Source organism: Pseudarthrobacter scleromae (assembly GCF_014644515.1).
GTDB classification, from domain to species: domain Bacteria; phylum Actinomycetota; class Actinomycetes; order Actinomycetales; family Micrococcaceae; genus Arthrobacter; species Arthrobacter scleromae.
Window position 1 is genome coordinate 1 of record NZ_BMKV01000002.1, and the last position, 55,703, is coordinate 55,703.

Genomic DNA, 55,703 nt, shown 5'->3' on the forward strand with positions numbered 1-55,703 from the left:
GGCTGGCCCCGACACGTGAACGCCCCGGACCAGCCCCATAAAGCACTTAGTTCAGCAGTCTCCTAGGCTGTGACGCCGAAGCCGTCCAGGGCCCGGACCCAGCCGCTGATGGCCTCGGCCGATGCGCCCGGGGCGGTGTGCTGCAGCACATGGCCCTGCCCCGGGATTTCAGCCATGGTGCCCTGACGGGCGACTGCGGCAAGGTGTTCGCACCAGGGGCGGCGCGCGATGGGGTCCCTGGCGCCCCGAAGGACCAGGACGGACTGGCTGACGGCGGCCACCTTTTCCTCCATGGGGTAGTCCATCATCACGGGAAGCTCGGTCAGGTACCAGCGCGGGCCGGCCCTGAAGTAGTCGCTGAACACGAGGGCGTTCGAGGTCAGGCTCTCCCTGAACAGGGCATCGCGCGTGAGTGCCAGCGCCTGCCTGGTGACTGTCTTCCGGGGGGAGTCCACCACGGGTCCCATCAGCACGGCGCCCGCCACCCGGCCGGGCTCCTGGAGCGCGAGTTCCACGCGGACTGCGTCCCCATGGAGTGGCCCACCACCACGTAGCTGGAAACTCCTGACTCCGCCAGGACAGCGCCCACGAACGCCGCAAAGTCACCGATCTGCAGCTGGCGCGGGGGCCGTGAAGCCTTTCCGAAGCCCGGGAGGTCGAAGGTGTAGACGTCCGCTTCCCTGGCTAGCTTCAGGTGCAGCCGGGCGAGGTACCGGTGGGACACTCCAATGCCGTGCAGCAGGACGTAGGCAGGCCTGGGCGCGGATCCTGCGGGCTTTACCGAGGCGTACAGCTTGCCCCGGAGTCCGCCCGCCTCGACGTCCCGGCCGCCACTAAGTTCCATCAGCCGAGCATACCGCCCGGGGCGGGCTGGCCGCCGGTAGGCTGGGGGCATGGCACTGATAGCTCCCCGGATCACTGGCGCGCTCCCGTCGGAGGATGCCGAGAAGCTGGGCCGTGCACTGGCGGGCAGCGACGACATCACCGTCTTCGTGGACGGCACGGTCCACCGGCTGCCGCCACAGGCGAGGGACGCCGTCGTCGATCTCCTGCACCGCTTCAGCCGCGGCGACGCGGTGACGGTCAGCAGCGTGGAGGACATGCTCACCACATCCAAGGCAGCGGAGCTGGCCGGCATCTCGCACACCTACCTGCGGAACATGACGGACCGCGGCGAGATCCCCGTGGAGTACCGCGGCACACACCGGCGGATTCCGCGGGCCGCCATCATGGCGTGGCTGGAGGGGCAGAAAAAATCCGAGCTGCGCGAGGTGGGGAAGGCCCCCGGGGCGGGCGCCTAGATCCTGGGCCTGCCTGCCCAGCGGCGCATCTTCAGCGCGGCGTGGAGCTCCAGGCGGGGCATCCCCTTGAGCGGATCCACACCGAGCAGCTGCCGGATCCGGCCCAGCCTGTTGTAGATGCTGCTGCGGTGAAGGTGGAGTTTCGTGGCCACGTCCTGGACGGAGCCGTCATTGTCGTAGAGGAGTTCCAGGACGGGCAGCAGCTCCCCGTTGCGGTCGTGGTCCTCGAGCATGCGGAAGTAGACCGAACCCGAGTCAGCCCAGGCACTGGCCCCTCCTCCTGCGGATGCGAGGAGCTGATAGACGCCGGCGGCCCGGCAGTCAACGAGTTCGCCGAGCTGCGGGTCCACGGCTGCGGCCTGGGCTGCCACCTTCGACTGCCGGTAAGCAGCGGCAAGCTCCCGCGGCCGGCCGAAGCCCTCACTGAGCCCCAGGATGATGCGGTGGACCGGACGGCCGGAGCGCTTGGCGAGTTCCAGCTGGTAGTGCACCAGGACCTGCGCGTGGTTCGCCCGGCCGGACAACTCACGGAACAGGGCCACCGAATGCGTCTCCGTGCCGGCGCTGAACAGGGCGGAATCCACACCAATGGTCGCCTGCAGCGCGGCGGCCCGGTGGATCAGGGTGGACGCGATGGGGTCCGGCCCGCCGGACCAGCCGTCGGCGTCCAGCACCGTCACCACCTGCCAGGGGCCGCGGCCCTGCACTTCCTTCCAGCCCGCGACCGCCGCCACCGCATTGGGTTCGCCGGCGCACGCGGCCAGGAACTCCCGCTCACGCCCGCGCCGGAACTCCGACTCCGCAGTGTTCGAGTCCAGCAGGAGCCCTGAGAGCATCTCGAGCTCGTGGTTGACGGCCGGCAGCTGGGTGAGGATCGCCGTCGGACTTTCATCCGCCGAGTCCTGCTGCACCCACAGGTATCCCACCCGGAAGCCTCGCACCATCAGGGGAACGCAGACCCGGCCCAGCATGCCCAGGTCCTGGTTGGCGGGAACCACCACGGGCCGCACCGCCGTGGCGATGCCGTGCGAGAGCTGCCACGCGCTGACGTCCGCCGGGACTTTCTTGCTCAGCAGGAAGTTCACCCGGACGCGGTCTGCGTGGGACTGGTTGGAGCTGTAGGCAAGCAGCACACCGTCCAGGTCCTCGAGCGACAGGCCACGGCCCAGCTTCTGCGCCACCTGCTCAACCAGTTCTTCCACACCCTGCAGCTGCATGCGCCAACACTACTGCCCGGAAGGTCCCGTGGACGAACGGACATGAGGCGACACCTGCCGCCCTGCAGCTCGACAAACGTCGATCTGAGGATAGGGAGATCCGCGGAATGGCGCGGATCTGCCTCCGCCCTCACCTCGCTTTCATGTCAGCTGGCTCACAACCGGATTTATCGTTGATACACGAAATCCTTCCGCACTTTCCGGCTGACCAGGCCGAAGATATGGAGCCCACGATGATCATCGGCGTCCCCAAAGAAATCAAGAACAACGAGTTCCGGGTGGCCATCACCGCCGCCGGCGTCCACGAATTCCGCAGCAACGGCCACACCGTGCTAGTGGAGCGCGGCGCGGGGCTGGGCTCCGGCATCACCGATGAGGAATACTCCATCGCCGGTGCCGAGATCGTCAACGAGGCGGACGACGTCTGGGCACGCGCGGACATGGTCATGAAGGTCAAGGAGCCGGTCAAGGCCGAGTACCACCGCTTCCGCAAGGGCCTGATCCTCTTCACCTACCTCCATCTGGCCGCCGAGCCCGAACTCACCCGCGAGCTCATCAACTCCGGCGTCACCGCCATCGCCTACGAAACCGTCCAGGAGGGCCGCACCCTTCCGCTGCTCGCCCCCATGTCAGAGGTTGCGGGCCGGCTTTCCGTGCAGGTGGGCGCATCCTCGCTTATGGCCCCCGCAGGCGGGAAGGGCGTGCTGCTCGGCGGCGTCCCCGGCGTCCGGCCCGCCAAGGTCGTTGTCCTCGGCGCCGGCGTGGCCGGCACCAACGCCGCCGCCATGGCCCTGGGCCTGGGCGCCGACGTCACCATCCTGGACATCAACATCAACCGCCTGCGCGAACTGGACGCCCAGTACCAGGGCCGGCTCAAGACCGTTGCGTCCAACAAGTACGAGATCGAAAAGTCCGTGGTGGACGCGGACCTGGTGATCGGATCCGTCCTCATCCCCGGCGCCAAGGCCCCCAAGCTGGTCACCAACGACCTCGTGGCCCGCATGAAGCCCGGCTCAGTCCTGGTGGACATCGCCGTGGACCAGGGCGGCTGCTTCGAGGACACCCACCCCACCACGCACCAGGAACCCACGTACAAGGTGCACAACACCATCTTCTACTGCGTGGCCAACATGCCCGGCGCTGTGCCGAACACCTCCACCTACGCGCTGACCAACGTCACCCTGCGGCACGCGGTGGCCCTCGCCAACCTGGGCGTCAGGGCAGCATTCGACCGCGACCCCGCCCTCGCAGCCGGTCTCAACATCGCCGCCGGCCACGTGGCACACCACTCCGTATCCGAGGCGCACAACCTGCCCCTCGTAGCCGATTGGCACGAACTGGTCTCGGCGTAGGTCTCACCCGTCCTGCTGCGCTGGGCGACACGCATCCTCTGCGGGCTGGCTCCTTCGTCGCCTCTGACGCCCGCTGCCGGATGCCTGTCGTCCAGCGTTGTGATTTAAGACCTGCCGCTCGCCAGTTCCCGTGCTTGTTCTATTAGTTTGAGGGACTCGACGGCGTCCTGTGGGTCTACGGGGAGGGGCAGGCCTGACGCTGTGCCGCCGTCGAGGATTTTCACTGCCAGGAGCCGGTAGAACTCCGGGTACGCGCCGCGCTCGGTGGGCAGGGCGTCCAGGTGTCCATCGCGGCCCAGGAGGCCTGCCCACTCGGGTGCCTCCTGGCCGTATTCCGCGTCCAGGGGGCTGCCGCCGGCGGCGATGTACGGCTCCTGCGGGTCCACCCCGTTCTTGGTGAAACCGCCCACGGAACCCAGCACGCGGAACCGTGGGGCCTGCTGCGCGCAGAGCATGTTCATAGTGAGATGGCTGATCACACCGGACTCATGGCGCATGACCAGGAAAACGTCGTCATCCGCCCGTTCGTCGGAGCGGCGTGCCTTCAGTTCCGCGTGGACCACGGCGGCCGGCCCGAAGAGCTGAAGGGCCTGGTCGATCAGGTGGCTGCCAAGGTCGAACAGCGTTCCGCCGCCATCGGCCGCGGTGGCGCGGGCCTTCCAGGCCTTGGCGATGGCGGGCGACCACCGCTCAAAGCGTGATTCAAACCGTGTCACCTTACCCAGGGCATCAGCTTCCAGGAGCTTTCGCAGGGTCAGGAAGTCGCCGTCCCAGCGCCGGTTCTGGAAAACCGTCAGGATCCGGCCCAGTTCCCTGGCCAGCGTGATGAGCTCCTGCCCCTGCCCGCTGGACACGGCGAAAGGCTTGTCCACCACCACATCCAGGCCCGCTTCCAGGGCGGCCTTGGCCAGCGGGTAATGGGTGGCGGGCGGAGTCCCCAGCACCACCAGGTCCACATCGTTGGCGTGTTCGAGGACTGCCTGGCCGTCCGGCACGGTTTTCACATCCAGGTACTGCGCGGCCGCCGCAGCCTCCCTGCCGGCGTTGGACGTAGCAATCATGCTGAGTGAGTACCGCGGGTCCGCTGCTATCAGGGGCGCGTGGAACACGCTCCCGGACAACCCGAAACCCACGACGGCGGTGCGAATTGTGCGTGCTGAAGCTTCAGTCCCGGTCATAGGCCTACCGTACTCCGGACGCTCTCTCACTTGCTGCCCCAAAAACACAAACGCTCTCCCACTTTCCGGTAAGGATCGCCGGGAAGTGGGAGAGCGTCGCAGGAAAACCTGCAGGTAGTGAGAGAGCGTTACTGGGTGGGGTTACTTCTTTTCCCAGCCGAGGGTGGTCCAGTCCGGAACCTGGGAGAGGCTCTGGAACAGGGACGGGCCGTAGTTGGCCAGGCCCGTGCGGACGAAGGAGATCTGCGGGCCGTTCATGACCACACCCATGGAGAAGTACTTCGCCATGTGCTCCTTCTCCACTTCCATGGCCGCCTTGTTGCGCTCGGCGTTGTCCTCGATGGAGGCCAGATCAGCGATCTTCTTGTCCAGCTCGGCGTCGCCCAGCTGGTTCTCGTTGGTCTTGGAGTCGTAGTACTGCTTGACGGCGGACGTGGCGTCCGCGCCCACGGTGTAGCCGGAGACGCTCATGTCGAACTCGCGTGAGCCCAGGACCTTACCGAAGTCGGCCGAGGCGCGCTGGTCAATTCCAACATCCATGCCGCCGGCCTGGAGCTGCTGCTGCAGGGTCTGGGTGAAGGCGAGGGTGGTGGGATCGTCACCGAAGTTGCTGATCTTGAAGGCCGCGGGCTTGCCGTCCTTCTCCATGATGCCGTTCGCGTTCTCGGTGTAGCCGGCGTCCGTCAGCACCTTCTTGGCGGCTTCCGGTCCGGTTTCCTTCACGGGGTAGTTGTCCTGGTAGTACTCGGAGAAGGGCAGGAGCATCATGGAACCGGAGCTGGGCTCTTCCCAATTCAGGCCGTTGAAGCGCACCTTGCGGAGGGCTTCACGGTCAACCGCGGCGAAGATGGCCTCGCGGACGGCGACGTCGGTGATGCGCTGGGCGTTGAGGTTCATACCGCCGGCAAACAGGCGCTGGCCGCGGCGGACCTCGGAGTTGCTGGTGCCCTCAAGCTGCTTGTACAGGGAGATGGTGTTGGCGGACATGGCGTCGATCTCACCGTTCTTGAAGGCAGCGATCTGGGCGCTGGTCTCCAGCTGGCGGAACACCACATTTTCCAGGACCGGCTTGTTGCCCCACCACTTCTCGTTGGGCACCAGCGTGACGGTCTTGGCCGCGGTATCGTACTGGTCCAGCTTGAACGGACCGGCCATCCATTCCGGGTGCAGCTCGCCGTTGAAGCCCTCGTTGAAGATCTCGGGGCTGTTCACGGCGGGGTGGATCAGTCCAAAGAACAGGTCCTCCAGCGGATAAACCGGCTGGCTGGTCTTTACGATAATTTCCTTGTCGCTGCTGCCTGCCTCGACGGATTCCACGAATTCATAGGCACCCGAGCTGACGATGTCGTAGCCCGCATCCGGGCTCTTGAGGATGTTCCAGGTGTTCTGGAAGGCCTTGATGTCGATCGGGGTGCCGTCATTGTAGGTGGCCTTCTCGTTGACCTTGATGGTGATGGTCTGCTTGCCATCCTCGACTTCGTTTTCCACGGTCTCGCAAAAGTCCTTGTTGGGGGACGCCTTGCCCTCGAAGTCGAGCTTCCAGCAGCCCCCGATGCCGCCACTGTTCACAGCGACCGGGTTCATTGGGATTTGTAGCGCGGAGTTGTCAGCGCTGTTGCCGTTGTTGGAGAACCCGTTGAAGTCGGGGCCGATGTTGCCCAGCGGAAGGGTGACCTTGCCGCCCTGTTCAAGGTCCGCAGCAGGCTTCTCGTTGACGCTGATGAGCTTGGACAGGTCGCTGCCTGCCTCCTGTCCCTTGGCCGTTTCCGGGCCGGTGGACCCGCCACCGCCGCCGCAGGCCGTCAGCGCCAGAGCTGCGGTGATCGCCGCCGCTCCGCCGATCCTGTTCAGATTCCTCATGGTGTTCCCTTCGTTGGTGCGAGTGGTGGTGCTTGTGATGGGTCGAAGAAACCTAGGGCGCATGGTGGTCCGCCGATTCGTGGACTACCAGCATGTCCTCGTCCAGTTCTCCGTCAGGGAAGAAGCAGGCGAAGCGTTGGTCCGGGGCGGGCAGTGGATCCGCCGCCAGGGTTTGGGCCGCCGGGGAGGGTGCTACCTGTTCCAGCGGCGGTTCCAGGGTCAGGCACTTTTCCTGCTTGGCTGCTGGCAACGCAGCGAACACAGGGCAGCGGGTGGCGAAGTTGCAGCCCTTGGGGGTGCCCAGTGGAGACGGCAGGTCGCCCTGCAGGATGATCCGTTCCCGGGTGCGCTCCAGTTGGGGGTCCGGTACGGGGATGGCGGAGAGCAGGGCGCGGGTGTAGGGGTGGCGGGGGTTGTCGAACACCCGGTCCACTTCGCCGATTTCCACAATTTTCCCCAGATACATCACCGCCACCCGGTTGGAGATGTGCCGGACTACTGACAGATCGTGCGCCACCAGCAGGTAGCTGAGGCCCAGCTCGGCCCGGAGCTTGTCCAGGAGGTTGATCACGCCGGCCTGCACTGAGACGTCCAGGGCCGAGACAGGCTCGTCCAGGACTACAAGCTTCGGGTTCACGGCCAGTGCGCGGGCTATGCCGATGCGCTGGCGCTGCCCGCCGGAGAACTGGTTGGGGAAGCGGTTCACGTGGTCAGGCTGCAGGCCCACCAGCTTCATCAGTTCCATGATCCGCTTTTTGGTGTCGGCCTTGTTCATGCCCGCGTTCTGCAGCGGTTCAGCAAGGACTTCATACACCGTGAACCGGGGATCGAGCGCGCCGGTGGGGTCCTGGAACACCATCTGGAGTTCCCGGCGCATAGCGCTCCTGGTCTTGCCGTCGGCGGCCTGCTTGTTGCTGATCCCGCCGATCACCACCTCGCCGTCCTGGTCCTTGTGGAACTCCATGATTTCCAGCAGGGTGGTGGTCTTGCCTGAGCCCGACTCGCCCACGATGGAGAAGCATTCCCCTTCGCGGATATCGAAGCTCAGTCCGTCCACGGCTTTGACGGTGCCAATGCGGCGCTTCAGAAGTGCACCCTTGGTGAGCGGGAAGTGCTTGCGGACGTCCTTCAGCTGCAGGACGGTGGAGCGCTCCTCCCTCGGGATGGCATCGAAGCGGGATACCGGCACCGGCGGAGCGGCGAAGACGTCATGGACATCAACGTCGCCGCCCAGCGAACCGGATTTGATACAGGCGGCGCGGTGGGCGGCCGGCCCCGGAACCGGCGCCAGCGCCGGTTCACCCTCCAGGCACGCGTCCGTGGCGAGCGGGCAACGGGGCGCGAAAGAGCAGCCGGTAGGCGCGTGGATCAGGTTCGGCGGCATGCCCTCGATGGGCACCAGCGATGACTTCTCCGCAACGTCAACGCGCGGAACGGCACCGAGCAGGCCCATGGTGTACGGCATCCGCGGGTTGTAGTAGATGTCATCCACCGCTCCGGTCTCCACCGGCCTGCCTGCGTACATCACCATGATGTCGTCCGCCATGCCCGCCACAACGCCCAGGTCATGCGTGATCATCACGACGGCGGCTCCGGTCTCCTCCTGCGCCCTATGCAGCACCTCCAGCACCTGCGCCTGGATGGTGACGTCCAGCGCCGTCGTCGGCTCATCCGCGATGAGGACCCGCGGGTTGTTGGCGATGGCAATGGCAATCATCACGCGCTGGCGCATGCCGCCGGAGAACTCGTGCGGGAAGGCCCTGAGCCGTTCCTTGGGGCTGGGAATGCCCACCATGGCAAGAAGTTCGACGGCGCGGGCTTCTTTCGCCTGCTTGCTCATGGTGGGGTTGTGGATGGTCAGCGCTTCGATGATCTGGTTGCCCACCGTGTAGACGGGCGTCAGCGAGGACAGCGGATCCTGGAAGACCATGGCAAGCTCATTGCCGCGGTACTCGCACATGGCCTTGTCGCTGAGGCCCAGCAATTCCTTGCCCTTCAGCCGTACCGAGCCGCTGACCTCCGCCGTGGTGGGCAGGAGGCCCATGATGGCAAGGGACGTGACCGATTTGCCGGAGCCGGATTCACCCACGATGCCGAGTGTTTTTCCAGGCATGAGGTCAAAGTCGACGCCCCGGACTGCATGAACCACACCGTTTTCGGTGTTGAAGCGTACGTTCAGGTCCCGGACGGACAGGATTGCGTCCGCCGGGGCGTGAAGGCCGGCGATGTGCAGCCGCTCCACAGCTGACTGCGGCTGGTCAACCGGTCCGGCGGCAATTTCGCTGCTCATGAGGCGTTCCCCTTAACACGGGCTTTCAGGGCGGTGCGCTTTTTGGCGCTGCCGGAGGAGCTTGAGCTTGGATCGAAGGCGTCGCGCAGTCCGTCGTTCATCATGGCGAGTGAGCCCGTGAGCAGGAACATGACGGTCAACGGCACCCAGAACATCCAGGGAAAGGTCTGCACCTGGGATGTGGCGCCGCCGATCAAAACACCGAGGCTCACATCCGGAACCTTGATGCCGATGCCGATGAAGGAAAAGGCAACTTCAGCGAGGATGGCACCGGTGACTCCACGGGTGATGTCCAGGACCAGCAGCGATCCGATGTTGGGCACCAGGTGGCGCCACACGATCCTCCGCGCCGGCACACCCATGTACTGGGCGGCCTTGACGAAATCCCGCTGCATGAGGGACATGGAGAGGGACCGGATGAGCCTTGCTGTTCCCATCCAGCTGAAGACGAGCAGCACAATGATCAGCAGCAGCCAGGACGGCAGGTCCCGCCTGAGCCCTTCGCCTCCGCCGCTGGTGGCCACAGCCACCACCAGGAGGGCCGGCATCATGATGAGCGCTTCGAGGATGAAGAGCATCACCTTGTCCACCTTGCCGCCGAAGTAGGCCATGGTGCACCCGTAGACGGCGGCGACGAGGACGGACACGAGCCCGACGATCAGTCCGATCAGGATGGAGATCCTGGTGCCTTCCACCGTCATTGCGTAGAGGTCGATCCCGGCCTGGGAGGTGCCCAGGTAGTGTTCGGCCGACGGCGGCATGCCGATGTTGAAGGGGTCGATGGTTTGCTTGTCCCACTGGGTGAAGTACCCGCCCACGAAGGAGAAAACGGTCAGGGCGAGGAAGATGGCAAGCCCTGCCACGGCTGTCTTGTTCCGCATGAAGCGACGGAAGATGATGGTGTTTTTGCCGATGACGACGTCGGCGCTCTCCAGGTGGGCGTCCTGCGCGACGGCGGCGGGGTCTACTGCATTGAGGTTGGTCACGGTTACTGCACCCGCACTCTCGGGTCAACAAGGGTGGTGGCGAAATCCGCCAGAATGGCTCCCAGGGCGAAGATCACGGAACCGTAGGCCAGCGTGGCCGTGGCGGCGTTGACGTCCTGGAGGGAGATGGCGTCGATGCTCCAGGAACCCACGCCGGGCCAGGCGAAGATTTTCTCCGCGAAGAAGCCGCCGGCAAAGATGGCCGGGATGGTGAAGGCGATGCTCTGGGCCACGGGTATGAACGAGACCCGCAGCGCATGCCGCGAGATTGCCTGGTTCCTGGTGAGTCCCTTGGCCCGGGCGGTGCGGACAAAGTCGGCATTGACGTTGTCCAGGAGGTACTGGCGCTGGGCAATCTGGTAGGACCCCCAGCCCACCAGCGTGATGGCAACAGTGGGGACGGCGTAGTGCGCCAACATGTCGATGAACTGGGCCCAGCCCGGTTCCATCCCTGGGGTGGAGATGCCGGTGACAAAAAAGATGCGTTCGCCAACGGTCTCGTTGATGTTGATGGCACCCAGCTGCACCAGGAAGTACGCGATGGGGGCCGGCACGATGTACGCAAGGTAGCTGTACGAGGTGATGACGCGGTCCTGGAACTTGTACTGCCGGGCGGCCGAATAGACGCCGAGGGCCACCCCAATCACCAGGGTGAGGATGATGGAGGCCAGGAAAAGGCGGGTGGAGATCCAGACGCGGTCCCCGAACTCCGCGTTGATGAAGGCGCCGTTGGGGCTGCGGCCCCAGTCCCAGCGCGTGACAATGGCAGTAAGCCATTCGACATAGCGTTCCCAGGGGCTGAGGTCGGGGTCGAGGCCCTTCAGGCGCATCGAGTTTGCCACCTGCTCCGGGGTGGGACGGGGAATCCGTTCCTGTTCAAGCAGCGCGGGCTTGAGGGAACTGACGGCAAGGAAATATCCCGCCGACGTTGTCAGGAAGATCATGAAGACATACGTGATGCCGCGCTTGGCGAGATACCTGAGCATGCGGCAGCTACTTCTGGATCGTCGCCGCCGGCAGCCGGCCGGTCAGACACCGCATCATCCGCAGGCGGGCCAGGCTGCTAGGCAAATCAACAATCACGTGCTGGATCCTTCCGTTATCCCCTGATCAGCGGGGGTTACGCCGCCTCACCGGGTCCTTGCCAGCGGGTAGCTGGCCTCCCGCAGCCTGTCAGGGCTTGGTCCTTGTGGACTATGTCGCGGGTCACATTCCAGAGGAAACTATCACAAGCCGGAACCGAAAATGCGGGCGAATGCCCGGAAAGCTACCCGCCCGTATCAGATCGTTATGAATAGTTCTGTGAAGTTGGTGTGACTGGACGCGCCTCTTAACTGTGGCGTACTCTACGCGCCGCGGACCACCCGTGTGACAAGATCCCGCCAGGAGTCACTGAGCCTCTCGGGAGTGACCCCGTGAACCTTGACAAGGCTTAACAGGCGCTCCGGGTCCAGGGTCGCCGCCAGGGAGCCGGCCATCAGCCACGGGTCGGGCCCGAACCCTTCTTCCCGCAGGAGGATTTCGATATGGCGGTGCCACAGGACGGCGGCGGGGGCTTCAAAGCGCCCGCGCGAGGCATGCTCGGCGGCCAGCACCAGGTCCCCGAACTCCATGACGTAGGAGATCCGTTCCGCTCCGAAGGAGATGAGGCGTTCCAGCCCGGGCGCACCCGGACCCAGGGGCGGCGGCCCAAACATGAACCGGGCCTGGAAATCGGCCTCGGACTCGCTCAGCAGCGTCAGCATCAGTCCCGCACGGTTGCCGAACCGCCGGAAGACCGTGCCTTTGCCCACACCGGCGTGTTCGGCAAGCCGGTCCATGGTCAGCCCCTCCGCCCCGCAGTCAGCAATCAGCTCCCGGGCAGCCGCAAGCAGGCGCGCCCGGTTCCGTGCGGCGTCCCGGCGTTCCGCCGCCGCGCCCGCCGGCAGGCCGGGCCGCGGTGGGATGGAACTCACATCCGACATTCCAGACCTCGGGAATAATAAGCGGACCACAGTCCGTTTAGATGGGTGAAGGCACTGACAAGCCTCAGCTTAGACCGGCCCGCGGCCCTCCCGCGGACCCAGACCCCAGGAGTTCCCATGACTAAGAGCACCGTCCTTACCCTCGTCGGCAGCCTCCGCGCCGAGTCCACCAACCAGAAGCTGGCCGAAGCCATCCAGCTGAACGCCCCCGAGCAGGTTGACGTGGTGATCCACGGGAACCTGGGCAACATCCCGTTCTACAACGAGGACATCGACGTCGAAGGCCAGGTACCCGAAGCGGCGGCAGCCCTGCGCGCCGCCGCGAATGAGGCAGACACGCTGCTGCTCGTCACTCCGGAGCACAACGGCACCGTGCCTGCCGCACTGAAGAACGCCATCGACTGGCTGTCCCGCCCTTTCGGTGCCGGCGCCCTCGCCGGCAAGCCCACCGCCGTCGTCGGCACGGCGTTCGGCCAGTACGGCGGGGTCTGGGCCCAGGACGAGGCCCGCAAGGCGGCAGGCATCGCCGGCGCGCAGATCCTCGAGGACGTCAAGCTCGCCGTGCCGGGATCCATGGTCCGCTTCGCTGAAGTCCACCCGAAAGACGACGCTGAAGTCGTAGAGCAAATCAAGGGCGTGTTCGACGCACTCACCGCTTCCCAGCCCGCGGCCTAACCAATGACTCCGGTACCCGGCGCCGCCAAGGCGCCGGGTACCGCCTTTTAAGCCCGCCCGGCTGCCTGATCCCGGCGCCCGGCCGCGCCGGCGATGCTCTGGCTGCCGCACCTGATCGTTGCTACCGTGACCGCATGAGTCCCTCAAAGACCCCGGCCGAGATCCTCACCATCGCCGGGACCGAGGTCCGCATCTCAAGCCCGGACAAGGTGCTGTTCCCCAAACCCGGGCTGACGAAGCTCGACCTGGTGAGGTACTACCTGGCCGTCGCCGACGGGGCACTCCGCGGCGCCGGGGGCCGGCCGATGGTCCTCAAGCGCTTCCCCAAAGGCATCGACGCCGAGCCGTTTTTCCAGAAACGCGTGCCCGAAAACCACCCGGACTTCATCGACACCGCCACCCTGCACTACGCCTCGGGGACGTCAGCGGAAGAAGCCGTCATCCGGGACGCCGCCGGACTGGCCTGGGTGGTGAACCTCGGCTGCCTCGACCTGAACCCCCACCCCGTGCGCGCGGAGGACCTGGAACACCCCGACGAACTCCGGGTGGACCTCGATCCGATGCCGGGCGTGGACTGGTCCCAGATCGTGGACGCCGCCTTTGTGGCGCGGGACGTGCTCGACGACGTCGGCCTGGCGGGGTGGCCGAAGACCAGCGGCTCGCGCGGGCTTCACATCCTGGTGCGCATCGCGCCGCAGTGGACCTACCGGGAGGTCCGGCTCGCCGCCGAGACCCTTGCCCGCGAGGTGGAGAACCGTGCGCCCGGCCTTGCCACCGCACGGTGGTGGAAGGAGGAGCGCGGCGAGAGCGTGTTCGTTGACTTCAACCAGAACGCCAAGGACCGCACCGTGGCGTCCGCGTACTCCGTGCGGCCACTGCCCGACGCCCGGGTCTCCACCCCCCTGACCTGGGACGAGGTCCGGACCGCCAGGCCGGACCAGTTCACGGTGCTCACCGTACCCCGGCGCTTTGCGGACATGGGCGACCCGCACGCCGGGATTGATGACGCGGCAGGCACCCTGGATGGGCTCCTGGCACTGGCCGCGCAGCTCGGCCCTGCGGAAAAGCCACCTCGCAGCGGCGACGGCTCCGGCCGCCGGCAGTCGGTGATGCCGCTCATTGAAGTTGCCCGGACCAGGACAAAGGCCGAAGCGGAAGCCGCCCTCGACGAATGGAAATCCCGGCACGCGGACCTTGTCCCGGCGCTGCATCCGGCCGATGTGCTGGTGGACGGGATGCGCGGATCGAGCTCGCTCTGGTACCGGGTGCGGGTGAACCTGCAGCACGTCCCGGAGGGCGAGCGTCCGCCGCAGGAGGACCTCATTGCCGATTACGATCCCTGGGCGGGTAAAGAGTGGCCGGGCCGGCCGGCGTCCTGATGGCGGGCCCCGGCGGAACGTGGCGCAGGCCCGGCAGGCGCCGCCCCGTGATCAACTCTTGTCCCAACCGGTACCTTCCCGGCATTTCCGGGCCGGGGCGCCAGCCGTAACGTTAATCCACCAAACCGGAACGGGATTGCGGTGGAGGTATGCGGGCACGGGGTGCAGGAAAGCGCGGGGCGGGGCTGCGGACGGCAGCAGCAGCCAGCCTGGCGCTTCCGCTGTGGCTCGGCGCCTGCGTGGCAGAGGCGCCCCCGGAGTCCATGCCCGCACCGTCCGCTCCGCTTGCCATCAGCAGAAGCACACCGGCCGCCCCGCCGCCCGTTGCTCCCTCCCCGCAGCCGCAGGATGCGGCCCGGACGGAGACGTCCGCTCCCCCTGCCCGATCGCTGAACCAGGCATCGGCCGGCTTCTCCGCCGGGGCCGGCGGGCCAAGCGCCCCGGCATCGGATTTCTCCACGCCCAGTACCCCGGGTCCGGGCAGCCCGGGTCCCAGCATTGCAGCCCCCCAGGACGTTGGCGATGCTGCGGTGCTGCAGGCTTCTGAGAGGCCCGGGCCCACCAACACTCGGGCCGCGCCGCATACGGTGACGGCCTACTACGTGCTCCTGGACGACGGCGGCCGGAACGGTGTGCGTTTTGGCTGCAACGACAGCCTGGTGGGCGTCTCCCATGAAAGTTCACCTGCCGTGGAGGCCCTTCCTGCCGCGGTCGGCGCACTGCTCGACGCATCAGGCAGCGCAGCTGTGGGGGCGCAAGAACCCGATCTCTACAACGCCCTCGCCAGTTCGCGCCTGAAGTTCCTCTCGGGCAGCTTTGACGGGACCACGGTGACGGTTTACCTCGCCGGCTCCCTCCGCCCCGGCGGAGCGTGCGACCTCCCCCGCCTGGAAGCTCAGCTCACCCAGACGGCGGTGGCTGCCGTCGGTGCCATCAGGGCAGAAATCTATGTCAATGGCCTCACCCTCGCGGAAGTGCTGAGCCTCGATTAGCGGGCGCGGCCGGCCGCCTCCAGCTGTGGCTTATATATAAACAGGTGTTGCTTTTAGGGCAACACCTCGCTGTATCCTGAAGGTGTGAGCCACGAAACACTCGACGCCGCAGCAGGGACGCTGCCAGCAGAAGCCATTGATGCCATCGAGCGGGCGGCGACCTCCGCGCACCGCCACGAAGAACTCTTCTCGGAGCGGGCCGCGAATATCCGGCAGTCAGCAGTGCGGGACGTCTTCGACATCTCCCTGCGGCCGGGACTCGTCTCGCTCGCCGGCGGCAGCCCCTACCTGCAGTCCCTTCCGCTGGAGCGCCTTGCCGCTACAGCCGCAAGGATCATTGCGGAAAACGGCCTGACCGCCCTGCAGTACGGCAGCGGGCAGGGATCGGAGGAACTCCGCACCCAGATCTGCGACGTGATGGCCGCGGAAGGCATCACGGACGCGCTGCCGCAGAACGTGGTCATCACCGCCGGCTCGCAGTCCGCCCAGGACGTGGCCACGAAGGTCTTCTGCAACCCCGGCGACGTGGTCCTGGTGGAGGATCCCACCTATGTGGGCGCCCTCAACACCTTCGAGGCATACCAGGTCCAGGTGGAAACCGTGGAGATGGACGACGACGGCCTGGTTCCGGAGCAGCTGGAGGCACGGATTGCCGCCCTTCAACTGGCCGGCAAGAACATCAAGTTCCTGTACACCATCCCCAACTTCAACAACCCTTCGGGAATCACGTTGGCGGCGGACAGGCGCCAACGGATCGTCGATATATGCCGCAGTGCGAATATTCTCGTGGTGGAGGACAACCCCTACGGGCTGCTCCGCTTCGGCGGTGAACCGCTGGCACCGCTGCGGGCGGCGAATCCGGACGACGTCATCTACATGGGGTCCTTTTCCAAGATTTTCGCCCCGGGCCTTCGGATCGGCTGGGCGCTGGTCCCGGAACACCTCCAGCGCCGCTATTACCTGGCAGCCGAGGCCGTAACGCTCTGCCCTCCCGCCTTCAACCAGATGCTGGTCTCGGCCTACCTCCGCGACTACGACTGGAAGGGCCAGATCGAAACATACCGCGGGCTGTACGCCGAGCGCTGCGCCGCACTGCTGGCCGCCCTGGAGGAACACATGCCGCCGGGCACCACATGGACCCGTCCGGAAGGCGGCTTCTTCGTGTGGGTGACCCTTCCCGACGGTGTGGACACCTACCCCCTGCTGCGCAAGGCGATCGACGCCGGCGTCGTGTTCATCCCGGGGGCCGCCTTTACGCCGTCGGACGATCCTTCCAACAAGCTGCGCCTCGCCTTCAGCGCCGTCCCGCCCGAGGCCATCGCCGAAGGGGTACGCCGCCTGGCGCCGGTGCTTCAGCAAGCCATCGCCGCGCTGTAGCCTTGGCCTGACCAGCGCCACTGAAACCAAGCAAAGGAGCACACATGAGCGGAATCATCGTTGTAGGGGTTGACGGCAGCGCAACTGCCAAGAAGGCAGCCGAATCGGCCCGGGACCTCGCAGCAGCCCTTGGCGCCTCGCTCCACGTGGTATCCGCCTTCGACAGCGACCGCACCGAGGTGTTCGGCAGCGGCAGTGACCGGTGGATCGTATCCGACGCCGATGCAGCGGAGCATGTGGCGCGGACAGTTGCGGAATCGCTGGGCAGGGACATCAAGGTCACCTACTCTGCCGCCCGCGGCAGGCCGGCCGACGCCCTCATCAAGGAGGCCCTGCGGATGGACGCACGGATCATCGTGGTGGGAAACCGCAGGATGCACGGCATCGGGCGGGTGCTTGGCAGCGTTGCCAACAGCGTGGCCCACAACGCACCCTGCGACGTCTACATCGCCAATACGTACGACGCCGAGTAGCAGACTTTACGGACACCATGCGGAAGGCGCGCCCCGCATGGTGTCCGTTCTCACGCCCAAAAACGCGTTCCCTGCTCCACCCCGGCGATAAAATTGGAGGAGCCCCCAACGGTGCGGACACCCAGCATCCACCACCATCAAGGGGCCCCATTGATCACCCTCCAGCGCCGCCAGCTTGCCGGCCACGATATCCTCCTCGCCCGCCATGGCAACCACATCTGCTCCATGCGCGTTGACCGCAGCAACGACCGCGTGGTGGCTTTACTGGATGATGGCAGCGTGGACAGCGCCCCCAACCTCATCGCGCCGGGGATCAAGCTCCCCGAGACGGTGGGCAGCGTGCTCCGGGAGGACTGGAAGCTCCTGACGGCCTGGGGCGGGATGGCAGCGGCCATGGCTGTCCTCATGACGGGTGCTGCCGTGGCACTGGGTACCACCGCGGACCCGGCCAGCCTTGAGATGCTGACCGCCTACGCCGCCTTCTGAGGCCGGGCTAAGCCACCATCCGGCCCTGGAGGGCGAACCAGATCCCGGCCATCACCACGCCGCCGAAGAGCGAACCGGCGATCACCTGCGCCACGGTGTGGGCGCGCAGCACCACCCTGGACCAGCCGACGGCGGGTACCAGGAGCAGCAGCGGAAGCCACACCGGGCCAAGCATGAGCACGCTGATCACTGCCGCCGAGGACATCGCCGCTGCATGCCCGCTGATCTTCCAGAACGGGCTGACTGCCGCCAGCACCACTACGCCCGCCACCACGGCGAGGACCATCACCACCACACTTTGCGGGGCACCCGCTGCCGCCAGCACCAGGAGCCCGGCCAGGATGGAAGCCAGCGCCATCAGCAGCACGGGGGCACGCTGCCGGCGGTCGCTGACATGGTGGTCAGTGACTTTCCCCCGCCGTACCAGCATCAGCAGCAGGAACAGCGGAAGCACGCAGACGAACAGGGCGGCCAGCGCACCGTACCCCATTGTTCCGGGAAAGCCGGGCTGCGTTATGGGACTGAGCAGCAGCTGGATACTGACCACCACGGGCGGCTGGAATACCTCCGTCACCCACCGCGCGGCCCTGTTCCTTACCCGGAGGGTGCTGGTGTTGATTGCCGGTGTCCTGTCCTAGTCGAGGAGGAGCGCGGGCTCTTCCAGGATGGCGGCGACGTCGGCCATGAAGCGGGCGGACAGGTCGCCGTCCACTACCCGGTGGTCGAACGATCCGCCCAGCGTGGTGATCCAGCGGGGGATGACTTCCCCGTCAAGGACCCACGGCTTCTGCTTGATGGTTCCGAAGGCCACGATGGCAACCTCGCCGGGGTTGATGATGGGCGTGCCGGTATCGATCCCCAGGGCTCCGATGTTGGTGATGGTCAGCGTGCCGCCCTGCATTTCGGCGGGCTTCGTCTTTCCGGACCGGGCCGTAACGGCCAGGTTGTTGAGCGCCAGCGCCAGTTCCTTCAGGGAAAGGTCCTGGGCGTTCTTGATGTTCGGCACCATCAGCCCGCGCGGTGTGGCAGCCGCAATGCCAAGGTTCATGTAGTGCTTGACCTGGATCTCCGCGCCGTCGGTTCCGTCGGCGTTGTCCACCCACGTGGCATTGACGCTGGGGTTCCGGGCGGCCGCCCAGATCACTGCCTTGGCCAGGATGAGCAGCGGCGAAACCTTGATGCCCTCGAAGTCCCGGGACGCTTTGAGCCTCTTGACGAACTCCATGGTGCGGCTGGCGTCCACATCCACGAAGATGCTGACGTGCGGTGCCGCGAACGCGGAATCCACCATGGCCTTTGCGGTGGCCTTCCGGACGCCCTTGACGGGAATACGCTCGATGCGCTGGTCCTGCGGCTTGCCCGCCTTGCCCCAAAACCCGTCAGCCTTGTCCAGTTCCGCGTCCCGCTGGGCCTGGTAACTCACCAGGTCCTCGCGGGTCACCTCGCCGCGGGAGCCTGTGGCCACCACGTCTGCCAGATCGATGCCTAGGTCGCGGGCGATTTTGCGGACGGGGGGCTTTGCGAGCACACGGTTGACCAGGCCGGTGATGGTGCCGCCCAGGGTGGGACGGTTGTCGACGTCGGCGGCCGGGCTTGTTACCGGGCCCGGATCCTGGGTCACTTCGGCCGGCGAATGGGGCTGGACGGGCTCCACTTCCGGGGCGTTGGGCGACAGGGCAGAGGCGGGGGACGTCTTCCGCGGCCGGCGTTTAACGGCGTCGGCCTTGGGGCCGGAGCCCACGAGGGGCCCGCCCGCCAAGGCACTTTCCGTGGCCTGCGCACTGTCTGCTGTGCCGCCGTCGGACGCTGGAAGCTTGCCGTAGAGCGGCTGCGCGGGAGCCTCAGGCGCTCGGACATCCGCCGGGGTGGGGTCTCCGGACACGTCGTCGCTGACGCTGATGATGGCGGTGCCGACGTCGATGGTCAACCCTTCCGGGACCAGCAGTTCAGTGACGGTCCCGGCGAAGGGCGAGGGAAGTTCCACGAGGGACTTGGCCGTCTCGATCTCGCAGAGGACATCGTTGATGGCGACGGCGTCGCCCGGCTTGACCTTCCAGGAGACGATTTCGGCCTCGGTGAGCCCTTCGCCGACGTCAGGCAGGTTGAACTTGTTGAGAGTCATGGTGTCCTCGGGTGAAGCCTCAGTAGGAAAGGGCGCGGTCCAGCGCCTCCAGGATGCGGTCGATGTCCGGAAGGTAGTCTTCCTCCACCTTGGCAACCGGGTAGGGCATGTGGAAGCCGCCTACCCGGATGACCGGCGCCTCGAGCGAGTGGAAGGCCCGCTCACTGATCCGGGCAGCGATTTCACCGCCGATTCCGCCGAAGGTGGGTGCCTCATGGGCCACCACCAGCCGCCCGGTTTTCTGCACGGAGGCCGTGACGGTGTCGAAGTCCAGCGGGGAAATGGACCGCAGGTCGATCACCTCCACGCTCCGGCCGTCCTCCTCCGCGGCGTTCGCGGCCGCCAGCGCAACCGGCACCAGGGGGCCGTATGCCACGACGGTGGCGTCTGTCCCCTCGCGGAGGACATGCGCCTTGAAGGGATCCTCTGCCCGGCCCGGCGCGGCGGTATCCACCTCACCCTTGAGCCAGTAGCGGCGCTTGGGCTCGAAAATGATCACCGGATCCTGGCATTCCACGGCCTGCTGGACCATCCAATAGGCGTCATGCGCGTTGGAGGGAGTGATGATGCGCAGGCCGGCAGTGTGGGCAAACAAAGCCTCCGGCGATTCGGAGTGGTGCTCAACGGAACCGATGCCGCCGCCATAGGGGATGCGTATGACTACCGGGACGGTGAGATTGCCATTGCTGCGCGCGTGCATCTTGGCCAGCTGCGTGGTGATCTGGTTGAAGCCGGGGAAGACAAACCCATCGAACTGGATTTCGCAGATTGGCCGGTATCCGCGGAGCGCAAGGCCAATAGCGGTTCCGATGATCCCGGATTCAGCCAGCGGCGTGTCCACCACCCGGTCGGGGCCGAACTCGCCGATCAGGCCGTCCGTCACGCGGTAGACCCCGCCCAGCGGACCAATGTCCTCCCCCATCAGCAGGGCCTTTGGATTGCCGGCGAGTGTCTCACGAAGACCCTCGTTGATGGCCTTGGCAATGGTCATGATTGTCATCAGTGGCCTGCCTTTGCTGCGGGCTGTCCGGAAGATCCGGCCGGCAGGTCTCCGCCTTCGAACCCTGCCGTGTATTCCTCAAACCATGCGAGCTCCTCCGCCACCAGGGGATGCGCCTCGGCGTAGGTGTTGGCGAAGGCGGAGCGGATGTCCGGGGTTTCAAGGTCATGCGTGGTGCGGCGGACGTACGCCGCGAGTTCGTCGCCGTCGGCCTTCACCTTGGCGAAGAACGCGTCGTCGGCCAGGCCTTCGGCGCGCAGGTACTTTTCCACGCGGGCCAGGGGGTCCTTTGCCCGCCACGCGTCTTCCTCGGCGGACTGGCGGTACTTTGTGGGGTCGTCCGCAGTGGTGTGGGCGCCCACCCGGTAGGTGAAGGCCTCGATCAGGACAGGGCCCTTGCCCTGGCGTGCGTGTTCCAGGGCCCATTCGGTGACGGCATGGACCGCCATGACGTCGTTGCCGTCCACCCTGATCCCCGGGAAGCCGTAGCCCTTGGCGCGGTTGGACAGCGGCACGCGGGTCTGGACGTTGGTGGGAACGGAGATGGCCCAGTGGTTGTTCTGGCAGAAGAACACCACGGGGGCGTTGTAGGAGGAAGCAAAGACCATTGACTCGTGGACGTCACCCTCGGAGCTGGCACCATCGCCGAAGTAGGCGATGACCGCGGCCTCCTCCCCGCTGCCCTGCGCTGCCGACAGTTTCTGGTCGCGCTGGATGCCCATTGCATAGCCGACGGCGTGGAGCGTCTGGGCGGCCAGGACCAGGGTGTAGAGGTGGAAGTTCGTGTCCTTGGGGTTCCAGCCGCCGTTCGACACTCCGCGGAACTGCCGAAGGAGTTCGGCAAGGTCCACGTTGCGGGTGTAGGCGACGCCGTGCTCACGGTAGGTGGGGAAGATGTAGTCCTGCGGCCGGCTGGCCCTGCCGGAGCCGATCTGCGCGGCCTCCTGGCCGGTCAACGGAACCCACAGCGCGAGCTGTCCCTGCCGCTGCAGCGCAGTAGCTTCCACGTCGAAGCGCCGGATGGCGGCCATGTCCGCGTAAAGGCCGCGAAGAACCTCCGGGGTGACCTTCTCCGCGTACTGGGTGAAGACGGGGTCGAAACCCAGCTTCCCGTCAGGGCCCAGGAGCTGGACCATCTGCGCGGGGGGCTCACCCATGACCGCCTCGGCATCAGCCTCACGCTGGTCGTCTACCGCTGTTCCGTCGAACTCGGTGGAAGGCAGATGTGTGCCCATACCGTCTCCTCGCTTGCCGCATGCGGATGCAGTGCAATGTCGCTGGGATATATGCCTCAAGAGGAATAGATTCCCGGCGCGGCATATATATTGCTTTACTGATCCTAACTTTATCTTCAGTAGGTACGCGCCGAGCTACTTGTTAAGCGCTAGGAACCCCGTGGCGCGTTTGTATAGTTCGCACACAGCTGGAGGAACCTGGTGTTGGCGTCCACCTCGCCGATGCTCACCCTGACCCCTTCGCCGGGGAACGCCCGCACTGACAGTGCCTGGGCGCCCGCAAGTTCGGCAAATCCGGCACTGTGATCGCCCAGGTCCAGCCACACGAAGTTTCCCTGCGCGTCGGGAACAGCCCAGCCAAGGCTCCGCAGCCCTGCCGTGACACGCTCGCGTTCATCCACCAGGCTTTGTACCCTTTCTACAACCTGGGGGTAGTTCTGCAGCGAAACAATCGCGGCCTTCTCGGCAATCTGGGACACGGCAAAGGGGGTTGCCGCAACCCTGAGGTGCTGCGTCAGCGCGGCGTTGGACACGCTGTAGCCGACCCTGAGCCCGGCCAGGCCATGTGCTTTCGAGAACGTACGGAGCACCACCACATTGGGATATTTGCGGTACATGGCGATCCCGTCAACGACATCTTCAGCCCTAACGAATTCCTGGTAGGCCTCATCGATCACCACCACGACGTGCGGTGGGACACGCCTGATGAAATCCTCTGTTTCGGCAGTGCCCAGGACGGGTCCGGTGGGATTGTTGGGCGTGCACAGGAGGACCATTTTGGTGCGGGCGGTCACGGCAGCCGCCATGGCCCGGAGGTCATGCCTGCCGTCGGCAGTAACGGGAACGCGCACGCTTTCGGCCCCGGAGAGTCCCACGCTGATGGGGTACGCCTCAAAGGAGCGCCAGGCGTAGACCACTTCGTCCGGCGTCCCGTCGTCGTTCCGTCCGGCAAACGTGGCCAGCAGCTGGTTCAGTGCGCCCAGGCTGCCCGCGCCGGTGACGATGTCCTCGGCGGGCACGCCCAGGAAGCCGGACAACTCCGCACGCAGCCTGCTGCTGAGCGGATCGGGGTACCGGTTGAAGTCGGTCTGGTGCGCTATGGCCTCAAGGACGGCAGGAAGCGGGGGCAGCGGGTTTTCATTGGAGGACAGCTTGTAGCTGGCCATCCCGTCAACGGCGGCGGGCGGCTTCCCAGCGGCATAGCGGGGCAGGCCGGCCACCACGGGACGGGGCTGGACACCACCCGTGAGGGTCTCAGAAGACGTCATGCAGACCAGCCTACTTCCCGTGCTGCAGGAGGGAAGCAGGCTGGTCACACGCTGTTGGCCTAGGTGCCGGACGGTGCTGCGGTGCTGTCCGCCCTGGTGCCTGCCAGCTGCGGCGCCCAGCCGTCTGCGCCGCGCAGGTAGGCCTCCAGCGTGTACTCACCGGCCAAGGCCGGGTCGAGCTGGGGCCGGGTGGGGGTGACCCGTGATCCGGGTCCGTTGTTATTGAGTTCGTGAAAGCGCGCTTCCTGCCAGGAGAACCCGCTCATGTCCGTCCAGGGCGTGCCGGAGATGTGGGCACCCAGCCAGGAGTCCCTGATGAGCACCTGGGCAATCGCCTCCACGTCGCCGCTCGGGTGCCAGGGGCGGCCCAGGTGGACCGTGCCGGCCGCGGCATCCGAGACGAACCGGCAGCCGGCGAACAGGTAGCCATGTTTGATCTGGATGTTGAGGCTGCCGGCCGACACGTAGCCGTTGTTGCTGTCAGACCCCCGGTCCAGGGACCGGATCTCGCAGCCGGAAAACACCGCCGTTCCCCGGCCGAAGATGAAGTCCACGTCCCCTTCCACGTAGCAGTGGCTGAAGAAGAACCGTGACTGCACCCCCCGGGAAGGCGAATCAACCAGCAGGGTGTCCTGGTTCCCCAGGCACCGGACATTGCGCAGGACGGCCCGGTCTCCTGTCAGGAAGAGTGCCACCGCCTGCCGGTTCTTCATCTCCTGGTTGGCGGCCTCGTCGAAGTCGTTGCTGAACGTGAGGTTCGCCGCTGTGAAGTCCGGCCCGTCAATCCGCACGCTGGCGCTTCCACCCGTGCCATAAGGTCCGGTGCCGTCAGGTTTCGGAGTGCCGGAGGCGTTGTTGTAGACCAGCACAACATCCTCGGCCCTGTCCCCCAGACCAATGAAGGAAATCCTGGGCTTGTTGGCCGGCACCCTGATAAGTTCCCGGTAGGTTCCGGGAGCGATGCGTATCTGCGTGCGGTGGGTGTTTCCGGCCGGCACGGCGTCCACGGCAGCCTGCACTGTCCGGAACACGGATCCTGCCCCGACTTCCAGGACCACGGGCTTGTCGATGGGACGTTCGCTGGGCCAGTGGATTCCGCCAAGGGGGTCCAGCTGGGCATCAACATGCTGGAAGTATCCCGGCGGGACTGCCTGCTGCGCCTGCAGCTCCGAGGCCACCAGCCGGGCCACGGCAAGGGCACCTTCCGCCTGGAAATGGGTGTTGTCCGCCACGCCCTCCGGGTACTGCGGATATTGGCCGGGCGACGCGTAGAGGAAGTGCGACTTTGTCCCTTCCGGGCCAAGCTTCTGCCACAGGTCCTTGGAGGAGGCGGTGAGATCCACGAGGGGCGTCCCCGTCGCAGCGGCAAGCTCCCGGACAGCCTGGGGGTAGGCACCGTGTGAATCCTGGGCAATGCCGAGCGCGCTGAACCGCCGGCGTTCCACAGGCGTGACCAGCACGGCCTTCGCGCCGCGGGCCCTGGCACTGTCGATGTACTTCTGCAGGTAGTCCTTGAACGTGGTCTGGGGGTCGGTGCCCCTGGCCGGATCCTGGACCTTCTCGTCATTGTGCCCGAAGGAAATCAGCAGGTAATCCCCCGGCTGGAGCATTGCCGTCACCTCATCGAGGAGGCCGGCGTCGGCGAAACTCTTGGACGACGCGCCGGACCATGCGTAGTCGAACACCCCTGCCTGCGGCCCCAGCAGGAGGGGAAGCGCCTGGCCCCAGCCTGCGCGGGGCCGTTCCGACTGCTGGTAAGCCGACGAGGTTGAGTCCCCCACCACGAAGATCACCGGACGGGTCCGGCCCTGCGGGGACGCATTGGCGGGGCGGACGGCGGCCTGCGAGCGCGCAGCGCCCGGTCCGGAGATTCCCGCCGCGGCCGTCGCTGCTCCAGCCGCAACAGCAGCCAGGATTGAACGGCGGCTGGGTTTGAGGCGGCGCATCAGTTGGCCTCCCCAGCCGTAAAGACGGGCCCGACGGCGTCCGAGAGGAGGGCGGGAACGGCCTGGGCGGCGTTCACATGGGTCCGCAGCACCGGCGTCCAGCTGTTATCGGCACCCAACTGCCGGTCCGCCGGAGCAGCTGCGTTGTAGGCTGCCCGGAGATCGACGATTTTGCCGTTGACCGCGTTCCCGGTGGTGGCGATGACCTTGCCCTTGAAATATGCGATGAGCGAGGCGACGGGGGTACCTGCGGGAAGGGTGAAAGCGTTTGCCTCGGCGTAGAGGTGCGATTCCACCCCTGCCCCAAAGGTATATCCGTAGGGGACCTCGGAGTCAGCGGAGGTCTTGAAGTGGTTGTTGTAGACGTCCACCTGGCCGTAGCGGACCCGCGGTGCCCGCTGGCCCACGTTCTCAAACACGTTGTGGTGGATTGTTACGCGCAGCTTGCCGGCGTCACCCCGGTTGGTGGAATCCGTGGATCCGATGAGCAGGAGCTTGTCATGGTCGGAGAACCGGTTGTAGGACATGGTGACGAGGTCCGAGCCGTTGGTGACGTCAACCGCTCCGTCATGGATCTGGTAGGGCCGGCCGAAGTAGCTGGGCTGGGCGCTGTCCAGGTTGGGGGCGTCGGTGAAGTGGGAGTGGTCAACCCACACGTTGGTGGAACCGTTAATGATCTGCAGCAGGTCATACTCACTGTTCCAGTTGCCGGTGGCGCCGTCGCTCGGATCCCAGGCCGGAAAGCAGTCGGCGGCATCGCGTACGGTGAGGTTCCGGAAAATCACGTTCCCGGCGCGGTTGATCCGCAGTGCTGCACCCGTGATGCTGCTGTCCGGGCCAGCGCCCACAATGGTGGTGTTGCTCGGGATGTCCCAGCGGATGGTGGCGGCCTGCTTGGCCGCTGCTGCGCGCCGCGCAGTTTCCTGGGCGCCCTCAGGTTCCCTGGTTGTCCCATACCGGGCGGGATCGAAATCATAAAGGTACTGCGCCAGGGAATAGCCGGTGCCGCTGGCATAGTCTTCACAGCTGAGCGGAGAGCCGCTCGCGTCCACGTTGGCCGCGATGTCCCCGTGGACCCGGATGACCTTCGGGTCCGTGCCGCCACTTGCGAAGGCGGCCAGGAGTTCGGTTTTGCTGGAAACGTCGTACACGCGGTCCGCGCCGGCGGTGGACCCGCCGGTGGTGCCGGCACCCGCCGCCGCCCAACCGTCGTTTTCCGGCAGTACTTGGCGTTCGAGCGGCTGCCGGGCGGTCTGGGCTGTTGGGTCCGCCTGCGGCGCGGGCGATGCCAACGCGGGGGCTGGTGCTGCGAGCAGTGAAACGGCAAGGGCCGCCACCACAGACACGGGTGTTAGGGGCTTCTTGTGACGCATGATCTCTCTTCCTCCATTGGAATGAACCACGCTTCGGCACAGGCGACGGCCTGCACGTCGGAAAGCGATTTCTCTACTATGAGAAACCGCTTTCTGAATGTCAAGGCCTTAGTTGATCCTTGACAAAATGAATTGCAGCGTTGTCACAGTGGCATGCAAGCGTGTGACAGTCGCTGCGGGAGGGTGCCTGCGCAGGGCCGACTCCAGCCGACGCCCCGAGGGGACAGCCGTCTCCTGCACCTGGCTCACAGGCAGGTGTGAAAACATGGGCGCATGCTCTCTTTCATTGGCCGCGTCCTCATCAACGGGTTGGCACTGTGGATTGCAAGCTGGATCCTTCCCGGGTTGGAAATCTCCACAGCGGCAACAACAGACGCGGTAGCCCAGACGGGTGTCTCGCAGGGAACGGACGTGGCCGGAACGGCTTTGGCGTATATGTTCATCGGCCTGATTTTTGGCTTGGTGAATGCGTTCATCCGCCCGCTGGTGAGCTTCCTGTCCCTTCCGATCACCATCCTCACGCTGGGCCTCTTCACCATCGTCATCAGTGCCGCCATGCTGTACCTGACCTCCTGGATCAGCAGTTTCACACCGGTGCACTTCACCATCGATTCGTTCTTCTGGACGGCCGTGTTCGCTGCCATCATCATCACCCTGATCTCGCTGGTGGCCGGCCGGATTACCGGAGTGCGCCGCTAACAGGCCTGCCTACCGCCCGCCATGCCCGCGTTCCCGCCGGCGGAGGTCCGCGGCGTGGAGATGTGACGCAGGCGCCGGTGTCCGTGCCAGGGAAAACCGCATGGCCGTTGCCGCGCCCCCGGCGCCGAGGACAGCACCCAGCGCGGCAGTGGACTGCACCAGCGACGGATCGGAGCTTGCTGACACCAGCCGGGCGCCGTCCTGGTAAGTAGTGAGGGTGTGGCCGGTGCCGAGGCCGCCCTCCCCGTCCACTGCCCTGGGGGCATGGCCCATGGACACGGTCACACGGCCCTTCGTGTCCGGATTGGGTGCACCGTCGGAGCCCGGCACCCAGTCTGCGCGATGCTCGAGGTGAAGAGACTGCACTCCCGGCGCGGCGTTGATCCCGGCGACAGGGGAACCCGCCGTCAGGACGTACCGCAGGTCGTATTGCCGGAGAAACCGGGGATCTGCAGCCAAATTCATGGCGTGAATCCCACCTTGGCTGTATCCCACGGCAACCACCGGGTCTCCCTGCCCGGCACCTGCGGCATTCAAAGCCTGCAGGGCCGCAATGTTCATTTCGTCCGAGCCGTAGAGCATCGCCTCACCCACCCCCACCTCGTCAAGGGGATTGGCACCGCCGGCGCCCAATAGTTCGGGCTGCGTGCCTGGAATCACCACAACATAGGCACTTTCTCCTCCCACCTGGACCTGGATGACCTCGATGAATCCCGGGCCACGGGCATCGATGAGGCGGATGCGCTCCAGCAGGCCGGCCGGGGAGGAGTCGAGATCAACGGAAACCGTCTCTTGGCGGTCCAGGACGAGGGGACGGTTGAACGCGCCTGCGTCCTCCAGCACCTCCCACGGCCAGGGTTCCCTTTCAATGCGCATCTTCACTCCCTGGGCGTCGAGTCCGAGGGACGCGACGAGTGTTTCCATCGTCCTCTCGTCAGCGGCGCCTGTGATTGACGCATTCACAAGGGCATTGCCGAGGTCTCCAATACTCATCATCCCCAAGGACCGCTCCATGGCTGCCCTCGCCTCCGCCATTTCGTACTCCTGCCTGCACGCCCGGACCTGGCTGCTGATGCGCTGGAGTTCGGTCCGCACGGCCTGGAGGCTCCGTTCTGACTCGCCCACCGCGCTCAGGGCCATGGTCCCGGTCCACCGGGGCTGGTCCTGGAACGGAATGAGCTCTTCCCAAATGCGGCGGGCCTCGGCCTCCACCCCGGCAAGCCGTCCCGCCAGGGCATCCACTTTTTCCGCGCCCGCGGCCAGCTCCTCCAGCTGGAAGCTGACGCCGCCCACCCCGCCCCGGATTGTGAGGGGGCCGTCCTGTTCCGGGCCGGTGACCCGGACAGGGCCGCCGGTGCCGGACGGCGTCGCCTCGGCCATCTAGAACCTGCCGCCGTAGGAGCAGTCGGCAACCAGGGTCTCGCGGCTGTGCCGTTCCACGGCCGCCTTTGCTTCCATCAATGATTCGAGGGCGCGCCGCAGGGCCGACGCCTGCAGAGCCAGGGTGTCCCGGTAGGCCCGCCCTGCCGGCGACTCCCACTGCAGGAGCTGGATGTCCCTGAATCCCGCAAGCACTTCCTCTCCCCGTACCACGCAGGCCGCCACACGGGCAGCCAGCTGGTCCACCTGGGAAACCCGGTGCAAGTCGGCCTGCAGGTCCGCCCCTGCCAGCTCACTGCTCACCCTTCCGCCCCACGGACGCCCCGCACCGCCCCCACAATTCGAGTTCCCATCCCGCAACCGTCCCTTCCATGCCGCCCCACTTCCGTAGCGCCCGCCAGGACACACCGCCCGGCCCTCTTCCCTGCCCCGACGCTACGGAAGGACTGTCCCGGGCTGTAGGGCCGCCGTCGGCTATGTGGACAAGTAACGTGGATGGCCGCCGCTTAAGGGGCCGCCGGAGTTCGTGAAAGAATCAGCACATGCCTGAAACTGCCGCCACAGCTGACACCCGTACGCCCTCAGGACGCCTGGCCCTTGCCGCGTCCCCGGAAAAGATCGCGCTCGGCCCGCTGGACGGCCGCTACCAGTCAGCCGTCGCACCCCTGGTGGACTACCTGTCCGAGGCGGCCCTCAACCGTGACCGTGTTGCTGTGGAAGTTGAATGGCTGATCCACCTCACCAGCAACAACGTCCTTCCAGGCGCCGGGCCGCTGACCGCCGCACAGCAGGACCAGCTGCGGGCCATCGTGACCGAATTCGACGCCGGCTCAGTGGCCGAACTCGCGGACATCGAAGCCGTCACGGTCCACGACGTCAAGGCTGTGGAGTACTACATCGGCCGCCGCCTGCCGGCTATCGGCATCGAAAACCTGACCGCGATGGTCCACTTCGGCTGCACCTCCGAGGACATCAACAACCTGTCCTATGCGCTGGGCGTCAAGGGCGCCGTGGAGGACGTGTGGCTGCCGGCCGCACGCTCGCTGGTAGCCCAGATCAGCGCAATGGCCGAGGAAAACCGCGCGGTCCCCATGCTGTCCCGCACGCACGGCCAGCCCGCCACGCCCACCACGCTGGGCAAGGAACTTGCGGTCATCGCGCACCGGCTCACCCGCCAGCTGGACCGGATCGAGAAGACTGAATACCTGGGCAAGATCAACGGCGCCACCGGCACCTACGCCGCCCACGTGGCGTCCGTGCCCGGCGCTGACTGGCAGCAGGTCTCCAAGTCCTTCGTGGAGGGGCTGGGGCTGACCTGGAACCCGCTCACCACCCAGATCGAGAGCCACGACTGGCAGGCGGAACTGTATGCCGACGTCGCGCGGTTCAACCGGATCCTGCATAACGTCTGCACGGATATCTGGAGCTACATCTCGATCGGCTACTTCGCGCAGATCCCGGTTGCGGGCGCCACCGGTTCCTCCACCATGCCGCACAAGGTGAACCCGATCCGCTTCGAGAACGCGGAAGCCAACCTTGAAATCTCATGCGGGCTGCTGGACGTCCTGGGTTCCACGCTGGTCACCTCCCGCTGGCAGCGGGACCTCACCGATTCCTCCAGCCAGCGCAACATTGGCGTGGCATTCGGCCACTCACTGCTGGCAATTTCGAACGTGGACAAGGGCCTGGAGCGCCTGGACGTGGCTGAGGATGTGCTGGCCGGAGACCTGGACACCAACTGGGAAGTCCTGGGTGAAGCCATCCAGATGGTCATGCGCGCAGAAGCGATTGCCGGTGTGGAAGGCATGGAAAACCCCTACGAGCGCCTCAAGGACCTCACCCGCGGCCAGCGGGTGGACGCCGCCCGCATGCAGGAATTCGTGCAGAGCCTCGGCCTGTCACCTGAAGCCGAGGCCCGGCTGCTGGCGCTGACGCCCGGCAAGTACACCGGCATCGCGGACCAGCTGGTGGACCACCTTAAGTAGCTCCCGCTGCAGTACCCCGGACGGTACGGCAGTAAAGTACGACGGCGGCGCCGGGCTCCCAAGGGGCCCGGCGCCTTCTGGTGCGGGTCATTCAACCGTGCCGGGAGTGCGAAACTGGAAGCATGAAGTTGCTGCTCATCCGCCACGGACAAACCCCCGGTAACGTGCTCGGCCAGCTGGACACTGAGCACCCGGGGCCCGGCCTTACAGAACTGGGCAAACGCCAGGCCGAGGCGATGGCCCGCTCGCTGGCGAACGAACCCATCGGCGCCCTGTATGCGTCCACACTGATCAGGACCCAGATCACCGCTGCACCGCTGGGCCGGTTGCATAGCCTGGAGGTCGAGGTGCTGGACGGCCTGCACGAGATCGAAGCCGGGTCCCTGGAGAAGCTCACGGACGAGGAGTCCCACAAGCGATACATGGGAACTGTCTTCTCCTGGGCGGCGGGGGACCTGGACCGGAGGATGCCTGCCGGCCCTGACGGCCATACCTTCTTTGACCGCTTTGACGCCGCCATCCGCCGGGTGGTGGAGCGGGCGCTCGACCAGCGGCACGAGGCGGCGGCCGTCGTGAGCCATGGCGCTGCCATCCGGACCTGGGCGGGACGCCGGGCGGAGGACGCGGACCATGAGTTCGCGGCACGGCATGTGCTGGCCAATACCGGGATCGTGGCGCTGGAAGGCGACCCGGACCGCGGCTGGAAACTGCTCCACTGGGACGGCAGCCCGGTGGGCGGTCTCGCCCTGGCCGATCCCACCGCGGAAGACCCCACCGGGCAGGACACCGCCGGGTCTTAGGTCAGCTGCCGGATCCGGCGGGCGGGAAAAACCGCCATTCTGCGGCAGGGGCTGCTGGCCTGGTCGACGGGTACGGGCATGAGCCGCGCGGCCATGCCCGCGGCCTCCGCCGCCGTCGGCCTTCCCGCACTGTCCATAGCGGTCAGAGACCGGATGAAGGAAGACCAGCCGGGACCCAAGGAATCCGGCACCTGGGGACTGCGGAGGGTCCTGGCCACGAGCGACTCGATGGCCGTCCCGGGAAACGCCTTGGATCCGGTGAGGAGCTCCAGGAGCACCAGACCCATAGCGTAGACGTCCCAGGAAGGACGAACGGGTCCTCCCGAGGCCTGCTCGGGGCTCATGTAGTGCACAGTTCCTGATGAGACACCCGGTTCCGCAGGTGAGCCTGCGGCCGCGACGATGCCGAAGTCGACAATGCGCACCGGGCTCCGCCGCAGGCCGCTCAGCATCAGGTTGGCGGGTTTGATGTCCCGGTGGACCAGCCCTTCTCCGTGAAGGTGGGCCAGGGCTTCGAAGAGCCCGCGCGCCCAGCCGGCGACGGCGTCGGGATGGTGCCGGCTGTTGCGGACCGCCTCCGAAAGGCTCGGGCCCAGAGCGAGCTCCTCCACCAGGAACGGCCGCCCCGCCAGCGGTGTTCCGGCGGGGACAACACCCAGTCCGATAAACCTGACAATCGAAGGGTGGCTGAGGGCGGCCAGGACCGCGGCCTCATTGCTGATCCTCTCGAAATGCTTCGCGGAGTCGTCAACTGCCACTTTGACGGCCACATCCGGGCCGCCGTCAAGGTCGGCGGCCCGGAAAACCTGGGCCAGCGTGCCGCGGCCCAGGAGGTCCCTGAGCTGGTAGCGGCCCGCCACCACGGGCCCGCCCAGGGCGTGCTCGCCTGGTGGCTGCCTGTGCGCCGGGGAGGGGGCGCTCATGCGGAGAGGGCCGCGGTGTTCGGCAGGTCCACAGCGGTTCCGGCCTGGAATGCGCGGGCATAAGGGGAGCGGATCCACGCGTCCAGCTGGAAGCCGCAACCGCAGCGCCACACGGGCGGGAGCTGGACGGGACCGCCATCCTCAGGTTCGAACGAGTAGACGACGGCGGCTGGCCCCACAGCGGGAGTAACCAGGTCCATAGCGGTTCCGCAATGGAAGGCGGCGCCGCTGCCCGCGCCGTCCGACGGCCACTGCGTGCTGGACGCAGGGCCCGTCACAGAAGACTCCAAGGGCAAAAGCTCAGTAAAGGTAACCAACACGCTCACGACTCCGGAGGTAAATGTTCGGGATTATTCGTAAGCATACATATTGCTAGTCAATCTAGCTAGTCAGGCTAGTTACTTTTTTCTTCATGGTGTGATTTCTGCAGCGCATCGGTCATCCGGCTGAGGAACTCCACCACCACCCTCGCCTCGTCCGCCGAGAGGCCCTCGGCTACCGCCATCATTTCGCGGTGCATATTGCCAAGGGTCACGCGCACCTCCCTGTCGGACTCAACGGTGGGGACCACAACGACGGAGCGCCTGTCGGTGGGGTGGGCCTCGCGGCGGACATGCCCGCTGGCCACGAGCCGGTCAATAAGCGAAGTGGTGGAAGCGCTGGTGATGCCGAGGAACTGGCTGATGTCCTTGGGTACCACCGATTTTCCGGAGGCTTGGACGCGCAGCAGGTAGCGGAGGGCCAGGATATCCGTCTCCCCCATGCCCATGGAGTCCCGGGTGGAGCGGCGCACCGCCGTTTCAGCGGTCCGGTAGTCCCGCAGGGACTTCAACACCGCGGCGCTGTAATCCAACTGACCGTCGGGCCCATACCAATAACCGGACCCCTCATTACCCGTAGAACGCATGCAATCATATTAGACCACCTAATAACTAGGCAGCCAAGTAAGTTGCGGCAGGCGGGTCGCGATGCGTTCTCCGGGAACTAACCGGCAGGAAACACCGGCGTAACCGCCTCCTCGTAGCCTAGGTTTGCATAACCCTTCGGCGAAGCGAGGCAGAATGCAGACCAACCCGCGGTTGAACATCAGGCAGGTGCCCTGGTCAAACCCCGTAGGCGCCGACCTGAGGCGCGCGCAGCAGGCCGAACTCGACGCCCGCTTTGGTACCCCTGACCACGAACCCGGCCCGCCGCCGTCGAGCGCGGACTGTGCCGTCTTCCTGGTAGCTTATGACAAAGGCTCGGGCCAACCCGTGGGGTGCGGCGGGCTGCGGATGATCGACGCCACCACCGCGGAGATCAAGCGCCTCTACGTGCTCCCGTACACCCGCGGCTCAGGCGTGGCCAGTTCGATACTGGCGGCCCTCGAGGCGGAAGCGTTCAAGCTTGGTTACACGCGCATCAAGGCCGAAGCGGGATCTGCCCAGCCGGACGGCCGGAACTTTTACGAAAACTCCGGATTTGAGGCCGTTCCCAACTTTGGGCCCTACATCGGGGTGGCGCACTCGTACTGCTACGCCAAGAGCATCAATGCCCGCAGCGCCGCCCAGACCGCCATGGCCTAAATCGGCGTCCCGGCGTCCCGGCCGGACGTCGTCACAGTGGGTGCCGCTGCAGCGCCTCGGCTAACCTCGCCCTATGGAAACAGCAGACATCACCTTCCGCACCCGCAAGTGGGTCCGCCCCGAGGACCTGAACGCAAACGGGACGCTGTTCGGCGGCAGCCTGCTGAAGTGGATCGATGAGGAAGCGGCCATCTACGCGATCCTCCAGCTGGGCAACGGCCGCGCCGTCACCAAGTACATCTCGGAGATCAACTTCGTCAGCTCCGCGGTGCAGGGCGACCTGATCGAGATGGGACTGACTGCCACGCGCTTCGGCCGGACATCCCTGACCATGCGCGCCGAGGTCCGCAACATGATCACCCGCCAGAGCATCCTCACCATCGAGGAAATCGTCTTCGTGAACCTCAGCCCGTCAGGGAGGCCAGAGCCGCACGGCTACACGGAAATCACCTACGACCGGGACAGGATCCCCACCCACCACCTGACGGAGACCCTCAGTGGAGAGGCACAGTAACCGCTGACGCTTCACCGCCTGTTTACCCGCACGCCCCCGGCCGTTCCTTTGACTGGACCAGAGTAACCAGCCGGGCTGTTTATCGAATCGATAGCCATAACAGCCGTGAATTCCGCCTGCCCGGCGTTAGGCTTGCCGGACATGCTCCGATTCCAGTCCAGAAATGAGTCCAGATCGTGCGTACTTTGAAGACTTTGGTTGCCGCCGCCGTCGCCGCCACCCTTCTTGCCGGATGCGGAGGAAATGAAACATCGCCGGGAGCGTCTGGTGATGCCTCAGCCCCGGCAGGCGGTTCCGGGGACACCCTGGTGGTTTACACAAACTCCAACGGTGAGGGCCGCGGGGAATGGTGGACCGCCAAGGCCGCGGAGGCCGGCTTCAAGATCGAGATCGTCGGCGCGGGCGGTGCGGACGCCACCAACAAGCTGATCGCGGAAAAGAACAACCCGATCGCCGACGTCGCTTTCGGGCTCAACAACATGTACTTCTCGCAGATCCAGGCCGAGGACGCCCTGGAGGCCTACGAACCGTCGTGGGCGGGCGAGGTGGACAAGGAACTGGGTGACGGCGAAACGTACTGGCCGCTGGTCAAGCAGGCCATCCTCCTCGGCTACAACTCGGACAAGATCTCCGCGGACAACGCCCCGCAGGACTGGACCGACCTGTGGACCAAGGACGAATTCAAGGACCGCTACGAGCGGGTAACCGGCCTGGGCACCGCCACGGCACAGCTGGTCTTCGCCGGAATCCTCAGCCGCTACCAGGACGACTCGGGCGACCTTGGCGTCTCGGACGAAGGCTGGGAGCAGGTGGAGCAGTACTTCCAGAACGGCAGCCCCGCCGTTGCGAAGACCGACCTCTTTGCCCGGATCGCGTCCGGTGAAGTGGACATGGGCCAGATGCCGTCCTCGATCATCGCCGAACGCGAAAAGTCCTTCAACGTCAACGTGGAAACAGTGGTCCCGTCCGTTGGCGTCCCGCTGGCCGTGGAACAGATCGCCCTGGTGAAGGGCACGGAAAAGAAGGAACAGGCCCAGAAGTTCATCGACTGGTTCGGCAGCGCCGAAGTGCAGGGCGAGTTTGCCCAGCAGTTCAACGCGATGCCGGTGAACAAGGAGGCCGAGGCCCAGGCCAATCCCGAGGTGGTGGACTTCTTCGCGGACCTCAAGCAGCAGGACATCGACTGGGACTTCGTCCAGGAAAACATGGGCGCCTGGGTGGAAAAGATCGAACTCGAGTACATGACGTAACCCGTCTCCGTCCACCCCGTTTCGCTTCACCAGACAGGTTTGCCATGATCCGCTTGGACAACATCGAAGTTTCCTTTGGTGATTTCACCGCCATCCCGGGCCTTGACCTGCACGTACTCCCGGGGGAGTTCTTCACCCTCCTGGGGCCGTCCGGCTGCGGGAAGACGACGGCGCTGCGCACGCTGGCGGGCTTCATCCAGCCTTCCAACGGCACAGTGCGCGTTGACGGCAAGGACGTCACCCGGCTTCCCAGCGACAAGAGGCAGGTGGGCATGGTGTTCCAGAACTATGCCCTCTTCCCCAGCATGAGCGTGTGGGAAAACATCGCTTTCGGGCTGCGGGTCCGGAAGGAGAAACCTGCGGACAGCGACCGCCTGGTCCGGGACATTGCCCGGCGGGTGGAACTCAGCGATGAGCAGCTGTCCAAGAACGTCGCTGAACTGTCCGGCGGGCAGCAGCAGCGCGTGGCGGTGGCGAGGGCCCTGGTGCTGCGGCCCAAAATCCTCCTGTTGGACGAGCCGCTGTCCAACCTGGACGCCAAGCTGCGCCACCAGCTCCGCCAGCAGCTCAAGGACCTGCAGAGCGAATTCGGGATCACCACGGTGTACGTCACCCATGACCAGGACGAGGCCCTGGCCATGAGCGACCGCGTAGCCGTGTTCAACAAGGGCGTGGTGGAGCAGGTGGGGACGCCGCAGGAGATCTACGACCATTCAGCTACCGAATTCGTCTGCAACTTCATCGGGGACAGCTCTGCCCTGACGCCGGAGTTCGTGGCGGAGCTGAACCGGCTTTCAGGGGCGGGGCTCAGCCCGGACGCCAATTCCTACCTGCGGGTGGAAAAGGCGTCCCTGAGCCCCGCGCCTGAAGGGGGCGCCGCCGTCGGACTTCCCGGCACGGTGGTGTCCCGCACGTACCACGGCCTGCACAGCCGGTACGTGGTGCGCAGCCACGGCGCCGACATCCGCCTCCTGGTGAAGGAAGAAGGCGGAGCCCACCACGAACCCGGCACCGAAACCACGGTCTACCTCCAGCCTGCCCACGTTCTGCAGTACCACCCCGATACAGGCGCCGCCCTTCGGCAGCGGGACCCGGCAGCAGTCCTGCCATGAGCAGCACGGCGGTTCGCGCCATGGTCCGCTCCCCCTTCGTGCTGATCGTGGGGGCCGTCCTGACCTGGTTCATCGCGGCGTTCCTGGTCTGGCCCAATATCAACGTCCTGATCGCGACGTTCTTCCCGGACGGCAGCTTCTCCGGGCGGGCCGCGGAAAAGCTCTTCTCGTCCCAGCGCGCCATGAAGGCGCTGGGCAACAGCTTCCTGCTGGCGGTGGCCTTGTCCATCACGGTGAACCTGGTGGGTGTGTTCATTGTCCTGGTGACGCACTACTTCCGGATCCGCGGTTCCAGGATCCTTTTCCTGGGCTATGCGTCCACCTTCATCTACGGCGGCATCGTCCTGGCTGCCGGATACAAGTTCATCTACGGGGACAAGGGAATTGTCACGTCCCTGCTGGTCAAGGTCTTTCCCGGCATGGACCCCGCGTGGTTCTCCGGTTTCTTCGCCGTCCTGGTGGTGATGACGTTCGCCACCACCACCAACCACATGCTGTTCGTGGCCAACGCCCTGAAAGGCGTTGACTACCAGACCATTGAAGCGGCCCGGAACCTGGGGGCGTCCACCTGGACCATCCTGCGGCGGATCGTGCTGCCGATGCTCAAGCCGACCCTGTTCGCCGTTACCATCCTGTCCTTCCTGACCGGGCTCGGCGCCCTGAGCGCTCCGCAGGTGCTCGGCGGACGCGACTTCCAGACCATCACCCCGATGATCCTGACGTTCACCAACAGCCCCACCTCGCGGGACCTGGCGGCGCTGCTGGCCGTGATCCTGGGCCTGGCCACCATCCTGATGCTCGCCGTGATGTCCCGGCTGGAAAAGGGCGGTACGTACTTTTCGGTGTCCAAAGTCTCCTCGGCGCTGCAGAAGCAGGACATCACCAACCCTGTGGCCAACGTGGTGGTCCACGCAGTGGCCTACCTGCTGTTTGCCGTGTACACGCTGCCGGTGGTGCTGATTGTGCTGTACTCCTTTGCCGACGGCGCCGCGATCCAGACGGGCGAGCTGGCGTTCGGCAGCCTCACGCTCGAGAACTACCAGCGGGTCCTGACCCAGCAGTCCGGGCTGCGGCCGTTCATCGTGAGCGTGGTGTACAGCGCCCTGGCGGCATTGATCGCCGTGGGCGGGCTCCTGTTTGTGGCCCGGCTGCTGCAAAAGTACAAGAACTGGGTTGCCTCGGTCTTCGAATACCTGCTCCACATTCCGTGGATCCTGCCGTCCGCGCTCCTGGCCCTGGGCCTCATCATCAGCTACGACCACCCCAATCCCCTGGTGGGCGGGGCAGTCCTCACCGGGACCACCGTGATCCTGCTGATCGCTTTCGTCACAGTCAAGATCCCGTTCACGCTGCGCATGCTCAAGGCGTCCTTCGCCTCGGTCAACTCCTCCTTGGAGGAGGCTGCGGCCATCATGGGCGCCAAGACCCTGTACGTCTTCCGGCGGATCCTCCTGCCGCTGGTGCTCCCGGCGGCCGCCGCCATCACGGCGCTGAACTTTAACAGCCTGCTGGACGACTACGACACCGCGATCTTCCTGGCCCACCCCCTGGTCCAGCCGCTGGGCCTGGTCATCAAGGCCAATACCGACGGCGCGGAGGGCGTGGACGGAGTCGCCAACACGTTCGTCTACACGGTGCTGCTGATGGTCATCACCGGTGTGACCATGTACCTCGTCTATGGCCGCTCCAGCAGGGAGCGGTCCCGGAAGAAGAAGCTGCCGGCCGTCCCGCCGGCCTCCCAGGCTCCCGGTCCGGGGCTTCCGGGAACGCCGGTGGCCGGGGAGGACGCGCCGCGGCCTGCAGCTCCCGTGCGCTGATCAGCCGGCGGAACCGCTGACGACGGCGGCGCGGGCGTTCCGCCGTCGGGCCAGCTTGAGGAGGCCGTCACGCAGCGGCTGGGCACCGTCCGCAAAGGCGACGCGCCCCATGGCAGAGGACGCCAGGCTGAGGGCCCGGGTCCTTGGCCGACGCTGCCGGTCGTAGGCACGCAGTGCGTGGCCTTCGGGCAGCGTGTTGAGGAGGTCAGCCAGTGTTACGGCATCCACCAGCGACTCGCAGGCGCCGCGCCCCAGGGTGGGCAGCATGGCGTGGGCGGCATCGCCGATGAGCACGGTCCGCCCGCGGACGTAGGAGCCAAGATGCGGAACTGTCCAGATCCGCTGGACCAGGCATGCTTCGGGCGTGGCTGCGGCCAGCGTGCGGCGGATGGCGGGCGCGTGGCTGGAATAGCGCTCCCGGGCGTATTCCAGGGCTGATGCTGCGTCAATTCCGTACGGGCCCATCGCGGACCGGTAGCTGGCCCACCAGAAGGACCCTCCCCGGGCGGCAGCCATGCCGAACAGGTCGCCTCGGCCCCAGTATTCGCCCACCTCGTCGGGGCTGACCGGAGCAGGCAGGGTCCCGCGGAGGGCGAGGTACGGGGTGAGGCGGGCATCCGTTCCGGCGCCCCAGACTTCCCGCCGGACTGCGCTGTGCACGCCGTCAGCACCGACCACCAGGCTGCCGTCGCCGGGAAGAGACCGGACGTTGCTGGTGATCCGGCGGACGGCTCCCGGGACGGCCCCGTCCAGCAACCGCAGCAGATCAACCCGGGAGATGCCGAACATCTCCCCCGCGTTGATGGTGATCCAGGGCTCTCCCTGGGCGTCACGGACCGATCCGCTGCCGAGCACCGGGCTGACCGCCCGCGCCTCTTCAAGGATTCCCAGCCTCGCGAGCGCACGTTGGGCGTTGGGCCACATCCCCAGCGCGTGGCCCACGCCCGGCAGTTCGGGCCGCTTCTCATACACCGTCACCTGGAACCGGCTGTGGTCCAGGCCCGCGGCCAGCGCCAGGCCGGCGATGCCGCCGCCAACAATCGAAATTGTCTCCATGCAGATGATTTTACTACTTTTGTAGTGATCCGGTAGGGGTCAATTACACTGGGCCCATGCCTGACCGCCGGACCCAGCTCCTTGATGCCGCCCTGGCCGTCGTGGCTGACAAGGGAATGAAGGGCCTTACCCACCGGGCCGTGGACGCCGCCGCACAGGTGGCGGAAGGGACCACCTCCAACTATTTCCGCAACCGAACCGCCCTGGTGGAAGCGGTGCTGGACCGCCTGGAGCACCTGGACACCCAGCTGCTCCGGGACCAGGGAGCGGCTGGTCCGCCGCGGAACCTCGAGGAACTTGCGGGCCAATTGGCTTCCATGCTGCTGGCGCTGGCCGGCGAGCACGCGGGCCTGACCCGCGCCCGGCTGGCCCTTTCGCTGGACCGGCCGGAAGCGGTGACTGCCGGGCATTTCCGGCTTGTGGGCGGCCTGGTCCCGGCCCTCACCGCGCTGGGGGTGGCCGATGCGGCCGCCCGGGCACGGGACCTGGCGGATTATGGCGACGGCGTCCTGCTCCACCTGCTCACGGTCAGGCGGGACGAGCGGCCTGATGCCGCGTCCATCGCAGCCGCAGTCCGCCGGCTGCTCGCCCCCTAAGGCGCCTCCCGCCGTCGCCCCTTTCCCCGGAACGTGTCAGGCGTGGCCGGGCCAGCCGGTGTAGGCCTCCGCCAGGTAGGCCATGCCGTGCCTGGACGACACCACGGAGTTGAGCTCGCCGAGCTGGCGTGCCCGGGAGAAGTCGTCCGCATCGGCGGGGGTGTGCAGCATGGTGGTCATCCAGTAGGAGAACTGCTGCGCCTTCCACACCCGCTCCAGGGCGCGGTCGCTGAAGGAGTCCAGCAGGTGGTCAGAGCCAGAGTTGTAATGGGTGTCCAGACCCTCGAAGAGCATCTTGACGTCGTGGATGGCGAGGTTGAGGCCTTTGGCGCCGGTGGGCGGGACCGTGTGGGCGGCGTCACCGGCGAGGAACAGGTTGCCGTGGCGCATGGGCGTATGAACGAAGCTGCGGAAGGGCAGGACCATCTTGTCGATGACCGGGCCCTCCTTGAGCTCAAAACCGTTGCCGTTGACCCTGCTGCGGAACTCCGCCCAGATCCGGTCGTCATCCCACTCCGCCACGTTCTCCTTGGGGTCGCACTGGAAGTACATGCGCTGGACGGTCTCGGTCCGCTGGCTGATCAGGGCAAAGCCGTTGCCGGAGTTGGCGTAGATCAGCTCGTCAGCGCTGCGCGGAGCCTCGGCCAGGATGCCGAACCAGGCAAACGGGTACTCGTGGAAGTACCACTTGCGGCTGGCCTCGGGGATCTGGAAGCGGCAGTGGCTGCGGGACCCGTCCGCACCCACCAGGAAGTCGGCCTGGATCTCACACTCCACCCCTTCGGAGTCCGTGAACCAGACCTTTGGCTTCCCTTCCAGGTCATGCACGGTGGTGTCCGTGACGCTGTAGCGGACGTCCCCGCCGTCGGCCTTCCTGCGGGCGGCGAGGTCCAGGAACACGTCGGTTTGCGGGTAGAGCCAGACGGACTCCCCCACCAGGTCCTTGAAGTCCACGCGGTGGCTCTCGCCGTTGAACCGCAGTTCGATGCCGTCGTGCCGGTCGCCGTCGCGCAGCACCCGGTCCGAGGCGCCGCTGTCCACGAGCATGTTGACGGTGCCGTGCTCCAGGATGCCCGCCCGGACGGTTTCCGAGATGTCCTTGTGGCTGCGGACTTCAATGACGGTGGACTCGATGCCGGCCTTGGCCAGCAGGTGGGACAGCATCAGGCCGGCAGGGCCTGCGCCCATGATGGCCACCTGGGTGGTGATGATGGTGCGGGGCATGGCTTCTCGCTTCGTTGCGGGGCCGCTGCTGCGCGGCCGTGTGATGCTTCTGCCAACAGTGTGCGCTCCGACAGGTGAGCGGCGTTACATGGATTCCATTCAACGGAAGCATCTGGAAGCTGAGTGGCCGGCTAAGCGTCGTTCAGCCTGCGCGCAATGCCCCTGGCTGCTGTCTGCAGTGCGGGCACCAGTGCCTGCAGGCGCATCTCGCGCAACGGGACCACGACGCCGAGCGAGGCCACCGCGCGCTGGCGGGCGTCCAGCACGGGGACGGCGATCCCCCAGGTGTCCGGGTCCACCACGCCCTTCAGCTGGGCAAAGCCCTGGTGGAACGTCTCGCTGAGCAGCACCCGGACAGCGTCGGTGGAGACCTTCCCGTCCGGGTCCGCAAACTGGTCCAGGTACTGGCTTTGCAGATGCCTGTCCTGGTGGGCCATCAGCGCAAGTCCCGCGGATGAGGTGTGGACGGGCATCCGGCCGGCCACCCTGGCCCGGTTGGCCACGGACCCGCGGCGGGACAGCCGTTCAACAAAAAGCGCATCCCAGCCATCCAGCACGGCCAGGTTCACATTCTGGTTGAGGACCTGCTGGATGTCCTCCATGAACGGCATGGCCGCCTGCCGCAGGGCAAGGGTGGGTGCGGTGCGGTTGACCAGTTCCCAGAGCCGCAGGCCGGGGCGCACCAGGCCGCCGGGACCGGCGTCCAGGAGGCCATGGTCCGCGAGCTGGCGGACCAGCCGGTGGGCAGTGGTGAGCGGCAGGCCCGCGCGCTCCGCCAGTTCGGACAGCTGCAGGGCGCTGACATCCTCGGGGAAGGCGGAGAGCAATCGGACAATGCGGTCCACCACCGAATCACCCGAGGCAGAGTTCGCCACCGCACGCAGCCTTCCGTTGAATGGGACGTTTCCAGCCTACCTTCGCGGCAGCAGCGGCGGCTAAGGCACGTCGGCCGGGGCCGCCGTCGTGCGTCCGCGGAAACGGCGCCACGCGCCGGGGGCCAGGACCACGGCGATGCCGACGGCGGCGCCGATCACCGTTTCAATGATGCGGTCCCGGAGCAGGATGGTCGGCGAGGAGGGAACCACGAGGAGGGTGGACACCAGAGCCAAGGGCGTGACGAAAATCTGGGCCAGCAGATACTGCCGGATGATGAACATCTCGGCGCCGAACTGGCACAGCGCCATGACCAGGACGGTCTGCCAGGGCTGCAGGCCCAGCAGCAGGATGCCCGCCATCACCACCAGCCCCAGCACCGTGCCAATGATTCTCTGCACCCCGCGGCGGACCCGGTGCCGGGTGGTGTGGCCCACCAGCGGCACGACGGCGGCCACCATGGCCCAATAGTTGTGGCCGAACCCGAGGCGGCTGCCGGCCCAGGTGGCCAGTGCACCGGCCAGGCCTGCAGCCACCAGGTAGCCCAGGCCCTCAAGCAGGGCAGCACGCTTTTCGTCGGGCGTGCGGCGGATGGGGCGCGGCCGGGACCATGCTGCCCGGCGGCTGGGCAGGATCCGGGAGGAGAACCCGATCAGCAGGCAGAAGGCGGTGGTGAGGGCGGCCACCAGCATGCCCTCCCACAGCGGCGGCTGGTTGGGGATGGAGGCAATGGCCGCGAACGCAAAGATGTGGAAGAGGGACCCGGCCGGGCGCAGGCGGAACCACGCGATTGCCACCGAACAGCCGCCCGCCACCAGCGTGGTGGCCAGGACCAGGAGCCACGTGGTCCCGGCCGGGTCCAGACCCAAGGCTCCTCCGGTCCGGGCAGCGAGCGCTGCGAGGAGGATGACCAGCAGCATCAGCAGGCCGGCCCGCAGCTGCAGCGCGAAGCGGATGCCGTGGGGTTCGCCGCGGCCGTAGATGCCGGTGAAAGCCCCAAAGGACGCGAAGATGGCGAGGTCCAGCCGGCCCAGAAGCACCAGCGTGAAGAGCGGAACGAAGACCCCCACCGCGCACCTCAGGGCCGGGTGGTGGTCCTTGTTGGCGGGGGCAATGCTGAACATCTCGGTGAGCATCTTCACGTGGAATGGGGCCTTCCTGCGGTGCCGGGCGTCTGGGATGTGTTTCTGGTGAGACGGGCGGCCGCGCTGACGTTCCATCAAAAATCCTACGCCCGGGGATGCTTCGCACGATCGGAACGGCCGGGCAACACCGCCGAAACAGCACCACGCGATCCTTGGACCATGAAGCCCGGTGCAAGCAAGACTCCCGCGTCTGAACTGAGCTGCGAAGTGTGCGGCCTGATGCCCGAACCAACAAGGACCCGGCTGACCCTGGCCAACGTGGCCGTGATGCTGCCGATCGAGCTCCTGGTCCACGCCCTGGTGGTGGACACCCAGCTTTCCTACCTGGCCAAGGTGCTTGTGTTGACTGTCACCGCCACCGTCCTGGTGATTTGGGTGGCTGAGCCCTCCGCGGCGCGGGTGCTTCGCGGATGGCTGCATGCACCGGCGCTGCGGCACCGGCGCCGGCTCACTGGGGCGCCGGCGTTGTGGCGGGCACGCACCGTCCTGCAGGATGAGCCGGGGGCGCTGCAGAAAGTCACCAAGGCCCTGGCCCGCCTGGAGACCAACATCCTGAGCATCCACGTCCACCCGGTGGCCGGCGGCGTACTGGACGAGTTTGTGCTGTCCACGCCCGGCGATGTGGACGAATACCAGCTCCTGGAGGCACTGCACCTGGCCGGCGGCACACACTCCCACGTCTGGCCAACCACCGCACTGGCGATGGCGGACGGGCAGACAAAGGCGCTGAGCCTTGCGGCGCGGATCGCTGATGCGCAAGACGAGCTTCCGCTGGCCGTGGCCGAGCTGCTGCGGGCACGGGTTCTTTCCCCTGCCGAGGCGCTGCTGGAAAGGCACGACGCCGGCACCCGGCTTAAGATCCCGACGGCCTGGCACGGCCCCATCACCTTTGCCCGGCCCGGGGAACCGTTCACTCCCGCGGAGTCAGCCCGCGCCCACCGGCTCGCGGAGCTCGCCGAAATCCTGGCGCACCGGCCCGCCCCGTCCCCTCCCAACTAGGTAGTTGAAAATTACATCCGGAGGGTAAGGGCTGCCGGTTCCATGGTCATGACCACGTGCTTGCTCTGCCCTTCGTGGTCGCCGTCAAGCTGGTAGTCGTCCTTGTGTTCCAAGGTGATCTCCACGGTCTTGCCCTGGAAGTACTCTACGGCTGTGTCCTTCCCCCGGCCCTTGCCGATCATCCCGGCAAGCACCGAGAGCCAGCCCAGCTTGCCGTGGTGGGGCGCCAGCACGGCAACGTCCAGCAGTCCGTCGTCCACCTTTGCTTCGGGGAAGATTTCCAGGCCGCCCTGGACCTTGCCGCAGTTGCCCACCATGACGCTGCGGACACCGCGGCGGACAGCCGGCTTCCCGTCGATCACAATGGTGGCCTTGACCGGCTTGCCGGGCAGGTTCCGGATACCGGCGTCCACGTAGGCCAGCCAGCCCACCTTGTCCTTCAGTTCCTCGTTGGTGTCGGCCATGATGGTGGCGTCGTACCCCACCCCGGCCATCACCAGGAACAGCTGCTCCATGTCCGGGTCGCTGCGGCGGGCACGGACCACGTCGATCTTCTGCTCGGTGCCGATCAGGGCCCCGGCCATGGCGCCGTCGTAATCAGTGACGTCCATGCCAAGGTTGCGGGCCAGGAGGTTGCCGGTACCCAGCGGGAGCAGCCCCATGGGCACGTCCCCGCCGGACAGTACCTCGGCGACGCACCGTACGGTCCCGTCGCCGCCGGCGGCGATCACGATGTCCGCCCCCTGCGCGAGTGCTTCCTTGGCCTGGCCGACGCCGGGATCCTCCTTGGTGGTTTCGAACCAGAGCGGCTCGCCCCACCCGTTCTCCACGCAGTGCTTTGCCACCAGGCCACGCACATCGATGTCCACGGGCTTGGCGGGATTGACGATGATTGCGGCGCGCTGGGGTGAAGTGGAGCTGTTGGCAGTCATGGTGTCCTCTGGTGGCAAATGAAAAGGCTACTTCTGTGAGAAGACTAGCCTGCCCCGCCCGGGGTTCGGCGCAGGCCGGCAGCAGCCTCGCAGTGGGTACGCGGCTAGAGTGCTTTGACGGCCCCGAGCACCTGGGCCAGCGAGTCCTTGGCGTCGCCGAACAGCAGCGACGTCTGCGGCTCGTACAGCAGGTCATTCTCGATCCCGGCGAACCCGGGACGCATGGAACGCTTGAGGAACACCACCTGCCGGGCATCCGCCACTTCCAGGATGGGCATGCCATAAATAGGTGAGCCGGCAGACGTCTTGGCTGCCGGATTCACGACGTCGTTCGCACCCACCACCAGCGCCACATCCGCCGTTTTGAACTCCGGGTTGATCTCCCCCATTTCCTTGAGCGACTCGTACGGCACGTTGGCCTCGGCCAGCAGCACGTTCATGTGTCCGGGCATCCGGCCGGCCACGGGGTGGATGGCAAAGTCCACCTCGATGCCGCGGCTTTCCAGGGCCTGCGCGAGCTCGGCCGCGGTGTGCTGGCCCTGGGCAACGGCCAGCCCATAGCCGGGAACAATGATGACGCGCTGCGCGTAGCCGAGCAGGACTGCAACGTCCTCCGCGCTGGAGGAACGGACGGGACGTTCGCTCACGGCGGTGGATCCCGCCGTCGAACTTCCCCTGAACGCGCCGAACAGGATGCCCGCCACGCTGCGGCCCATCGCCGCCGCCATGGCCCGGGTGAGGATGGTGCCCGAGGCGCCCACCAGGGTGCCGGCCACCACCAGCAGCACGTTGCCCAGCACCAGGCCGGAGGCGGCCACGGCAAGGCCGGTGAAGGCGTTCAGCAGCGAGATGACGATGGGGACGTCGGCCCCGCCCACCGGCAGCACCAGCAGGATTCCGGCGGCCAGTCCCAGCACCAGCAGCAGCGACGCGAGCGGAAGGGAACCGGTAAAAACGACGACGGCGGCGGCCGCCACGGCGGCGAGCAGCACCGCGGCCATCACCGCCGGGAGTCCGGGAAACACCACCGGCCGGGTGGTCATCAGTTCCTGGAGCTTCGCGAACGTGACCCCCGAACCTGCAAAGGACACGGCACCCACCAGGAGGGTGAAGACGATGGCCAGCCGCACCCAGGGATCGCCGGCATGGCTGAGTTCCAGGAGCGCCACCAGCGCTGCGGCGCCGCCGCCCACGCCGTTGAAGAGGGCCACCAGCTGCGGCATCTGGGTCATCTTGACCCGCCGGGCCACCGGGGCGGCCACGGCCGACCCCACGGCAATGGCCGCCAGGATCCACGGGATGTTCTCCAGCCGGGAGGACAGGAACACGGTGACGACGGCGATCAGGGCCCCTGCGGCGCCGATCAGGTTGCCGCGGCGGGCGGTCCGCGGGGAACTGAGCCCGCGCAGCGCCAGGATGAAGAAGACGGCGGCGACCAGGTACAGCAGCGACGTCCAGACCGGGTCCAGGAGGCTCATTTGCCGTCCGCCTTCCGGGCGGCCTGCCTGGTACCGGCCGCTTTGCGCGCATGGAACATGTGCAGCATCCGGTCGGTCACCACAAAGCCCCCCACCAGGTTGGCAGTGGCGAGGACGACGGCGAGGAGCGCCACCGCGAGCACCCAGGGGTCTGCAGCCTGGCCGGCGACGATGATGGCGCCCACCAGGATGATGCCGTGGATGGCATTGGCACCGGACATCAGCGGAGTGTGCAGGGTGCTGGAGACCTTGGACACCACCTCGAAGCCGACGAAGACGGCCAGGACCGTGATCGTCAGCAGGCTCATACCGTCCATCAGAGCGCCCCTTCCCGCCGGGAGCCGGCCCGCTCGGCCAGCAGGTCCGCCGTCGGCTGGTGCCGCACCGTGCCGTCGTGGGTGAGGCAGGCCCCGGCGACAACCTCGTCACTGAAATCGGGAGCGAGCGCACCCTCCCGGACCATCAGCACCAGCAGGTTGGCGACGTTCTTCGCGTACAGGCGCGAAGCATCCGACGCCATGGCGGAGGGTGCGTCCTTCAGGCCGACCAGCCAGACGTGGCCGGAGCCGTCAGCGGTGGGTACGGGAACGTCCTGGCCCGCCACGACGCCTTCCACGTTGCCGCCCGACTCGGCAGCGAGGTCCACAACCACCGACCCGGCCCGCATGCCCTGCACCATCTCCCGCGTGACCAGGAGCGGTGCCCGCCTGCCGGGGACGGCCGCCGTCGTAATCAGGACATCGGCCTGCGCCACATGGGGTGCCAGCAGCTGGCGCTGCCGGGTCCCGGCGTCGGAACTAAGCTGGCGGGCGTAGCCGCCGGCAGCCTCCGCCGTTTCGAGGTCCAGCCGGATGAAGGTGCCGCCCATGGAGGCTACCTCGTCCGCGGAGGCGGGGCGGATATCGTTGGCGAGGACCCGCGCGCCGAGGCGTTTCGCGGTGCCAATAGCCTGCAGGCCCGCCACCCCGGCCCCCAACACCAGGACCCGGGCGGGCGGGACGGTGCCGGCGGCGGTCATGTACAGCGGGAAGAACCGGGGCAGCCGGATGGCCGCCTCAAGGACGCAGCGGTACCCGGCCACGAGTGCCTGGGAACTGAGGGCGTCCATGGACTGGGCCCGGGAGATGCGGGGCACGAGTTCCAGGGCGAAGGATGTGACGCCGGCGTCGGCGAGCGCCTGGACGGTTGGCAGTTCGGACGACGGCGATGCGAGCCCCACGGTGGCGGCTCCCCTTTTCAGGGACCGGGCCGTGTCAGGGTCGAGGGGCCGGACGTGGGCGAGGACGTCCAGCTGGGCGGGGTCGAGCTCAGGGACAATGTGCGCACCCGCCTGGCTGTACGCGAGGTCCGGGTACCCGGCCGCCGCGCCGGCGTCTTCCTCGAGGAGTATCTCCACGCCGAGCGCCGCCAGCTGCTTGACCGTTTCCGGTGTGGCGGCCACCCGCCGTTCACCCTCCCGGCGTTCCCGCGGTATGCCCAGTTTCACCCGCTGACTCCCCTCGCTGCATGGATGCGGGAGCGCCGCCCTGCCGGGCCGTTCCTGGTTCACCTGGACCAGGTGGCTTCGCGGAGCGGCGCTGCTGCACGTAGTTGGCTTGAGTCTATGGCCCGCACCGGTGCCGCGGGAGTAGGGCGGCGTGCTTGGGTGGCAAACAGTTACCTTACGGCTGCTTGCGGCTGCTGTGTTCCCCTCCCGCCAGGCGGTAGGAATCCTGGAGCAGTTCCGCCAGCAGCTCCCCGCTGATCCCGTCCAGCCGCACCAGCACCAGCTGGGGAGAACGCTCGTGATGCGGGGTCCAGAAGAACGTCTCCGGCTCCGTTCCCGCCAGGGCCTCGCGTTCGCCAGTCTTGACGGTGAGGACTCCGGGTTCCCAGATGCGGGCCATCAGGGTCCTGGCGAACCATGCGGGCTGGCCCCAGCTCAGCCGCTCCGTGACGCCCGGCATCGCCAGGGCAATGCTGCGGACGTCGGCTTCCGTGGCCATAAGACACAGTGGCATTCCCGCCGCTCCCGGGCAAGGGCCGGCTGGTTCGCTGGTGCCGCGGGCCGGGGTGCCGTGCGGGCCCTGTCAGGTTTGCATGTCCGCCATTTCGGGCCGAAGTACATCCACCCCGCCGAGGCGTTTTGCCGGGCGGCCCTGGTAGTCCAGCCCTATCTCACGCGCCGTTTCCTGCAGGAGCGGGACAACTGTCTGTTCGATAACATCCTGGGAGGAGCGGTGTGTCTGCAATGAGACGTTGACGGCGCCGACGGCCTCGTCTCCGCACCAGATGGGAACGGCAACGCCACGGAGGCCGTTCTCCAGTTCCTGGGACACCATGGACCACCCCTGGCTCCGGGCGAGGCTGACCTCGTCCTTGAGGGCTTCCAGGCTGCCGACGGAGTGCTCGGTATAACGCTGCAGGTGGACCGATTCGTAGTACGCCTCCAGGCTGCCGGCCGGCAGGGCAGCGAGGAGCACCCGGCCCATGGACGTCGCCCACGCCGGAAACCTGGTGCCCACGCTGATGGATACGTTGAGGAGCCGCGGGGACGGGACACAGGCGACATAGGCGACGTCCGCTCCATCAAGGACGCAAAGCGACGCCGTCTCGCCGAGCTCGGACGCCAGCAGTTTGAGGTGCGGCTCGGCTACGCGGGGAAGGGACAGGGTGGAGAGGAAGGAGGAACCGAGCTCCAGGGAGCGGGCAGTCAGTTCAAAAGACTGTCCGTCCGTCCGCAGGTACCCAAGGTCCGCCAGCGTCAGCAGGAACCGCCGGGCAGAGGCGCGCGTTATGTCCGTCGCCGCCGCGATCTGGGAGACGGTCAGGCGGGGGGTATCCGACGTGAACGCCCTGAGGACGTCAAAGGCCTTCCCCACCGACTTCACAAAGTACGCCGGATGTTCTTCTTCCATGGACTTCTAGCCCTTCCGAAAAATACAGGACACCGGGCCCACCTGGGTGGGCCCCGGCGTCCCTGAGCGTATCTAGCTGGAAACCTTCGCCTGGTCCGCTCCGGCACCCACTGCCTTGCGCCGCTTCAGCTGCGCGCGCAGGGGAGGGACAACCAGAGCCGCAACAGAGATGGCAAGGAGCACCAGCGCAATGGGACTGGTGAAGACGGATGCCCACCCGTCAGTGATGAGTGCGCGGCGCAGGTTTGCCTCGGCCAGGGGGCCAAGGATAAGGCCCAGCACAGCGGGGCCTGCAGGGAAACCGAAACGCAGCATAAACAGCCCCACGGCCCCGAAAATCATCATCATGAACACATCGAAAACGCTGTTGTTGATGGAGTACGTCCCCACCATGCAGAAGATCAGGATGATGACCCACAGGTAGTGGCTGGGCAGTTCCAGCAGCTTGACCATGCCGCGCATGCGCAGGAGGCTCAGCCCGAGGGTCAGGATGGTGGCGATCAGCATGATCGTGACCAGCGAGGAGACGAGGTCCGGCCGGCTGCTGAAGAGGCTGGGCCCCGGCTGGATGCCCCAGATCATCATGGATCCGATCATGACGGCCATGACGGAATCGCCGGGGACGCCGAGCGCCATGGTGGTGGTCACGCTGCCGCCCAGGGTTGCCGTGCTGGAGGTATCGCCGGCAGTCAGGCCCTCAAGGGAGCCCTTGCCGAACTCCTCCGGGTGCTTGGAGACTTTCCTGGCGTTGTCCCACGCGATGATGCCGGCGATGTCGCCGCCCACCGCCGGGACAAGGCCGACGACGGATCCGGTCACCGCGCCGATCCCCATCGGCTTGAACAGCCGCTGCATCAGTTTCCGTCCGGGCATCCACTGGCCCAGCTGGGTGACGGGCTTGACGTGGTGCAGGTGCCTGCGCCTGGTGAGAATCTGGTTGAGGACTTCCGCCACGCCAAAGAACCCGATGATGACCGGAATGAACGGCACGCCGCCGTTCAGTTCCAGGACGTTGAGGGTAAAGCGGGCGTCACCGGTAATGGGGTCACGGCCCACGGTGGCCAGCAGGAGACCGAACGCTCCGGCGGCCAGGCCCTTGAGGATTCGTCCCGAGGAGACACCCACCATCATGGTCAGGCCGAAGACCACCAGCGCGAACATTTCCGGCGGTCCGAACTGGCGGGCGAATTCCGAAAGGGGCACCGCGGCAACCGCCAGGATGAGGATGCCAAAAAGCATGCCGAAGGCCGAGCCGAAGGCGGACGTTGTCAGGGCCAGGCCCGCTTGTCCTTTCAGGGCAAGCGGGTAACCGTCAAAGGTTGTGGAAATGGAGGCAGGTGTGCCCGGGGTGTTGATAAGGATGGCCGGCACCCGGTCCCCGAACTGGGCGGCCACATAGATGGTCAGCAGGACGGCGAGGCCCTGGATGGGTTCCAGCGTCAGCGTGAACCCGCTGGCCAGGGCCACGGCCATGGTGGCAGTCACACCCGGGAAGGCACCCACGAGCATGCCCACCAGGATGCCCAGGCCTATGTAGAGAAGGGTGTCCACCTGGAGGACGGTCATGATGCCGTCGGTGACGGGCGAGGCAGCGATCTGGATCATAGGTTCACCCGCAATGCGACGACAAAAAGGAAATGGAGGAGGGCCGTAACGATGGCCGGGAACACGAGCAGCGGCCTCCAGCCCCGGCCACCGTACAGGGCCGTCAGCGCAACGGACGTTGCGAACGTAATCAACCAGAACTGGAGGACGTTCCACAGCAGGAGGTAGCCCACCAGGATCGCGGCCGTCAGCAGCATCCGGCCGATGCCCCACCCGCTGAGCGGATCAGGGAGGTTGGCCCGGCTGACCCCGCGCAGCACGTTGACCACCACCTGCAGGATGCCGAACACGATAAGGCTCCATGCGAGCATGGTGGGCCAGAAGGGAGGCCCGAGTTCCACCCGGACCCCTGAGCGGATGCCCTGGGCGAGCACCAGGACCAGGACGCCGAGGCCGATGGTGACGGCGGCCGGAACCAGTTCCCTGAGCCGGTGCGCACGGTCCGTGACCAGCATCTCTGATGCCGGGTGGATATGGGCTTCGGCGTGGTCCTGCTCAGGGTCTGTTGGGTTGAGGCCTGCCGGCGGCCCTGGTGCTGTGTGATCGTTCATTGGGGTTCCTCAGTAGGGGCCGGCCAGCGGAAGGCTGGCCGGCCCGTCTGCCTCGAAGTGCGTGCCTGCGCTACTTGCCCTGCGCGAGCTTGATCCACGGTCCGTAGCGGTCGGCTTCCTCGTCAAGGAACGCCGTCATCTCCTCCGCGTCCTTGAAGGTCGGCACAAGGTTGGAACCTTCGATGACCTTCTTGTACTCCGGGTCCTCAACAGCCTTGCCCATGGCGTCGGAGAGCTTGCTGACAACTTCCTCGGGCGTACCGGCCGGAGCCATGATCCCCACCCATGAAGCGTTCTGCAAGTCGATTCCTTCTTCCCTGGCGGTGGGGACGTCCGGGTTCTTTGGATCCCGTTCCTCGGTCAGCATGGCCAGGTAGCGGAGCTTGCCTGCGTCCACCTGGTTCTTCTGCGTGCCGATTGCATCGATCGAGAAATCGACGTCACCGGCAGCCGCAGCAGCAACTGCCGGGGCGGAGCCGTCAAACGGGACGGACGTGAGCTCGATTCCGGCGAGTTCCTGGAGGCCCTGGGCGGGGGAATCCCAGACCGAGCCAACGCCCGGGCTGGAGTAGGTGACCTTGCCGGGGTTGGCCTTGGCGTCCGCGACGAGGTCCTTGAGCGACTGGTAGGGGCTGTCCACCGGGACAGCGATGGCACCGGGTCCGGCCAGGCCCTGGCCAATCGGCGCGTAGTTGGACGGGTCGATGTCGTAATCCTGGAACTGCAGGGTGGCTACCTCTACGCCCATCATCGACAGGTTGTAGCCGTCCGGCTTTTGGTCCTTCAGCCAGTTGTAGGCCACCGAACCGTTGGCTCCCGGCTTGTTTTCGACGATGACCTCGACGCCCAGCTCTTTTTCCAGCAGCGGTGCAATAGTACGGGCCGTCAGGTCCCCCGAGCCGCCTGCGGCCCAGGGAACGGTCAGCCGGATGTCCTGCGCGGGGAAGTCGGCTTCGGAACTGCTGTTGCTGCCCGAGGCGCAACCAGTCAGCGCAAGCAACCCCGCCGTGCCCACTGCGAGTGATTTTAGAAGGGTTTTCACTACGGTTTTCTCCTTTGATACCCGTACTCCGACAAGGCTTGCGGCTGTCATCTCCGACAGTGCGCCTCATCTGGGACTTTGTACGCATTACGAACATGTGTGCATAAAACGTACAGTAGTTGTAATCTAGTTCACATCGAGGCCCGGAACAAGGCCGCGGCCGAAATTGTGACCAGGCAATCCGACCCATGGACGCTTCGCACTGGCGGGGCCGGAAGGTGGACAGAATGAGTACTCCGGCGGAGTCGTACCTGGTGGGGTTGATCGGCGAAGGAACCACGCACTCCCTGACGCCTGCCCTCCACGAGAGGGAAGCCGACCATCACGGACTGCGGTACATCTACCGGACCGTTGACCTGACCCTCCTGGCACGTCCGGCTGACGACGTGGGTACCCTGCTCTCGGCCGGACGCGATCTTGGCTTCAACGCCTTCAACATCACCGTTCCCGCCAAACAGGTTGTCCTTGGGTACCTTGATGATCTTTCGGACGATGCGGCCCGGCTGGGGGCCGTCAACACCGTCCTTATCCGTGATGGCAAGTTCATCGGCCACAACACCGATTACTCCGGATTTGGCTCCGCCCTCGAGGAAGGCCTCCCCGGAGCATCCCTTGGACATGTTGTGCAGCTGGGCGCCGGCGGCGCCGGCGCAGCTACGGCGTACGCGCTCCTTGCAGCAGGGGCGGAGCACCTGTGCGTCGTGGACCTGGATCCCGCCCGGTCCCGGGAGCGGGCCGAGGCCCTCGCACGGTTCTTCCCGGACAGGAACATCGAATGGCGGCCGATCAGCGAGATAGGGGACCTGATGTCTAAGGCTGACGGCCTGGTGCATGCCACCCCCGTGGGGATGCACGCCCATCCGGGCATGCCCCTGGACGGGGACCTGCTCCAGTCCCGGCACTGGGTGGCCGATATCGTCTACCGCCCGATCGAAACCGAATTGGTCAAGGCCGCCGGCGCCAAGGGGTGCCGTGTGCTGGACGGCGGCCACATGGCCGTGGGCCAGGCGGTGGACGCCTTCCGCCTCATCACGGGCGTGGAACCGGACCGCTCGCGCATGAGGCAGCATTTCCTGTCCATGCTCCGGCAGGGGGCCTAGGCCCCAGCCGGGTGCACCCTTGGAGCGGCTAACCCCGCGCGCTGAGATCGGCGGAGATGAGTTTCGCCGTCGCAATGATCTCCTGCGCCACCGAGGCCAGGAAGGCGTCCGGGTCCGGCTTGGCAGCCACGGACTGGGCCTGCAGGGACACGTTGACGGCGGCCACAACCCTGGACCTGTCGTACACGGGGGCCGCCACGGACATCAGGCCCAGCTCCAGCTCCTGGTCCAGCAGGCACCAGCCCTGCGCCCGGACCGTCTCAAGGACTGGCAGAAGGTCCTTGGCAGTGCCCAGGGCGCGCGGGGTCAGCGGTTTGATCTCGGCCGTGGCCAGGTAGGCCTTCAGGTCCGCCGGAGGCAGCCCGGCGAGCAGAACGCGGCCCATGGACGTGGCGTACGCCGGGAAGCGGGTGCCCACGGTAATGCCCACGTTCATGATCCGGCGGGTGGTTACCCGCGCGATGTAGGCGATGTCAGCCCCGTCGAGCACTGCGGCAGAGGTGGACTCCCCCAGCTTCAGGGACAGTTCCTCAAGGTGTGGCTGCGCCATCTGCGGCAGCGACAGCCCGGACAGGTACGCGTAACCCAGCTGGAGCACCTTGGCCGTCAGCGCGAAGGTTTTACCGTCCGTTCGAACGTAGCCCAGTTCCACCAGCGTGTGCAGGAACCGCCGGGCAGTGGCGCGCGTCAGCCCCGTGCGGGCTGCCACCTCCGTCAGGGTCATCACCGGGTGGTCCGTATCGAATGCACGGATGACGGCGAGCCCGCGGGCCAGGGACTGGACGTACTGGTCACTGGCCTGCGGGGCACCCGCTGATGCTGCGTCGGTCATGGTTACCAATCCTAGGGCCGGCTCAGGCCGCGGCGGCCGCCTTGAGCGGAACAGGCACCAGTTCCTGGAGTTCCTCCAAGGTGCAGCCGAAGGTCTCGCGGACGGTGATGCCGGCGGGCCCGGTGAGGAAGACGGCTTTGTCCGTGTACACGCGGGTGACGCAGCCGACGCCGGTGAGCGGGTAGGTGCAGGACTCCACGATCTTGGAGGCGCCTTCGCGGGTGAGCAGGGTCATCATGACGAACACGTCCTTGGCGCCGGTGGCCAGGTCCATGGCACCTCCGACGGCGGGAATGGCGCCGGGTGCGCCGGTGTGCCAGTTGGCGAGGTCGCCGGTCACCGATACCTGGAACGCGCCGAGCACGCAGATGTCCAGGTGCCCGCCGCGCATCATCGCGAAGGAATCGGCGTGGTGGAAGTAGGACGCCCCCGGGAGTTCGGTGACTGGGATCTTGCCCGCGTTGATGAGGTCCTCGTCAATCTCATCGCCCCTGGCCTCCGGGCCCATGCCCAGCATCCCGTTCTCCGTGTGGAGCGTGATGTCCTGGTCCTCGGTGAGGTAGTTGGACACGAGCGTGGGCTGGCCGATGCCGAGGTTCACGAACGAGCCCGGGGCGATGTCCCTGGCCACCAGGCGGGCGAGGTCGTCCCGGCTCAGCGGGGCCTCGGAGGTTTTGATGCTCGATTCCATGACGCCCATCTCAGGCCACCTTCTCTTCAGTGCCAGTGGTGCTGCCGGCGGTATTGCCGGCAGCAGCGGGAACGCGGACCACGGTATTGACGTAGATTCCGGGAGTCACCACGTTTTCCGGGTCCAGTGCCCCGACAGGCACGATCTCGGAGACCTGCACGAT

Annotated in this window: 56 protein-coding genes (1 of these 56 running past the window's edge); 19 read left to right on the plus strand and 37 right to left on the minus strand. The window is 66.4% G+C overall.

All coding sequences use genetic code 11. The annotated features are described in order from the left end of the window. Positions 1-62: 62 nt before the first annotated feature. Both IEX33_RS19300 and IEX33_RS19305 read right to left on the minus strand, forming a co-directional pair. Complete coding sequence (locus IEX33_RS19300) at positions 63-515, minus strand: alpha/beta fold hydrolase (RefSeq protein ID WP_229675243.1); 453 nt, start codon at positions 513-515, stop codon at positions 63-65. Continuing rightward, positions 467-844 (minus strand): alpha/beta fold hydrolase, encoded by a 378-nt coding sequence (locus tag IEX33_RS19305; protein ID WP_229675244.1) that lies wholly within the window; start codon positions 842-844, stop codon positions 467-469. Before IEX33_RS19305 ends, IEX33_RS19300 begins: the two co-directional genes overlap by 49 nt. Positions 845-893: 49 nt before the next feature. Between IEX33_RS19305 and IEX33_RS04915 the strand changes: the two genes are divergently transcribed. Next, positions 894-1,301, plus strand: coding sequence for a helix-turn-helix domain-containing protein (locus tag IEX33_RS04915; protein ID WP_188728247.1), 408 nt, complete (start codon positions 894-896; stop codon positions 1,299-1,301). Here the strand turns inward: IEX33_RS04915 and IEX33_RS04920 are convergent. After that, complete coding sequence (locus IEX33_RS04920; protein ID WP_188728249.1) at positions 1,298-2,518, minus strand: PucR family transcriptional regulator; 1,221 nt, start codon at positions 2,516-2,518, stop codon at positions 1,298-1,300. The two genes, IEX33_RS04915 and IEX33_RS04920, sit on opposite strands and share 4 nt — an antisense overlap. A gap of 233 nt (positions 2,519-2,751) precedes the next feature. Here IEX33_RS04920 and ald point away from each other — a divergent pair, with 233 nt between their 5' ends. Further along, positions 2,752-3,870 (plus strand): alanine dehydrogenase, encoded by a 1,119-nt coding sequence (gene ald, locus IEX33_RS04925; RefSeq protein ID WP_066272403.1) that lies wholly within the window; start codon positions 2,752-2,754, stop codon positions 3,868-3,870. A gap of 104 nt (positions 3,871-3,974) precedes the next feature. Here the strand turns inward: ald and IEX33_RS04930 are convergent, their stop codons facing one another. The 6 genes from IEX33_RS04930 to IEX33_RS04955 all read right to left on the minus strand — a co-directional run bounded on the left by IEX33_RS04930 (position 3,975) and on the right by IEX33_RS04955 (position 12,139). Next, on the minus strand, positions 3,975-5,048 hold the full coding sequence (locus IEX33_RS04930) for a Gfo/Idh/MocA family protein (RefSeq protein WP_188728251.1): 1,074 nt from the start codon (positions 5,046-5,048) through the stop codon (positions 3,975-3,977). A gap of 141 nt (positions 5,049-5,189) precedes the next feature. After that, positions 5,190-6,908: an ABC transporter family substrate-binding protein gene (locus IEX33_RS04935; protein WP_188728253.1), complete on the minus strand. Its 1,719-nt coding sequence runs from the start codon at positions 6,906-6,908 to the stop codon at positions 5,190-5,192. 52 nt (positions 6,909-6,960) lie between these two features. Then, the gene (locus tag IEX33_RS04940; protein WP_188728255.1) at positions 6,961-9,198 is read right to left on the minus strand and encodes an ABC transporter ATP-binding protein; all 2,238 of its coding nucleotides are present in this window, start codon (positions 9,196-9,198) and stop codon (positions 6,961-6,963) included. Continuing rightward, positions 9,195-10,184, minus strand: coding sequence for an ABC transporter permease (locus tag IEX33_RS04945; protein WP_188728257.1), 990 nt, complete (start codon positions 10,182-10,184; stop codon positions 9,195-9,197). Before IEX33_RS04945 ends, IEX33_RS04940 begins: the two co-directional genes overlap by 4 nt. 2 nt (positions 10,185-10,186) lie before the next feature. Then, complete coding sequence (locus tag IEX33_RS04950) at positions 10,187-11,170, minus strand: ABC transporter permease (protein WP_104186965.1); 984 nt, start codon at positions 11,168-11,170, stop codon at positions 10,187-10,189. 360 nt (positions 11,171-11,530) lie between these two features. Next, complete coding sequence (locus tag IEX33_RS04955; protein ID WP_229675245.1) at positions 11,531-12,139, minus strand: TetR/AcrR family transcriptional regulator; 609 nt, start codon at positions 12,137-12,139, stop codon at positions 11,531-11,533. Between the two features lie 126 nt (positions 12,140-12,265). On the opposite strand from IEX33_RS04955, the gene IEX33_RS04960 reads away from it, so the two are divergent. The 6 genes from IEX33_RS04960 (at position 12,266) to IEX33_RS04985 (ending at position 17,530) form a co-directional block, all read left to right on the plus strand. Further along, positions 12,266-12,823, plus strand: a complete 558-nt coding sequence (locus tag IEX33_RS04960) for an NAD(P)H-dependent oxidoreductase (RefSeq protein ID WP_188728260.1) — start codon at positions 12,266-12,268, stop codon at positions 12,821-12,823. Between the two features lie 134 nt (positions 12,824-12,957). Then, positions 12,958-14,202: a non-homologous end-joining DNA ligase gene (ligD, locus tag IEX33_RS04965; RefSeq protein WP_188728263.1), complete on the plus strand. Its 1,245-nt coding sequence runs from the start codon at positions 12,958-12,960 to the stop codon at positions 14,200-14,202. Between the two features lie 149 nt (positions 14,203-14,351). Continuing rightward, positions 14,352-15,194, plus strand: coding sequence for a hypothetical protein (locus IEX33_RS19310; protein WP_229675246.1), 843 nt, complete (start codon positions 14,352-14,354; stop codon positions 15,192-15,194). 84 nt (positions 15,195-15,278) lie between these two features. Beyond that, complete coding sequence (locus IEX33_RS04975; protein WP_188728265.1) at positions 15,279-16,571, plus strand: aminotransferase-like domain-containing protein; 1,293 nt, start codon at positions 15,279-15,281, stop codon at positions 16,569-16,571. 44 nt (positions 16,572-16,615) lie between these two features. After that, positions 16,616-17,044 carry a universal stress protein gene (locus tag IEX33_RS04980; protein ID WP_104186955.1) on the plus strand — a complete coding sequence of 143 codons (429 nt, stop codon included), beginning with the start codon at positions 16,616-16,618 and terminating at the stop codon, positions 17,042-17,044. A 150-nt stretch (positions 17,045-17,194) separates the two neighbouring features. Then, positions 17,195-17,530 (plus strand): hypothetical protein, encoded by a 336-nt coding sequence (locus tag IEX33_RS04985; protein ID WP_188728267.1) that lies wholly within the window; start codon positions 17,195-17,197, stop codon positions 17,528-17,530. Between the two features lie 7 nt (positions 17,531-17,537). Here IEX33_RS04985 and IEX33_RS04990 read toward each other — a convergent pair whose 3' ends face one another. The 7 genes from IEX33_RS04990 to IEX33_RS05020 all read right to left on the minus strand — a co-directional run bounded on the left by IEX33_RS04990 (position 17,538) and on the right by IEX33_RS05020 (position 26,474). Continuing rightward, entirely contained in the window at positions 17,538-18,104 is a 567-nt protein-coding gene (locus IEX33_RS04990; RefSeq protein WP_377090504.1) for a phosphatase PAP2 family protein, read from the minus strand. A 60-nt stretch (positions 18,105-18,164) separates the two neighbouring features. Then, on the minus strand, positions 18,165-19,652 hold the full coding sequence (locus IEX33_RS04995; protein ID WP_188728269.1) for a dihydrolipoamide acetyltransferase family protein: 1,488 nt from the start codon (positions 19,650-19,652) through the stop codon (positions 18,165-18,167). 19 nt (positions 19,653-19,671) lie between these two features. Further along, positions 19,672-20,652 (minus strand): alpha-ketoacid dehydrogenase subunit beta, encoded by a 981-nt coding sequence (locus IEX33_RS05000; protein ID WP_188728271.1) that lies wholly within the window; start codon positions 20,650-20,652, stop codon positions 19,672-19,674. Further along, complete coding sequence (pdhA, locus tag IEX33_RS05005; protein ID WP_188728273.1) at positions 20,652-21,887, minus strand: pyruvate dehydrogenase (acetyl-transferring) E1 component subunit alpha; 1,236 nt, start codon at positions 21,885-21,887, stop codon at positions 20,652-20,654. Before pdhA ends, IEX33_RS05000 begins: the two co-directional genes overlap by 1 nt. A gap of 149 nt (positions 21,888-22,036) precedes the next feature. Continuing rightward, the gene (locus tag IEX33_RS05010; RefSeq protein WP_188728275.1) at positions 22,037-23,155 is read right to left on the minus strand and encodes a histidinol-phosphate transaminase; all 1,119 of its coding nucleotides are present in this window, start codon (positions 23,153-23,155) and stop codon (positions 22,037-22,039) included. Positions 23,156-23,214: 59 nt separating this feature from the next. After that, positions 23,215-25,101, minus strand: a complete 1,887-nt coding sequence (locus IEX33_RS05015; protein ID WP_188728277.1) for a pectinesterase family protein — start codon at positions 25,099-25,101, stop codon at positions 23,215-23,217. Then, positions 25,101-26,474 carry a pectate lyase family protein gene (locus tag IEX33_RS05020; RefSeq protein ID WP_188728279.1) on the minus strand — a complete coding sequence of 458 codons (1,374 nt, stop codon included), beginning with the start codon at positions 26,472-26,474 and terminating at the stop codon, positions 25,101-25,103. The genes IEX33_RS05015 and IEX33_RS05020 overlap by 1 nt, the downstream gene beginning before the upstream one ends. Positions 26,475-26,747: 273 nt before the next feature. Between IEX33_RS05020 and IEX33_RS05025 the strand changes: the two genes are divergently transcribed. Further along, a complete protein-coding gene (locus IEX33_RS05025; protein ID WP_188728280.1) occupies positions 26,748-27,173 on the plus strand; it encodes a phage holin family protein in 426 nt (141 codons plus the stop codon). Between the two features lie 9 nt (positions 27,174-27,182). On the opposite strand, the gene IEX33_RS05030 is transcribed toward IEX33_RS05025, so the two are convergent. Together IEX33_RS05030 and IEX33_RS05035 are read right to left on the minus strand one after the other, a co-directional pair. Next, entirely contained in the window at positions 27,183-28,553 is a 1,371-nt protein-coding gene (locus tag IEX33_RS05030) for an alpha/beta hydrolase family protein (RefSeq protein ID WP_188728282.1), read from the minus strand. Then, the gene (locus tag IEX33_RS05035; protein WP_188728284.1) at positions 28,554-28,856 is read right to left on the minus strand and encodes a hypothetical protein; all 303 of its coding nucleotides are present in this window, start codon (positions 28,854-28,856) and stop codon (positions 28,554-28,556) included. Positions 28,857-29,095: 239 nt separating this feature from the next. Here IEX33_RS05035 and purB point away from each other — a divergent pair, with 239 nt between their 5' ends. Next, positions 29,096-30,538 carry an adenylosuccinate lyase gene (gene purB, locus IEX33_RS05040; RefSeq protein WP_188728286.1) on the plus strand — a complete coding sequence of 481 codons (1,443 nt, stop codon included), beginning with the start codon at positions 29,096-29,098 and terminating at the stop codon, positions 30,536-30,538. Positions 30,539-30,660: 122 nt separating this feature from the next. After that, on the plus strand, positions 30,661-31,338 hold the full coding sequence (locus IEX33_RS05045) for a histidine phosphatase family protein (protein WP_174177703.1): 678 nt from the start codon (positions 30,661-30,663) through the stop codon (positions 31,336-31,338). Here IEX33_RS05045 and IEX33_RS05050 read toward each other — a convergent pair. From IEX33_RS05050 to IEX33_RS05060, 3 genes are all read right to left on the minus strand, one after another. Further along, a complete protein-coding gene (locus tag IEX33_RS05050; protein ID WP_174177705.1) occupies positions 31,335-32,261 on the minus strand; it encodes a serine/threonine-protein kinase in 927 nt (308 codons plus the stop codon). The genes IEX33_RS05045 and IEX33_RS05050 overlap by 4 nt on opposite strands. Then, positions 32,258-32,539 carry a hypothetical protein gene (locus IEX33_RS05055; protein ID WP_229675247.1) on the minus strand — a complete coding sequence of 94 codons (282 nt, stop codon included), beginning with the start codon at positions 32,537-32,539 and terminating at the stop codon, positions 32,258-32,260. The genes IEX33_RS05050 and IEX33_RS05055 overlap by 4 nt, the downstream gene beginning before the upstream one ends. 116 nt (positions 32,540-32,655) lie before the next feature. Further along, the gene (locus tag IEX33_RS05060) at positions 32,656-33,168 is read right to left on the minus strand and encodes a MarR family winged helix-turn-helix transcriptional regulator (protein ID WP_188728288.1); all 513 of its coding nucleotides are present in this window, start codon (positions 33,166-33,168) and stop codon (positions 32,656-32,658) included. A gap of 154 nt (positions 33,169-33,322) precedes the next feature. On the opposite strand from IEX33_RS05060, the gene IEX33_RS05065 reads away from it, so the two are divergent. From IEX33_RS05065 to IEX33_RS05085, 5 genes are all read left to right on the plus strand, one after another. Beyond that, a complete protein-coding gene (locus IEX33_RS05065; RefSeq protein WP_174177709.1) occupies positions 33,323-33,826 on the plus strand; it encodes a GNAT family N-acetyltransferase in 504 nt (167 codons plus the stop codon). Between the two features lie 73 nt (positions 33,827-33,899). After that, positions 33,900-34,340 carry an acyl-CoA thioesterase gene (locus IEX33_RS05070; protein WP_188728290.1) on the plus strand — a complete coding sequence of 147 codons (441 nt, stop codon included), beginning with the start codon at positions 33,900-33,902 and terminating at the stop codon, positions 34,338-34,340. Between the two features lie 176 nt (positions 34,341-34,516). Then, positions 34,517-35,590, plus strand: a complete 1,074-nt coding sequence (locus IEX33_RS05075; protein ID WP_188728292.1) for an extracellular solute-binding protein — start codon at positions 34,517-34,519, stop codon at positions 35,588-35,590. Between the two features lie 44 nt (positions 35,591-35,634). Further along, complete coding sequence (locus tag IEX33_RS05080) at positions 35,635-36,702, plus strand: ABC transporter ATP-binding protein (protein ID WP_188728294.1); 1,068 nt, start codon at positions 35,635-35,637, stop codon at positions 36,700-36,702. Further along, positions 36,699-38,519: an ABC transporter permease gene (locus IEX33_RS05085; protein ID WP_188728296.1), complete on the plus strand. Its 1,821-nt coding sequence runs from the start codon at positions 36,699-36,701 to the stop codon at positions 38,517-38,519. The genes IEX33_RS05080 and IEX33_RS05085 overlap by 4 nt, the downstream gene beginning before the upstream one ends. Here the strand turns inward: IEX33_RS05085 and IEX33_RS05090 are convergent, their stop codons facing one another. Continuing rightward, positions 38,520-39,575, minus strand: a complete 1,056-nt coding sequence (locus IEX33_RS05090; RefSeq protein WP_188728298.1) for an FAD-dependent monooxygenase — start codon at positions 39,573-39,575, stop codon at positions 38,520-38,522. A gap of 56 nt (positions 39,576-39,631) precedes the next feature. On the opposite strand from IEX33_RS05090, the gene IEX33_RS05095 reads away from it, so the two are divergent. After that, positions 39,632-40,171, plus strand: a complete 540-nt coding sequence (locus IEX33_RS05095) for a TetR/AcrR family transcriptional regulator (protein ID WP_188728299.1) — start codon at positions 39,632-39,634, stop codon at positions 40,169-40,171. A gap of 36 nt (positions 40,172-40,207) precedes the next feature. Here IEX33_RS05095 and IEX33_RS05100 read toward each other — a convergent pair whose 3' ends face one another. From IEX33_RS05100 to IEX33_RS05110, 3 genes are all read right to left on the minus strand, one after another. Next, the gene (locus IEX33_RS05100) at positions 40,208-41,395 is read right to left on the minus strand and encodes a 4-hydroxybenzoate 3-monooxygenase (RefSeq protein WP_188728301.1); all 1,188 of its coding nucleotides are present in this window, start codon (positions 41,393-41,395) and stop codon (positions 40,208-40,210) included. Between the two features lie 131 nt (positions 41,396-41,526). Beyond that, the gene (locus tag IEX33_RS05105; RefSeq protein ID WP_104186903.1) at positions 41,527-42,270 is read right to left on the minus strand and encodes an IclR family transcriptional regulator; all 744 of its coding nucleotides are present in this window, start codon (positions 42,268-42,270) and stop codon (positions 41,527-41,529) included. A gap of 60 nt (positions 42,271-42,330) precedes the next feature. Beyond that, positions 42,331-43,410, minus strand: a complete 1,080-nt coding sequence (locus IEX33_RS05110; protein ID WP_188728303.1) for an FUSC family protein — start codon at positions 43,408-43,410, stop codon at positions 42,331-42,333. A gap of 162 nt (positions 43,411-43,572) precedes the next feature. On the opposite strand from IEX33_RS05110, the gene IEX33_RS05115 reads away from it, so the two are divergent. Beyond that, positions 43,573-44,412: an ACT domain-containing protein gene (locus IEX33_RS05115; protein WP_188728305.1), complete on the plus strand. Its 840-nt coding sequence runs from the start codon at positions 43,573-43,575 to the stop codon at positions 44,410-44,412. Positions 44,413-44,423: 11 nt separating this feature from the next. On the opposite strand, the gene IEX33_RS05120 is transcribed toward IEX33_RS05115, so the two are convergent. The 9 genes from IEX33_RS05120 to IEX33_RS05160 all read right to left on the minus strand — a co-directional run bounded on the left by IEX33_RS05120 (position 44,424) and on the right by IEX33_RS05160 (position 52,917). Then, the gene (locus IEX33_RS05120; protein WP_188728307.1) at positions 44,424-45,344 is read right to left on the minus strand and encodes a diacylglycerol/lipid kinase family protein; all 921 of its coding nucleotides are present in this window, start codon (positions 45,342-45,344) and stop codon (positions 44,424-44,426) included. Positions 45,345-45,448: 104 nt separating this feature from the next. Further along, entirely contained in the window at positions 45,449-46,822 is a 1,374-nt protein-coding gene (locus IEX33_RS05125; RefSeq protein ID WP_188728309.1) for an NAD(P)(+) transhydrogenase (Re/Si-specific) subunit beta, read from the minus strand. Continuing rightward, positions 46,819-47,139, minus strand: a complete 321-nt coding sequence (locus tag IEX33_RS05130) for an NAD(P) transhydrogenase subunit alpha (RefSeq protein ID WP_188728311.1) — start codon at positions 47,137-47,139, stop codon at positions 46,819-46,821. Before IEX33_RS05130 ends, IEX33_RS05125 begins: the two co-directional genes overlap by 4 nt. After that, positions 47,139-48,308 (minus strand): Re/Si-specific NAD(P)(+) transhydrogenase subunit alpha, encoded by a 1,170-nt coding sequence (locus IEX33_RS05135; protein WP_188728313.1) that lies wholly within the window; start codon positions 48,306-48,308, stop codon positions 47,139-47,141. Before IEX33_RS05135 ends, IEX33_RS05130 begins: the two co-directional genes overlap by 1 nt. 175 nt (positions 48,309-48,483) lie before the next feature. After that, a complete protein-coding gene (locus IEX33_RS05140) occupies positions 48,484-48,807 on the minus strand; it encodes an MmcQ/YjbR family DNA-binding protein (RefSeq protein WP_188729163.1) in 324 nt (107 codons plus the stop codon). Positions 48,808-48,891: 84 nt separating this feature from the next. Next, entirely contained in the window at positions 48,892-49,719 is an 828-nt protein-coding gene (locus tag IEX33_RS05145; RefSeq protein WP_188728315.1) for an IclR family transcriptional regulator domain-containing protein, read from the minus strand. 72 nt (positions 49,720-49,791) lie between these two features. After that, positions 49,792-51,324, minus strand: coding sequence for a tripartite tricarboxylate transporter permease (locus IEX33_RS05150; RefSeq protein ID WP_202986612.1), 1,533 nt, complete (start codon positions 51,322-51,324; stop codon positions 49,792-49,794). Beyond that, positions 51,321-51,875, minus strand: coding sequence for a tripartite tricarboxylate transporter TctB family protein (locus IEX33_RS05155; RefSeq protein ID WP_188728317.1), 555 nt, complete (start codon positions 51,873-51,875; stop codon positions 51,321-51,323). Before IEX33_RS05155 ends, IEX33_RS05150 begins: the two co-directional genes overlap by 4 nt. A gap of 70 nt (positions 51,876-51,945) precedes the next feature. Continuing rightward, positions 51,946-52,917: a Bug family tripartite tricarboxylate transporter substrate binding protein gene (locus tag IEX33_RS05160; RefSeq protein ID WP_188728319.1), complete on the minus strand. Its 972-nt coding sequence runs from the start codon at positions 52,915-52,917 to the stop codon at positions 51,946-51,948. Between the two features lie 227 nt (positions 52,918-53,144). Between IEX33_RS05160 and IEX33_RS05165 the strand changes: the two genes are divergently transcribed. Beyond that, positions 53,145-54,017 (plus strand): shikimate dehydrogenase, encoded by an 873-nt coding sequence (locus tag IEX33_RS05165; protein ID WP_188728321.1) that lies wholly within the window; start codon positions 53,145-53,147, stop codon positions 54,015-54,017. A gap of 28 nt (positions 54,018-54,045) precedes the next feature. Here the strand turns inward: IEX33_RS05165 and IEX33_RS05170 are convergent, their stop codons facing one another. The 3 genes in view from IEX33_RS05170 to IEX33_RS05180 are tightly spaced (at most 22 nt apart) and all read right to left on the minus strand, a layout consistent with a single transcriptional unit that may run on beyond the window. Further along, positions 54,046-54,849, minus strand: a complete 804-nt coding sequence (locus tag IEX33_RS05170) for an IclR family transcriptional regulator domain-containing protein (RefSeq protein WP_188728323.1) — start codon at positions 54,847-54,849, stop codon at positions 54,046-54,048. A 22-nt stretch (positions 54,850-54,871) separates the two neighbouring features. Continuing rightward, complete coding sequence (locus IEX33_RS05175; protein ID WP_188728325.1) at positions 54,872-55,549, minus strand: 3-oxoacid CoA-transferase subunit B; 678 nt, start codon at positions 55,547-55,549, stop codon at positions 54,872-54,874. Between the two features lies 1 nt (position 55,550). Further along, positions 55,551-55,703, minus strand: partial view of a 3-oxoacid CoA-transferase subunit A gene (locus IEX33_RS05180; RefSeq protein WP_188728327.1) — the 3' portion only. Its footprint extends 561 nt past the window's final position; 153 of the gene's 714 nt are visible here — the last part of the coding sequence; its start codon lies off the right edge, out of view; it ends in the stop codon at positions 55,551-55,553.

What these genes read in the sequence shown, in the direction of transcription:
- IEX33_RS05100 (WP_188728301.1), bottom strand. Translation starts at nt 41,395, where the DNA reads ATGCCCCGCACCATCATCACCACCCAGGTGGCCATCATGGGCGCAGGC.
- purB (WP_188728286.1), top strand. Translation starts at nt 29,096, where the DNA reads ATGCCTGAAACTGCCGCCACAGCTGACACCCGTACGCCCTCAGGACGC.
- IEX33_RS05085 (WP_188728296.1), top strand. Translation starts at nt 36,699, where the DNA reads ATGAGCAGCACGGCGGTTCGCGCCATGGTCCGCTCCCCCTTCGTGCTG.
- IEX33_RS05020 (WP_188728279.1), bottom strand. Translation starts at nt 26,474, where the DNA reads ATGCGTCACAAGAAGCCCCTAACACCCGTGTCTGTGGTGGCGGCCCTT.
- IEX33_RS19310 (WP_229675246.1), top strand. Translation starts at nt 14,352, where the DNA reads ATGCGGGCACGGGGTGCAGGAAAGCGCGGGGCGGGGCTGCGGACGGCA.
- ald (WP_066272403.1), top strand. Translation starts at nt 2,752, where the DNA reads ATGATCATCGGCGTCCCCAAAGAAATCAAGAACAACGAGTTCCGGGTG.
- IEX33_RS04980 (WP_104186955.1), top strand. Translation starts at nt 16,616, where the DNA reads ATGAGCGGAATCATCGTTGTAGGGGTTGACGGCAGCGCAACTGCCAAG.
- IEX33_RS04960 (WP_188728260.1), top strand. Translation starts at nt 12,266, where the DNA reads ATGACTAAGAGCACCGTCCTTACCCTCGTCGGCAGCCTCCGCGCCGAG.
- IEX33_RS04935 (WP_188728253.1), bottom strand. Translation starts at nt 6,908, where the DNA reads ATGAGGAATCTGAACAGGATCGGCGGAGCGGCGGCGATCACCGCAGCT.
- IEX33_RS05125 (WP_188728309.1), bottom strand. Translation starts at nt 46,822, where the DNA reads ATGAGCCTCCTGGACCCGGTCTGGACGTCGCTGCTGTACCTGGTCGCC.
- IEX33_RS05025 (WP_188728280.1), top strand. Translation starts at nt 26,748, where the DNA reads ATGCTCTCTTTCATTGGCCGCGTCCTCATCAACGGGTTGGCACTGTGG.
- IEX33_RS04995 (WP_188728269.1), bottom strand. Translation starts at nt 19,652, where the DNA reads ATGACTCTCAACAAGTTCAACCTGCCTGACGTCGGCGAAGGGCTCACC.
- IEX33_RS05095 (WP_188728299.1), top strand. Translation starts at nt 39,632, where the DNA reads ATGCCTGACCGCCGGACCCAGCTCCTTGATGCCGCCCTGGCCGTCGTG.
- IEX33_RS05130 (WP_188728311.1), bottom strand. Translation starts at nt 47,139, where the DNA reads ATGGACGGTATGAGCCTGCTGACGATCACGGTCCTGGCCGTCTTCGTC.
- IEX33_RS05115 (WP_188728305.1), top strand. Translation starts at nt 43,573, where the DNA reads ATGAAGCCCGGTGCAAGCAAGACTCCCGCGTCTGAACTGAGCTGCGAA.
- IEX33_RS05170 (WP_188728323.1), bottom strand. Translation starts at nt 54,849, where the DNA reads ATGACCGACGCAGCATCAGCGGGTGCCCCGCAGGCCAGTGACCAGTAC.
- ligD (WP_188728263.1), top strand. Translation starts at nt 12,958, where the DNA reads ATGAGTCCCTCAAAGACCCCGGCCGAGATCCTCACCATCGCCGGGACC.
- IEX33_RS04940 (WP_188728255.1), bottom strand. Translation starts at nt 9,198, where the DNA reads ATGAGCAGCGAAATTGCCGCCGGACCGGTTGACCAGCCGCAGTCAGCT.
- IEX33_RS04930 (WP_188728251.1), bottom strand. Translation starts at nt 5,048, where the DNA reads ATGACCGGGACTGAAGCTTCAGCACGCACAATTCGCACCGCCGTCGTG.
- IEX33_RS19305 (WP_229675244.1), bottom strand. Translation starts at nt 844, where the DNA reads ATGGAACTTAGTGGCGGCCGGGACGTCGAGGCGGGCGGACTCCGGGGC.
- IEX33_RS05140 (WP_188729163.1), bottom strand. Translation starts at nt 48,807, where the DNA reads ATGGCCACGGAAGCCGACGTCCGCAGCATTGCCCTGGCGATGCCGGGC.
- IEX33_RS04920 (WP_188728249.1), bottom strand. Translation starts at nt 2,518, where the DNA reads ATGCAGCTGCAGGGTGTGGAAGAACTGGTTGAGCAGGTGGCGCAGAAG.
- IEX33_RS05000 (WP_188728271.1), bottom strand. Translation starts at nt 20,652, where the DNA reads ATGACAATCATGACCATTGCCAAGGCCATCAACGAGGGTCTTCGTGAG.
- IEX33_RS05070 (WP_188728290.1), top strand. Translation starts at nt 33,900, where the DNA reads ATGGAAACAGCAGACATCACCTTCCGCACCCGCAAGTGGGTCCGCCCC.
- IEX33_RS05015 (WP_188728277.1), bottom strand. Translation starts at nt 25,101, where the DNA reads ATGCGCCGCCTCAAACCCAGCCGCCGTTCAATCCTGGCTGCTGTTGCG.
- IEX33_RS04950 (WP_104186965.1), bottom strand. Translation starts at nt 11,170, where the DNA reads ATGCTCAGGTATCTCGCCAAGCGCGGCATCACGTATGTCTTCATGATC.
- IEX33_RS05050 (WP_174177705.1), bottom strand. Translation starts at nt 32,261, where the DNA reads ATGAGCGCCCCCTCCCCGGCGCACAGGCAGCCACCAGGCGAGCACGCC.
- IEX33_RS05065 (WP_174177709.1), top strand. Translation starts at nt 33,323, where the DNA reads ATGCAGACCAACCCGCGGTTGAACATCAGGCAGGTGCCCTGGTCAAAC.
- pdhA (WP_188728273.1), bottom strand. Translation starts at nt 21,887, where the DNA reads ATGGGCACACATCTGCCTTCCACCGAGTTCGACGGAACAGCGGTAGAC.
- IEX33_RS05165 (WP_188728321.1), top strand. Translation starts at nt 53,145, where the DNA reads ATGAGTACTCCGGCGGAGTCGTACCTGGTGGGGTTGATCGGCGAAGGA.
- IEX33_RS05010 (WP_188728275.1), bottom strand. Translation starts at nt 23,155, where the DNA reads ATGACGTCTTCTGAGACCCTCACGGGTGGTGTCCAGCCCCGTCCCGTG.
- IEX33_RS05175 (WP_188728325.1), bottom strand. Translation starts at nt 55,549, where the DNA reads ATGGGCGTCATGGAATCGAGCATCAAAACCTCCGAGGCCCCGCTGAGC.
- IEX33_RS05155 (WP_188728317.1), bottom strand. Translation starts at nt 51,875, where the DNA reads ATGAACGATCACACAGCACCAGGGCCGCCGGCAGGCCTCAACCCAACA.
- IEX33_RS05120 (WP_188728307.1), bottom strand. Translation starts at nt 45,344, where the DNA reads ATGACTGCCAACAGCTCCACTTCACCCCAGCGCGCCGCAATCATCGTC.
- IEX33_RS05060 (WP_188728288.1), bottom strand. Translation starts at nt 33,168, where the DNA reads ATGCGTTCTACGGGTAATGAGGGGTCCGGTTATTGGTATGGGCCCGAC.
- IEX33_RS05080 (WP_188728294.1), top strand. Translation starts at nt 35,635, where the DNA reads ATGATCCGCTTGGACAACATCGAAGTTTCCTTTGGTGATTTCACCGCC.
- IEX33_RS05045 (WP_174177703.1), top strand. Translation starts at nt 30,661, where the DNA reads ATGAAGTTGCTGCTCATCCGCCACGGACAAACCCCCGGTAACGTGCTC.
- IEX33_RS05090 (WP_188728298.1), bottom strand. Translation starts at nt 39,575, where the DNA reads ATGGAGACAATTTCGATTGTTGGCGGCGGCATCGCCGGCCTGGCGCTG.
- IEX33_RS04915 (WP_188728247.1), top strand. Translation starts at nt 894, where the DNA reads ATGGCACTGATAGCTCCCCGGATCACTGGCGCGCTCCCGTCGGAGGAT.
- IEX33_RS05150 (WP_202986612.1), bottom strand. Translation starts at nt 51,324, where the DNA reads ATGATCCAGATCGCTGCCTCGCCCGTCACCGACGGCATCATGACCGTC.
- IEX33_RS05030 (WP_188728282.1), bottom strand. Translation starts at nt 28,553, where the DNA reads ATGGCCGAGGCGACGCCGTCCGGCACCGGCGGCCCTGTCCGGGTCACC.
- IEX33_RS05145 (WP_188728315.1), bottom strand. Translation starts at nt 49,719, where the DNA reads ATGGAAGAAGAACATCCGGCGTACTTTGTGAAGTCGGTGGGGAAGGCC.